Raw genomic sequence first — 55,491 nt, 5'->3', positions numbered from 1 at the left:
AGCGTTGTACAGGCGCAGCACATCGTCAATTTCATGCCAGGCACCGAGCACCACCTTGCGGTAGTTCAACGCCGCTTCCTGCTGTTGCGCCTCACGCAGTTCCAGCGTGCCTTTGAGCCGCCCACCTTCGAAGATCGGCAGCGACAGTTGTGGGCCGAAGGCAAAGCGTCGCGAGTCCCAGCCACCGAAGTCAGACAGTTGCATGGCCTGAAAACCCAGGCTACCCGACAGCCGAATGCTGGGGTAGAAGTCGGCCTTGGCCACGCCGATGCTGGCAGTTGCCGCGTGCAAGCGCGCTTCGGCCTGGCGAATGTCCGGGCGGCGCTCGGCCAGCTCGGACGGCAGGCCGATGGCGAACTGCTGCTGCGGCGCAGGGAGTTCCCCCCCTTCGAGCAACTGTGCCTGAAGGCTGCGTGGCGGCTCGGCCGCGAGCAGGCTGAGGGCGTTGATCAGGTCGTCGCGCCTCGCTTCCAGGCTTGGCAGGCGGGCTTCGATCGACGCGACCTGGGCGCTGGCCTGGGCCACGTCAAGGCGGGTGGCGACCCCTTCGGCCTGGCGATTCTCGGACAGTTTCAGGCTGTGCTGCGCCACCTTCAGGTTGTCACGGGTGACGTCCAGGGTGTGTTGCACCGCACGCAGCTGGATGTAGTTGCCGGCGGTTTCCGACAACAGCGCCAGCAGCACGCCACGGCGGTCATTCTCGGCCACTTCGACAGTGGCATCGGCGGCCTCGACCTGGCGGCGCACACGGCCCCACAGGTCGAGTTCCCAACCCGCGACCAAATCACCCTGCCACAGGTTGAAGGCCGATTTACCCGCGTGGCCAGAGGGGTCGCTCAGCCCCTCGGCACTGTTGCGAGCGCGGCTGTAGCCCGCGTTGGCATCGACCGAGGGCGCTTCGTCCGCCGCTACCGTGCTGCGCAGGGCGCGGCTTTGCAGCAGACGCGCTGTGGCCATTTGCAAATCCAGATTGCGCTCGGCGACCTGCTGGATCAGCGCGCTGAGCCGGGCATCGTGAAAGGTTTCCCACCACCGCAGCTCCAGCGGTTCGGCCTGCGGCTGGCTTGCAGCGGCCTTGCCTTGCAGGCCTGCCCACTGTTGCGGGGCCTGGCTGGCGGGGCGCTGGAAGTCCGGCCCCAGGGTGCAGCCTGCCATGAGCACGGCCAGCAACAACGGGCTCAAACGTAATGCCGGTCTCATCGTGCGCTTACCTCTTTGCCGTCCAGCGTGTCGCCGCGGGTATCGATGGTGGCTTCCACCGACATGCCCACACGCAGCCGTGCGAGCAGCGGCTGGCCGTCATCGAATACGATCTTCACCGGAATACGCTGCACCACCTTGGTGAAGTTGCCGGTGGCGTTGTCGGGTTTGACCGCAGCGAAGGTCACACCGGTGGCCGGTGCGATGCTCTGGACATGGCCATGCAGCTGCTCGCCCGCGAAGGTATCGACACTGATGTTCACCGGTTGGCCGGGCTGCACGTGGGTCAGTTGGGTTTCCTGGAAGTTGCCAACCACATAAGCCTGCTGCAACGGCACCACCGACAACAGGCGGGCCCCCGGATTGACATAGGCGCCTACACGCAAGGCACGCTCACCGACCATGCCGTCCACCGGCGCAATGATGCGTGTGTAGGACAGGTCGAGCTGGGCTTTCTCCAGCCCCGCTTCGGCACGTTTGAGCTGGCCATCGGCGCTGGCCACCTGGGCGCTGAGAATGTCCACCTGCTTACGTGCAGCCACCAACGCCGCCTGGGTGTTGGCCAGACGCGCACGGGCCTGATCGACCCCGCTGCGCGCCTGCTGGGCGTTCTGCACGGTGCCGGCGCCCTGCTCGGCCAGGCGGCTGTAGCGGTTGACTTCATGATCGGCGAAGGCCGTTTCGGCCTGAGCTGCCTTCACCGCGGCTTCGGCCTGGGCGATCAGTGCCGCCTGGCGCTCCAGCGTGGCACGGGCGTCGGCGCTCTGCGCCTTGGCCACCAGCAATTGCGCCTGGGCAGCGTCGAGTGCGGCCTGATAGTCGCGGGCATCGAGGGTCGCGAGCAATTGACCGGCCGTGACCTGCTGGTTGTCCTCGACCAGCACCTCTTTGATAAAGCCCGCGACCTTGGGCGCGACCACGGTGTAGTCGGCGATCACGTAGGCGTCGTTGGTGCTCTGGCGGTGATCACTGCCAAACATCCAGGGGCCGACGATACCGGCCAGCACGGCCACGGCGAGCACCGAGCCGATGATGATTGTCTTGCGGTTGTTGGTCATTTCAAGTTCTCGAATTCATTCACGGGCTCAAGCCACCGCACGCGGCGGGAAGATCCGGGTAGGCACGAAGGGAATCAGGCAGATCAAAGCGACGGCGATGCACGCCATCACCAGGTACTGGTCGGCCGAGGTCAGTACCTGGGCCTGTTCATGAATGCGCCTGGCAAGGCCGGCAGCGCTGTCATCGATCAACGGCGCATTGCCCAGGCTGTCGACCAGGTGGTTGGAATGAAAATGCCGACGCACAGTGCCCAAGGCATCCAGCAGGCCACCGGCAATCACCGCCGACAGCCCCTTGACCGTGTTGAACCAGGCCGAGGCGAACGGGCCTTCCTGCGGGGTCATGCCGTTGGTCGAGAGCATCAACAGCGGCAGCACCGCCATCGGCTGGCCGAACACCTGCAGCAAATAGAAGGGGTAGAAGTCGCCGCGTATCCACTCGGAGGTCAGCAGGCTGCTGCCCACGCACGACAGCGCCAGCATGCCAAGCCCCGTCGCCAGCACCCAGCGGCAGTCCACCGCACGGATGTTGCACAGCGCCGCCGTGAGCGGCAGGGCGATGAGTTGCGGCATGGCCACCAGCATCATCAGCGGGCTGGTCTGCGCCGGGCGATAGCCCTGGATCTGCGCCAGGTACGCCGACGGAATGCTGCCCACACCAGACAACACGATCAGCACACCGGCCAGGGTCAGCAGGGCAAAGCTCAGGTTGCGCCGCGAGAGCATGCGCAGCTGGAAGAACGGCAACGGCTCGGACCATTCGTTGTACAGGAACAGCACCAGCAACAGCAGGCCACCGCCCAGCAACCAGCAGATCAGCGGCGAGTCAAACCAGCCCCAGCGGTCGCCCAGCGACAGGCCCAGCACGGTGCAGCTGATGGCGGGCAGGCCAAGCAGCACACCACGCCAGTCGAGTTGCTTGAAGCGTTCGAGGCGCAGCGGGTCCTGGGGCAGGCCCCAACCGACGCATAACATCGCCAGCAGCGACGGCAAAATGATCTGCCAGAACGCCCACTGCCAGCCGACGTACTCGGTCCAGAGGCCCGCCAGCGGTGTGCCGAGGTTCGGCCCGAAGGTGGCGGTCAGGGCATAGCAGGCCAGGCCATAAACCTTGATGCCTGGTGGCAGAAAACGCAGCGCGACGCTCATCAGCATGGGCGGCAAGGCGCCCGAGGCGAAACCTTGCAGCACGCGCAGCAGCATCAGGCTGTGCAGGTTGGGGGCGAAGGGTTGGATCAGGCCGAGCACGGCGAACAGGCCGACGGCAGACAGGGTGAAGCGGCGCAGGGAGAAGGTCGTGGCGAGCCAGGGTGCGAAGGCCATCGCCGACACCGAAGCCGCGCTGTACACGGCAAGCAGCCAGGCCCCCTCGTCGGCACCGATGCCCATGGCGCCACGAATGTCGCTCAGGGAAATCTTGGTAACCGCCTCGTTGAGCCCGGCGCACAGCACCGCCAACAACACACCGAACAGCCCCACCACCACCTGCAGGCCAAACGCTGTCTGCACAGGGGCGGCCGGCGCTGGGGCGGCGGCCAGCGCGGCAGAAGGCGCGGTCAGGGAACTCATGGGAATACATCTCCAGCAACAATTTCAGGGCTGGAGCAAGTCTAAGAAGGTCGAATGCTGACGAAAACTGACTTGTTGGCAGGTTTATATTGCGTCAGACGCAATCGATGCGCTTTTACGGATCAAACCTGCCACACGCCTTCAATGTCTGACGCAACCACCGGTGCGCCGGGTCGTTGTCAAACCGCGGGTGCCAGGCCTGCATCACATTGACCTTTTCCAACGGCACCGGGATCTCGAACGAGCGCAAGGGCAACTTCAAGCGCTGCACACTGTTGAGGATGTTGGCCGGTATCGGCAGGATCAGGTCCGAATCCGGCAACGAGAACATCGCCGAATGGAAGCTGGTAGTGATCAGCGCCACCCGCCGTTCCACCTTGTGGTGGGCCAACGCCACATCGATCGGCCCATTGGCCCGGCCCCGGCGCGATACGCTGATTTGCGGATAGGCGGCGAAACGCTCAGGGGTAATCTCGGCATCGAAGATCGGGTGCCCTACCCGGGCCAGGCCTACGAAGTAGGTGTTGAACAGGCGCTGTACCTTCATCTCCGGGCCCAGCTCGATGGCCGAGCTGATGATCAAGTCGATCTGCCCGTTGCGCAGCACCGCATCATCGTCACCACTGCCCTCGGGCACGAAACGCAGCACCGTGCGCGGCGCCTGGGCCAGCATCATGCGCAGCAGCTGGGCGCCGTACAGGGCGATGAACAGATCGTTGGTGCGGATATTGAAAGCACGGTCCAGGTTCACCAGGTCGACATCGTCACGGCTGCGGAATACCTGCCCGGCTTGCTCCACCAGCCCATGCACCTGCTCGCGCAGGGCCAGCGCACGGGGTGTCGGCACCAGGCCACGGCCGGCGCGCACCAGAATCGGGTCGCCCAGGGCATCGCGGATGCGCCCCAGGGTCCGGCTCATGGCGGCAGGGCTCAGGTTCATGCGCTGTGCCGCGCCGACTACGCTGCCTTCATCGAGCAGGACGTCGAGGGCGACGAGCAGGTTCATGTCCGGGAGTTGCATGGCCGATTTCCGTGGCGATTGTGGGATAGGCGATGGTAGCAGGTTGGTTGATTGCGCCAGACGCAATAAGGTCGTGCGTGGTGGGGCATTTATTCCGGGCTTTGGATGGGCCATAAGTGATGCAGTGGCTGTACCGGCCTCTTCGCGGGGCAAGCCCGCTCCCACAGGTACCCCACAATGCCCGAGGTTTGTGCGGTACCTGTGGGAGCGGGCTTGCCCCGCGAAGAGGCCGGCAAAGCCAGTACATCATTTAGCTTCGACAAGGATTCCCATGCCCACCCCGGTCCTCATCGCCATCGACGCCTCTCCCGCATCCGCTGCCTTGCTCACCCTCGCCCGCCGCTACTGTCGCCCCGATCAACACGAACTGCATGTGCTGCTGGCCATCGACAGCACCTTCACCGTGCACGAAAAACCCGCGCCCTACACCGCCGAGGAACGGGAGGAATACCCCGCCGCCTGCGAAGAACAACACCTGGGCGAAAGCGCCGTGGCGGACGCCGTGCGTGTGTTGCAGGAGGCCGGTTTCACCAGCCAGGGCTGTATGGTGGCCGGGCAGCCGGTCGAGGCCATCGTGGCGAAGGCGCAGGCATTGAACTGCGAATTGATCATCATGGGCCACCGGCACCTGTCACGGTTGGGGCGGTTGCTGGACCCGTCGATCAGCGCGAAGGTGATTGATCAGGTTGCGGTGCCGGTGTTGGTGGGGGCTGCGGGTTAAAGAGCGTTTGGGCCACCCGGTGTTCGCCATGACATTTGTAGCGCTTATCAAATCGAGCGCCGCCCGCGCGACGCTCGATCTCATAGGCGCTGGAAACGTTGTGCCGAACTCACCCCTCACTAGGCTTCACCACCACCGTACACGTCGTCCCCGCCGCCAACAAAAACCCTTCCGGCACTTCATCGATGTGAATCCGCACCGGCACCCGCTGCGCCAGACGCACCCAGTTGAACGTCGGGTTCACATCGGCGATCAGCTCGCGGCTTTGCGGGTTGTCGCGGTCGTAGATGCCGCGGGCGATGCTCTCCACGTGGCCTTTGATGCGCTCGCCGCTCATCATCTGCAACTCGGCCTGATCACCGACCTTCACGTGCGGCAGCTTGGTCTCTTCGAAGAAGCCATACACCCAGAACGAGTTCTCGTCGACTACCGCCATCACCGCCTCACCGGTGCGCGCATAGTCGCCCCTGTGGATGTTCAGGTTGGTCACGTAACCGTCCACCGTGGCCACGATATGCGTGCGCTTGAGGTTCAGTTCGGCTGCCGCCAGCTCGGCCAGGGCCTGTTGATAATCTGCCTGGGCCGAATTGGCGATGTTGCTGGCGTCGTCGCGGTTTTCCTTGGAGATCACCAGGTTGTCCATGTCGGCCCGGCGCTTTGCGTTGACCTTGCGCATTTCCCAGGTGGCCTTGCGCGAGGCAACCAGCGCCTTGGCCTGATCGACGGCCAGCTGGTAGTGCTCAGGGTCGATCTGGATCAACAAGTCACCCTTCTTCACCTGCTGGTTGTCCTTGACCGGCACATTTACCACATAGCCCGGCACGTCGGCGGCGACGTTGATGATGTCGGCACGCACGCGACCGTCGCGGGTCCACGGCGTGGTCATGTAGTGCAGCCACAACTGGCGGCCGATCGCCACGGCGGCAACCAGCACCAGCAGGGTGGCGATCAGGCTGAAGAACTTTTTCATCGAAGGTTTCTCACCAGTAGACAGACAGCGCCAGGGCGCCGAAAAGGCAAACGAACAGGCTCAGGCGCAGCAGCGCCGGGTGCCAGAAGAAGCGGTAGCCGTCATGGCTGGCGATGAAGCGGTCCAGGCCCCAGGCCAGGCCCAGGGCGAACAGGAACATCAAGGTCATGGTGGGCATGTACACGCCATGGAAGGCGATTTCACGGGGCATGGTGCAATCCTTTCGCCGGTGCCAGCGGCGACTGTGGGTCCAGCAGGGATGAACGGATGAAGTGCAGGTAGCTTTGCGCCCGGCGCAGCACCGAGGTGTCGAAGTGCCGGGCGAAGGGTTCGTCGGTGGCCTGCACGCGGCTGATGGCGTGGTCCACCGCCACCAGGGCGCGCTCGTGGTTACTGGCGCTGGGCTGCAGGAACAAACGCGCCAACGCCCGGCCCATGACGCGGATGGCCTGACGCCACGGCTGCGACTCGGCATACGCCGGGTGGATCGGGGCGCGGGCCTGCTCCTTGCGCAGCTCGATGATGGCGTGGCCGACCTCCAGCACCGTGAACATCCAGCCCATCAACTCGCTCTGCACCTGCGGCTTGCCGGCGGCCAGGCCATAGGCCTGGTGCAGCAGGTCGCGGGTGCGGCTTTCGAAGGCCGAGCCCAGGCCGCGCAGGCGGCCGCTGATGGCGAACAGCACCTGCTCACGCAGCTCCTGCTCCAGCCGGCTCCACAGCCAGCGGCTGTTGGGCGGCAAAATGATCGCCCCGGCCGCCGCACAGACGAACATGCCGATGACCATGCCGATGTAATCGTTGATGAAGGTGTAGGGGTCGTACACGGTCAGGTTGTTGGGCACCGAACCAATGGCGAAGAACACCAGCAAACCAATGCCATAACCGGCGTACGCTGGCCGCGATGACAGGAATGCCCCCAGCACGAAGACCGGCGCCAGAACCATGCACAGCAGCGGGAAACCATCGATCCAGGGGAACACGAAGAAGGTCTCGAAGAACCCGACGAAGGCCCCGATCGCCGTGCCGCAGGCCATCTGGAACGACATGCGCTTGGGGTTCGGCGACGCGGCCGACAGCCCCACGGTGACCGTGGCGATCAGCGTCATCATGCCGCCGCTGGGCCAGTCGCTGAGCAACCAGTAGCTGCCCAGCAGCAACAGCACCGCCGAGGCGCGCACACCGGCAGCCAGCGACACCAACCAACTGGTCTGCGCCACATAGGGCTCGTCCCACTGCTCGCGCTCGTGCTTGTGCGCGGCCAGCGAGGCGTGGGTTTCGGCATAGCTGTACATCTCGTCGACGAAGCGGTAGAGCAGCTCGAAGGCGGTGTGGAAGTCGAGCAGGTCGGACTCGCTGGGGTTGGTCGCCTGGTACTCGGTGCGTAGCCCACGCACCTGGGCTTGCAGGCCCTCTTTGTAAGCGGCCAGCTCCAGCGTCAGGCGCAGCGCGTCAGAGTCGGTCAACGCACGCCCCACGTAGGGCTGAAGCAATTCAACCAAGGTATCCAGGCCCGGCTCAATGGCGCTGACGATCTGCAACGGCCCCCGTGCGCGCAGGCGTTCGAGCAACCGGTGCAGGGCATTGAAGCGCGTGGTGATGGCCATGAATTCGCTGTTCATGCGCACCAGGCGGCCAGAGCGCCGGCGCATGTGCGGGTCTTCGAAAGCGGTGACGTTACGCAGGCTTTCCAGGCCCACGGCCTCGGCAATGAAGCGCACGTTGCTGGTTTCGAAGCGGTCGCGCTGGCTGTCACCGCGTAGGGCTTCGACCACCACCCCGGCGAACACGCCAAAGCGCTGGTACAGGGCGTTGCGCATGGCAGCGCTGGCCGACTGCGGCAGGATCGCGGCGCTGACGAAGGTCGAGACAAGAATCCCCAGGGCGATTTCCAGCACCCGCCACACGGCAGCCATAAAGGCCTGGTCGGGGTGCTCCAGCACCGGCAAGCCGATCATCGCTGCGGTGTAGCCGGCCAGCACGAAGCCATAGGCACGGAAGGTGCGGTAGCGCATCGCGCCCGCCGAACACAGGCCGACCCACAGGGCCAGGCTGGGCAGAAACAGCTCGGTGTTCTGCGGGAAGATAGCGATCAGCGCGACCATCATGGCCGAACCTGCCAGGGTGCCGAGGACCCGGTAGAAGCTCTTGGCGAACACGTGCCCACTTTGCGGCTGCATGACGATGAACACAGTAATCATCGCCGTGCGTGGCTGTGGCAGCTCCAGACGCATGGCCAGCCACAGGGTGATGAAGGCGGCGGCCAGCACCTTGAAGATGTACACCCAGGTCACGCCATCGGTGCGCGCCCAGGCAAAGAAGCCCCGGCGCCACTCCAGGCTCTGCAGCCAGCGCACGGGCAGACTAGAGGTGCTCATTTGGCGTTATCCGGCTTCTTGTCGAAAATGGCCAGGGTGGCCGGGGTTTTCGGTGCAGCCTGGCGCTCCTGCTGCGGCACGTCCTTGCCTGCTTGCAGGCCGCCTCCGAGGGCAGTGACCAGTTCGGCATGGGCGACCAGGCGGGCGGCCTGCACCTGCTGTTGCACCTGCTGCTGACGGAACAGCAAGGTCTGCGCATTGAGCACGTTGAGGTAGTCGGTCAGGCCCCGCTGGAAGGCGACCATGGCGATGTCGTAGGTCTTCTGCGCGGCAGCGACCGATTCGGCAGCGAAGTGCGATTGTTCTTTCATCGACTCGCGGCGGATCAGCTGGTCGGAGATGTTCTTCAACGCACCGACCACGGTCTGGTTGTAGCGCGCCACGGCCATGTCATACCCCGCCGACGCGACGCCCAGCTGCGAACGCAGGCGGCCGCCGTCGAAGATCGGCAGGCTGATGGCCGGGCCGACGTTGTAGTTGAACTTGCGACCGGTGAGAAACTCCAGCGGGCCGCCGCCGGTGGCCATGAAACCGAGGCTGCCGACCAAGTCGACATTGGGGAAGAAACCGGCATGGGCGACGTCGATACCGCGGGCTTGCGCGGCCACCTGCCAACGGCTGGCCACCACGTCCGGGCGCTGGCCGACCAGCTCGGCAGGCAGTGCCGAGGGCAGTTTCAGCGGGGCGCCGAGGGTCAGGGTCGGGCGCTCGATCTGCGCGCCCTCCCCCGGCCCTTTGCCGGCCAACGCAGCAAGCTGGTTGCGGGTCAGGGCGATCTCTTCATTGAGGCTGTCCAGCTGGCGATGGGTTTCGGGCAGCGGCGCTTCGGCCTGGCTGACTTCGAAATGGGTACCAATGCCCGCATCCAGCCGGCGCCTGGCCAGTGCCAGGATCTGCTCTTGCTGCTCAAGCTCAGCCTTGACGATATCGCGCTGGGCAAAATGCAGGCTCAGCTGGATGTAGGCACGCACCACGTTGTTCTGCAGCTCAAGCTGCGCCTGGCGGGCCTCGGCCACGCTCATGTGCGCCTGGTCCACGGCCTGCTCACTGGCATTGCGCTCGCGGCCCCAGAGGTCGAGGGCATAGCTGAAGCCAAAGGCGGCGTTGTTGTCCCAGGTGTTGGCGCCCGACAGCGCGCCTGGGCCGTAGAACTGATCTTCAGGCCAATTGTGGCGCTTGAGTGATGCCTGGCCGTTGACCTGCAGCTTTTCCGCCGACTCGACCACACCGGCCATGGCCTTGGCCTCGCGCACCCGCGCCAGGGCCATGGCCAGGTTCGGGCTGCCCTCGACGGCCAGCGCGATCCAGCGGTTCAGCTGCGGGTCGCGATAGGCCTGCCACCACTGCTGGTCGGGCCAGTGGGCGTCGGTGGCGGCTTCGCGTATCGCCGCATCGGTGGTCAGGGTATTGGCTTGCAAGGTCTTGCTTTGCGGGGCGATACCCCAGGTTCCGATACAGCCGCTCAAGGTGAGGGTTAGGGCACAGGCACTGAACACTTGAAGCGTTCTGATGATGCGACGCGGCACAGCTGCGATTTCCCGAGGAAGAGGTGGAGGGGCCGAGCAATTCTAGGGGGCGGCAGGACTGGCGATAAGCGCATATTCCTGCGAATCTTTGTTACCAAAAGAGCGATAATCAGCCTTTGGTCGAAGGCATCTTTTAATAACTTCGTCGTTACTTCGTGACACAATTTTGTCCTCTACCTTGAGAGTGACCCATGGACACCCTGCAAAATATGCGTGCTTTCAGTTGCGTAGCCCAGCTTGGAAGCTTCACGGCTGCTGCGGCGCAACTGGATACGACCACCGCGAACGTGTCGCGGGCGGTCTCCAATCTGGAAGCCCATCTGCAAACTCGGCTGCTCAACCGTACTACCCGCCGCATTGCGCTGACCGAGGCCGGCAAGCGCTACCTGATGCGTTGCGAACAGATTCTTACCTACGTTGAAGAAGCCGAGGCCGAGGCCAGCGATGCCCATGCCCGTCCGGCCGGGCAGTTGAAGGTTCACTCCATGACCGGGGTTGGCCAGCACTTCGTGGTCGATGCCATTGCCCGCTACCGCGAATCGCACCCGGACGTGACCTTCGACCTGACCATGGCCAACCGCGTGCCAGACCTGCTCGACGAGGGCTACGACGTGTCCATCGTGTTGGCCACCGAGCTGCCGGATTCGGGCTTCGTGTCGCAGCGCCTGGGGATCACCTACAGCATCGTCTGCGCCTCGCCCGACTACATCGCGCGCAACGGCATCGCGCACAAGCCGGCCGACCTGCTCAAACACGCCTGCCTGCGCATGGTCAGCCCGGTGATCCCACTGGAGAAGTGGCTGTTCGATGGGCCGGAAGGCCAGGAAATGGTCAACATCACCAGCTCACCGTTCCAGGTGAACACCGCCGATGCCATGAAAACCGCAATCCGCAGTGGCATGGGCGTGGGCGTGCTGCCGATCTATTCGGCCATCGATGGCCTGCGTGACGGCAGCCTGGTGCGGGTGCTGCCCGAGTACCGGTTGCAGGAGCTGAACCTGTACGCCATCTACCCGTCGCGCCAGTACCTGGATGCCAAGATCAAGACCTGGGTCGAGTACCTGCGCAACTCGCTGCCAGAAATTCTCGCGGCCCATGAGGCGGACCTGAAAACCCATCAGGTGCAGATCGCCAACTGAGAAACATGCTGCATTGAGGGGAGGAGCAATGGTAGGTTGCTAACCATTGATCTGACTTCAGTCTGTACCGGCCTCTTCGCGGGCAAGCCCGCTCCCACAGGGTTTGCGCTAAGCCAAGAAGAGCCCGGTACAGGCCACCTCCACCGCCTTGCAGAGAAGTAGCCCGATGAAAAAGACCGTCCTGGCCTTCAGCCGTATCACCCCGGCCATGGCCGAGCGCCTGCAGCAAGACTTCAACGTGATCCTGCCGAACCCCAAGCTCGGCGACATCAACGCTCAGTTCAACGAAGCCCTGCCCGAAGCCCACGGCCTGATCGGCGTCGGGCGCAAGCTTGGCCGTACGCAACTCGAAGGCGCGGCCAAGCTTGAAGTGGTCTCCAGCGTCTCGGTCGGCTACGACAACTATGACGTCGACTACTTCAATGAGCGCGGCATCGCCCTGACCAACACCCCCGACGTACTGACCGAAAGCACCGCAGACCTTGGCTTCTCGCTGATCATGGGCTGCGCTCGCCGCACGGCCGAGCTGGACGCCTGGACCAAGGCCGGCCAGTGGCAGGCCACCGTCGGCCCGGCGCACTTCGGCAGCGATGTGCACGGCAAGACCCTGGGTATCGTCGGCATGGGTAACATCGGCGCGGCCATTGCCCGCCGTGGCCGGTTCGGTTTCAACATGCCGGTCATCTATACCGGCAACAGCCGCAAGGTTGCACTGGAGCAAGAGCTGGGGGCGCAGTTCCGCAGCCTGGAGCAACTGCTGGCTGAAGCCGATTTCGTCTGCATCGTGGTGCCGTTGTCCGACGCCACCCGCAAGCTGATCGGTGAGCGTGAGCTGAAGCTGATGAAGCCAAGCGCCTTCCTGATCAACATCGCCCGCGGCCCGGTGGTCGACGAAGCGGCGCTGATCGAAGCCCTGCAGAACGGCACGATTCGCGGTGCCGGCCTGGATGTGTACGAGAAAGAACCGCTGAGCGCGTCGCCGCTGTTCAAGCTACCCAACGCCCTGACCCTACCGCACGTCGGCTCGGCCACCGCCGAAACCCGCGAGGCCATGGCCAACCGGGCGATGGACAACCTGCGCGCGGCGCTGTTGGGCGAGCGGCCGCGGGACCTGGTAAACCCGCAGGTGTGGAAGGGCTGATCATTCGCCCTAGCGAGCCAGCACCACTGTCGGCTTGAGCCTAGGCTTGCGAAACACCAGCACATTCCCCGCCATGACCGCGACGAGCCCCAGTAAGGCTGGGGCCGTCCACTGGTACCCTTCGGCAAACGCCGACACATTCAACGCCACCAACGGGAACAGCACCGTGCAATAGGCCGCGCGCTCCGGGCCCATACGCCCGACCAGCGTCAGGTAGGCAGTGAAGCCGATCACTGAACCTGGGATTACCAGGTACATCAGCGACCCGATGTAGCGGGTGTTCCATTCCATGGCGAAGGGAATGCCGCTGAACAGGCAATACACCGTCAACATCGCCGCGCCATAGACCATGCCCCAGGCATTGGTGGTCATGGGTTTGAGCCCGGCTTTCTGCTGCATGCTCGACAGCATGTTGCCGGCCGAGAAGCACAGCGTGCCGAGCAGGGCCAGGCCGAGGCCGTACAGGGTTTCGCGACTGGCCGCATGGTGGCCGAGTTCTGGCCAGAACAGCAGGCCCAGGCCCAGCAGCCCCAATGCCCCGCCACCCAGCACGTTGGCGGCGATCTTCTGGCCGAAGAACACCCGAGCGTTGAGTGCGTTCCACAGGGTTGCGGTGGAGAACACCACGGCGATCAGGCCGCTGGCGATCCACTGGCTGGCAGTGAGAAAGCACATGAAATTGACGCAGAACAGGCATAGGCCCTGGGCCAGGCAGATCAGGTGGCCGCGGCGGTTCATCGGTTGCAGGCGGCGGGTGAGCAACAGGATGGCGAACAGGATCAAGCCGGCCAGGGCAAAGCGGTAGACGATCGAGACCGGGATGGCGACTACGCCCAGCTGCAGTTTCAGGGCGATCCAGGTGGTGCCCCAGATCAGGACGGTGAGCAGGTACAGGGACAGGTTCATGGCGGTGATTCCTTGGGCCTTTCAAAATCGGTGCCCGGCGCTTCGCGGGGCAAGCCCGCTCCCACAAGTTACCGAGCAGTCTTCGGATTCTGTGGGAGCGGGCTTGTCCCGCGAATCGAGGGCGCAGCCCTCGCCAGGGCCACCAGTGTTCCCCCAGGCCACTGCCCTGCGCTTGCACAAACTTGCGCTTTTCCATCTCCGCTAGCTGTCACCACCGCACAAGCGCAGTACGATGGCCCCAGAGGAATCGCCCATGACCCCACTCTCCCAGTTGCAAGTCTTCAACGCCATGCACGCCTCGCCCCACGCCCGTCTGGAGCTGAGCGCGCACCTGGGCGATGGCTTGGCTGCGGCGCTGTGGCACAACCGCGACGATGCCCGCGACTACCAGGCGCCAAGCCATCACACGCTGTCGTGCTACATCGCCGACGGCACCGGCACTTTTCGCCGCCAGCGCCCGGCCGACAAGGGTGCGCCGAACAAGCTGTGCATCATGCCGGCCGGCCATGAGTCGAACTGGGTGGTCAATGGCGCGATCCGCCTGGCGCATCTGTACATCAGCGAGGCGCAGTTCGCCCTCGGCTGCGTGCGCCTGCTTGACCGCGAGCCACGGGAGTTGCAGTTGCAGGAGGCGACCTTTCTTGACGACCCACAACAGTCGGCGCGCTTTCGCCAGTTGATCAGCCTGGCCTGGGAGGAGCCCGGCGAGCGCCTGCTGGCCAGCAGCCTGGCGCATGAAATCGTCGACCACGCGGTGCTCCGCCAGGTTGGGCTACGTCAGGGATTGCGCTTGAAAGGCGGGTTGGCGCCGAATCTGCGTCGGCAGTTGGTGGAGTACATCGAGGCGCACCTGGACCAGCCCATCACCCTCGGCGAACTGGCCGTGCGCTGCAACCTGTCCGAGTACCACTTCGCGCGCATGTTCCGCACAAGCTTTGGCCTGCCGCCGCACCAATACCTGCTGGCTCGGCGGCTGCACCGCGCTTGCCAGCTGCTGCGCCTCGGTCAGCTTGCGCTGGGAGAGGTTGCGTTGCTGTGCGGGTTTGCTAGTGCCAGCCATTTCAGCAACCGGTTTCGCCAGGCGCTCGGCGCGACGCCTGGCGACTATCGCGCAGCCTTCAACAGTTGATTGGGGCCGCTATGCGGCCCTTCGCGGGCAAGCCCGCTCCCACAGAAAAAGTGCAGCCCTGAAGAGCGACACCGTACCTGTGGGAGCGGGCTTGCCCGCGAAGGGCTGCAAAGCAGCCCCACTACCTCAGAACTCGAAGGTGCTGGACAGGCTCACCTGCCGCGCATCGCCAACCGCGACAAAGTACTGGTTCACCGCCGAGCTGTAGTAAACCTTGTCGAACAGGTTCTTCACGTTCAACTGCAAGCGCACGTTGTGTTCGTCGAGCTTGGTCTCGTAAGTGGCAAAGGCATCGGCGACGGTATTGCTGGGCAAATCGAAAGTGTTGGTCGAGTTGCCCGAACGCTCGCCCACATAACGGGCCCCAGCACCAAAGCGCAGCCGGTCGCCACCGAACAAACTGCCAAAGTCATACACCGCCGACAGCGAGCCACTGTGCTTGGCCACGTTCTGCAGGCGGTTGCCCTCAAGGTCCGGGTCTTTGGTGACCTTGGCATCGGTAAAGGCATAGCTGCCGATCAGGCTCCAGCGCTCGCTGAGCTGCCCGGTCAGGTCAAGCTCCACACCCCGTGAATTGACCTCGCCTGCGTTGCTATACACCGTCTCGCCAGTCCCACTGTCGAAATTGGCGACCAACACATTGCGCTTGGTGATGTCGAACAGCGCCAGGGTACCGGTCAGGCTGCCCGGCATGTCCAACTTGGCGCCCAGCTCCCACGACTTGCCCTCCTCTGGCGCCACCGAGGCGTCCAGCACTACACCACCGGTCAGCGGCGCAATGCTGGAGTTGGGCTTGAACGACTCGCTGTAGCTGCCATAGAACGAAAGCTGCTCATCGACTTTGTAGACAATACCGGCATGCGGCACCCAGGCCTGGCCGCTGGTGTCGGTATTGGCCTTGAACGGGCGCCCGCGGCCTGCGTACTGGTCGAACTGCTGAAAGCGCGCACCTGCCACCAGAATCCAGTGCTCGTCCAGGTGCAGGGCATCCTGCACGAACAGCGCGTCGGTGCGCAGCTTGTCGGTCTGGTCGCTGTCGCTGGCGCGCACGCTGCTGCCCTCCACTTCCTGGCCGTAGACCGGGTTCACATAGCTGAAGCTGGACTGCGCAGTCTGGCGAATCAGGTCGCCACGAAACACCTTGCGGTCTTCGTGATCGAGGCCGAACAACAGGTCATGCTGCAGGCCGCCCACCTGCACATTGCCCGTCAGGCTCAGGGTGGCGAACTGGTCGCGGCTCATGGCGTTGTGCGTGCCGTCGATGCTGCGCGTCAGCGTGCCCTTGGCTTCGTTGACGCCGGTTATACGGACTTGGCTGGCGTCGTAGGTCTCGCGGTTGAAGCTGTAACCAAAATGCAGCTTCCAGTCGTCGGCCAACTGGTGATCGACCTCCAGGCGGTACAGGTCGGAGCGCCCTTGCATGTCGTTGAACGGCTCATCCAGGCGACGCGTGGCCGGAATGTCCAACGGGTGGCCATTGCTGCCAAATGCCGTGCCACGGTCGAACGGGTAAAGAAACTCGCGGTGCTCGTACGCCACCACCACCTGGGTGGCCTCACCCAGCCAGGCCAGCGACGGCGCCACCAGCGATTCGCGGTGCACGCCAAAGTTGCGCCAGTAATCCTCATCCTCGTGATCGACGATCAGGCGGTAGGCGAAGTTGCTGTCGCCGAGTGCGCCAGTGCTGTCGAAACCACCACCGCTGCCATGCTTGCCGCTGCCGTAGGTCGAGCCACGCACCGTCAGTGCGTTGTACTGCTGCAGTTGTGGGCGCTTGCTGACCACGTTGATGACCCCGCCTGGGTCCTGGATGCCATACAGCAACGAGGCCGGGCCTTTGAGCACTTCGACGCGCTCGGTGCTGGCATTCAGGCTACGGCCCTGCACGATGGGCATGCCATCACGCATGATCGAGCCGTCGCGGTTGTCACCAAAGCCGCGCTTCATCACGGTGTCGGAGGTGCCGCCAAAGTTGTTGCCCTGGGTGATGCCGCTGACGTTGGTCAAGGCGTCATCGAGGTTGCGTGGGGCCTGGTCGCGAATGACCTGTGCCGGGACCACGTTGATGGCCTGGGGGATGTCCTGGTTCGGGCCCTGGCCGCGCATGATCGAGGCGGTGGCCGGGGGCTGGTAGCTGTAGACGTCCATCTGCGAGGTCACGGTGGTGGCCTGCAGGTTCAGTGCCCCTTCGTTGTTCATGGTTTCGAGGGTCAGGGTGCGTGCATCGACGCGGCGCCAGGTCAGGCCGGACGTGCCCAGCAATTGCTGCAGCGCCTGCTCTGCGCTGAAGGTGCCGTTGAGGGCGGGTGCTTGCAGGCCTGGAAGCTCAAGGGTGTAGACCACGCTCTGGCCGGTAGCGCGGCTGAAGGCATTGAGCGCCTGGGCCAGAGGCTGGCTCGGCTGGGCGAAGGTGTATGCCTGCACATGCTCGGCGGCCACGGCCAGCGGTGCGATGGCGATGACCGGTAACAGTGAAAGACCGAGCCAGAGGTGGACGCAACGCGGGGTGAACTTCATGGACGCTGACCTGTAAGTGGGTGTCGATTGCGAATTAATCGCACTTCCACTCATTACACGGATGCCACGTCCTGTTACCTCATCCGTTATTTCAAATTTTTTACCTGGGCCGGCCTCTTCGCGGGCAAGCCCGCTCCCACAGGTTCTGGCACAGGTGTCTAGCGGATAATCGTCAAACGCCCCAATACGGTCTGGCGGGAAAAGCCCATCACGTTGCCGAGTGAATCGAGTGCTGCCAAAGGCGCTTGCACCGGGAAACTGCCACTGACCTTACGCTGCCCCAACTCACCGTCGAGCAGCACAATGCGCCCCGGATAGTAGCGCCCGAGGTCCTCGACCACCTGCGCCAACGGCACCTGGTAGTAATTCAGCCATCCCTGGCGCCAGGCCAGACGGCTCTCGCTGTCCACACTCAAGGGGGTACCCGCTCGGCCGTCAAGGTAAGCCAGCTGCTGATTGGCCGTCAGTTCACGGGCAACCTCCCCTGGCTCGGGCTGCACCGCAACCCGCCCACTGCGCACCGTCACCTGCGCGCCGTCACCCTGTTCTCGCACCTCGAACTGGGTCCCCAGCACCCGCACTTCACCGCCTGCGGCGGCTACCAGAAACGGCTCGCCGGTGTGGGTGACCTGGAAGAACGCCGCCCCGCGCAGCAGCCGCACACGGCGCTCGCCATGGGCAAAGTCGACTGCAATGGCACTGCCCGCATCCAACGTCACCTGCGATTGGTCCGGCAGGGTCACCTGGCGGACTTGCCCCGTGCTGCTGTAGTCGGCCTGCAAGTCCTGCAGCCAGAAGCCAGGGTGCCAACCGCCTGCAGTGCCGACCGCCAGCACCAGGCAGGCTGCCGCCGCGAAGGCCACGGCCCGGTACCGCCAGCGGCCTCGGGCAGGTGCCTTGGCCATGGCATCCAGATACGGTTGCAGGCCTTCGCGCGCTTCATCGGCCAGCCGCGCCGCTGGCACCGCGCTCATCTGCCACAGCGCCTGAGCCTGTGCGTACGCCTCACGATGCCCCGGGTCGGCCAGCAACCAACGCTTGAACGCCACGCCATGGGCTTGCTCAGGCTGCTCGTTGATGCGGCTCAGCCACTGCAGCGCCGCCTGTGACTGCGCGGCAGTGATCGGATTCGGACGGCTCATCGACGGGCGCTCCCAGGCCTGCGCAGGGTGGATGCGGGCTCGGCGATACTCGCCTTGCACGCTTCGAGGGCGCGCATCATATGCTTTTCAACGGCGCTCTGGGACAGTTGCATGGCCGTGGCGATCTCGCTGTACTTGCAACCGTGGATGCGGTTGAGCAGAAAGATCTGCCGCGTACGTTCGGGCAAGGCACGCAATGCAGCCTCGATGCGCTGCAGGTCGTGATCGATTTCCAGGGCTTGATCAGGCTCCGGGACGCTGGACTGCTCATCCACGGCCTGCGTGGCTTCAGCCACCCGCCCACGGCTGCCTTCGCTGCGCAGGTGGTCGATGGCAAGGTTGCCGGCGCAGCGCAGCAGGTAGGTGTCCAGTGCTTCGACCTTGACCTCGGGGCGGCGCCAGAACCGCAGGAACAACTCCTGGACCAGGTCCGATGCCGTCGCCCGACAGCCGACCCGGCGGCTCACCAGTGCCTCCATGCGCGCCCGCTGCGCCAGGAATACCTGGACGAAACGCGCGCGCCCGCTGGCGCTGTCGGCGTCAGGTTCGAGCATGTCTGCCGGCTCGCTCAAGCGCTCACACAGCCAGCACGGCCAGCAGCGGGCCAAGCACCAGGCTGGCGGCGGCCAGGCCCAGCAACAGACGCGGCTGGTACGGCAGGCCGAACACCCAGAGGGTCACCCCCGCCATCAACACCGCGATCCACTCGACCAGGCCATGGGCCCAGCCCCGCAGGTGCACGCTGAGCACCAGCGACAGCAGCAACAGCAGCCAGCCACCGACGCGCAGCAAACGCACCTGTTGCGGGCGCGGCTTGCGGCCCAGCAGCTCGCTGAAGTGCTTTTCCATGGCCAGGCACAGGGCCACGAAGCCGGCGAAGCCGATCAGTGCAATCCCCAGCATCAGCCCACCTCGACCACGTCAGTAACCGGTTTTTTTGCCCCGCGCGAAGCGCGCTTGGCCACAGGCTTAGGGGCGCGCAACATCTTGCGGGCCGCCCAGGCCAGGAACAGGCCGGTAGCCAGCGCCGTGAGGTCGAACCCCGCCATGGCCCAGTCACCAACCTGCAACGACTGATCGAGGCCTTGGCCGGTGGTCAGGCCATTGACCAGCGGCAGCAAGGCAAAGGCCAGCGCGCCCAGCGCCAGTTGCTCGCCCCAGGCGCGGCGGCCGGATCGCAGCACGGCATGCACCAGCGACAGCGCCCAAACCAGGAAGAACGTGTTGACCTCCCAGTCGGCGCGGCCTTCCAGCGCCATAGGGACCAGCCGATTGGCCCAGAAGAACCCCGCCACCGCCAGCAGCAGGCCACTCATGCTGACAATGTTGAGCACCTCGACCAGGCGCAATTCGCCCGGCATGTGCGCACTCTTGGCATGCTTGAGCTGACGCTTGCCCAGCCACATCACCAAGCCTGTGCCGATCACTGCAGTACCGGCCACACCGAAGAAGAAGTACAGCCAACGCAGCCAGGGGCCAGCGAAGTTGCCCATGTGCAGGCCGGCGAAGCTGAAGGCCGTCATCATCGCGCCGGTCTCTGGCGCACCTTGGCTCAACAACGCACCGCTGACACCGTCGAAGGTCCAGTTGGCGCTGCGCCTGTAGGCGACGTTGTCGGCGGAGGCCTGGGTGAAGGTGACCCGCGCATTGCCGTCACCGGGGTTCTGCAGCTGGATGTAACCGATGCGCGCGCCCGGCACCTGTTCCTGAACCTTGGCGTACAGCGTCGGCAAGGGCACCAGCGGCATCACGACGTTGGCAGCCTTGGGCGCATCGTCACGGCCGAACAGCTCATTGAAGTACTCGCCGCTGTTGCCGCCATAACTGGCCATGATGCCGGCAGGCATCACCATGTACATGAACAGCACCAGGCTGCTGTAGCTGATCATCAGGTGGAACGGCAGCACCAGCACGCCAATCGCGTTGTGCCCGTCCAGCCAGGAGCGCTGGCCTTTGCCTGGGCGGAAGGTGAAGAACTCCTTGAAGATCTTCTTGTGGGTGATGATCCCGGTAACCAGGCCCACCAGCATGATGAAGGCGCAGAACGTCGACAGCCAGCGGCCGAACGGGTGCGGCATTTCGAGTTGGAAGTGGAAGCGGTAGAAGAACTCGCCACCCCGGCTGTCGCGGGCCTCGACCGGCTGGCCGGTCTGCGCGTCGAGGCGCTTGCTGACAAAACCGCGCCGCCCGGCCTCAGGGTCGCGCCAGCCTACGTTCAGCGCAGCCTCGCGCTCATTAGGCAAGCGGATCATCCAACTGCTGGCGTGCGCGGCGTTGGCCTCCAGGTAGCGCTGGGCCAGGCCCAGGCTGTTCACCGGGTCGAGCGCATGGCTGCGCACTTCGGGCTGGGTCCAGTGGTTGATCTCTTCCTTGAAGTACGACAGCGTGCCGGTGAGGAAGATGGCGAACAGCAGCCAGCCGAAGATCAGCCCGGTCCAGGTGTGCAACCAGGCCATGGCCTGGCGGAAGCCTTCTTTCATGGGTTCTTCATCCAATGGGCAAAACCGCTGACCACACCCAGCACCAGGCTCGGCCCCAGCACGCCAAACCAGGCACGCCAGGCGCTGCGGCAGGCAAAGCACCAGATGAAGGCCAGCAGGTAGAAGACGAATGACAGCAGCAGGCCGGTGAGGGTCGCATCGACACGCGGCATAGGCGCCAGCAAAGCAATGCTGATACTGGCCATGGATGCCAGCAGATAACCGCCCAGCACGGCGGCCAGGCAACGTGAGGCCACGGCCAGTCGGTAGCTGAGCGGGAGACCGGCGGCTTTGCTCTTCATGGCGGAGGTCCGGGCGTTTTTGGGGCTGCAATAATAATGATTTCAATTCTCATATGCAAAGCCTTGCACTGCTGCGCCGCCCATCGCCGACACGCTGACGGTGAAGCCCTGGAGGATTGCCGTGAGCAGGGTCGATCACTACAATGCGAACAATTCTTACTTCCAGTCGCGCATTCAGGCGCCGGAGTACACGGTGTCCAGCGCCCTCTCTTCAACGGTCGAAGGCCTCTTTCACGCCCATCACAACTGGCTGACCGGCTGGTTGCGCCGCCGCCTGGGCTGCCCGCAGAGTGCCGCGGACCTGGCGCAGGACACCTACGTACGCTTGCTGCAGGCCCGCGAGACGCCGCAATTGATCGAACCACGGGCGTTCCTGGCCACTGTGGCCAAGCGGGTACTGTGCAACCACTTGCGCCGCCAGGAACTGGAGCGCGCCTACCTTGAGGCCTTGGCCCAGGTGCCGGAAGACGTGGCACCGAGCGAGGAACACAAAGCGATCATCTTCGAGACGCTGCTGGAGCTCGATCGCCTGCTTGATGGCCTGCCAGCGCTGGTCAAGCGCGCCTTCCTGCTGGCCCAGGTCGATGGCCTGGGCCAGGGCGAAATTGCGCGTGAGCTGGACGTGTCGCTGGCCACGGTCAAACGCTACCTGAACAAGGCGGCCATGCGCTGTTACTTCGCCCTGTGAATACCCAATTCTCGCCGCAGGTGGCCGAGCAGGCCGTGCACTGGTTGATCGAGTCCCAGGGTGATGATTTCGACCATGCCCAACAGCTGGCGCTGGATCACTGGTTACAGGCCGATCACGAGCACCAGCGTGCCTGGGCGCATATTCAACAGGTCAACCAACGGCTACGCGGTGTGGCCTCGCCGGTCGTGCACGCGACGTTGCAGGCGCCGCAATCTGCCGCGCGGCGACGGGCACTGAAGGTACTGCTGCTGGTGGGTGTGGCCAGTGCCACCGGGCTGGGGCTGCAGCAGCACAACCCCTTGCCGGGGCTGATGGCCGATTACCGCAGCCCGGTCGGCCAGCGTCGGCGGATGAACCTGGAAGACGGCAGCGTGCTGCAACTCAATACCCGCAGCGCCGCCGATGTGCGCTTCGATGGGCAACAGCGTGTGGTGCATCTGCGCGAAGGCGAGCTGGCGCTGGAGGTAGCCAAGGATGCGCGGCCGTTGCTGCTGCGCACCGGCGAAGGTGCGCTGCGCATGGACAGCGGACGCTTCAACGTACGCCAGTACGACGGGTTCAGTTTGGTATCGGTGTTCAGTGGTACCGCCAGCGTTTCTGGCCACGCCTTGCTGGCAGGGCAACAGGCTCGCTTGGCGGGCAACGGTTGGCGGGCGATCACAGCGCTGGAGCGCAATGCCGGGGCCTGGGTCGACGGCATGCTGGTGGCGTCACAGATGCGCCTGGGGGATTTCCTCGCCGAACTCGGTCGCTACCGGCAGGGGCAGCTGGGGTGCAGCGACCGGGTCGCCGACCTGCGGATTTCCGGGTCTTATCCGCTGGATGACAGTGAGCGGATCCTGCAGATGCTGGAGGTGGCGTTGCCGGTGCGGGTGCGGCGGTTTACCCGGTACTGGGTGACGGTCGATAGCCTGACGTGAGATTGCCGGGGCCGCTGCGCGCCCCATCGCAGGCAAGCCAGCTCCCACAATGACCACTGTAGGCTGGGCAATCTCCCACAGATACAGCGCCACCCGTGAAAGGGTTGCTGGCCCTGTGGGAGCTGGCTTGCCTGCGATGAGCTGCACAGCAGCCCCAACTACTGCCACACATTTTTTTGCACTCACCTGAGCCATTTGCCAACCCTCGCGTGACAGACAAGGCAGAACCCTTTTATCAGGACCTCACCCATGCCGTTGCGCCCCAGCCCCCTCGTCCACGCCCTGCTGCTCGCTACCACCCTCGGCCTTGCCACACCCGCGGCCCACGCCGAAGCACGCAGCTACCACATTGCCGCCGGTTCCCTTGAAGACGCCCTCAACCAGTTCGGTCGCGAGAGCGGCGCACTGATTTCGTTCGGCTCGCAACTGACCCAAGGCATGCACACGCAAGGCCTGGACGGCCAGTATGACGTACGCCAGGGCCTCGACTCGCTGCTGCGCGGCAGCGGCCTGCAGGCCCGGCAGGAAACCGACAACGCCTTCAGCCTGCAACCGCTGGGCGCCGCCACTGCAGGCGCCCCGGTTGAGCTGGGGGCCTCGACGGTGGTCGGCGACTGGTTGGCCGAAGCCCAGCAGGACAACGTCTTCGAACACGCTGGCGCCCGCGACGTCGTGCGCCGTGAGGCATTCGAACGCAGCGGCGCGACCACCGCCCGTGAAGTGCTCAACCGTATGCCTGGGGTGAACGCGCCGGACAACAACGGCACCGGCAGCCATGACCTGGCACTGAACTTTGGCATCCGTGGCCTCAACCCACGGTTGGCGTCACGCTCCACTGTGCTCATGGACGGCATCCCGGTGCCCTTCGCGCCGTATGGCCAGCCTCAGCTGTCGCTGGCGCCGATCAGCATGGGCAACATGGATGCCGTGGACGTGGTGCGCGGCGGCGGCGCGGTGCGCTACGGCCCGCAGAACGTCGGCGGCATCGTCAACTTCGTGACCCGGGCGATCCCCGAGCAGGCGACGTTCAAGGCCGCCATGCAAAACCAGATCAGTCCATCCTCGAGCCATGACGGTTTCAAGAACAGCGCCAACCTGCTGGTCGGTGGCACCAATGCCAATGGTTTGGGCGGCGCCCTGCTCTACTCCGGCACCCGTGGCGGCGATTGGCGCGAGCACAGCGACACGCAGATCGACGACCTGATCCTCAAGGGCAAGCTGCAGCTCGACGAAGCCAACAGCCTGCACGCCATGGCCCAGTACTACGAGGGCGAAGCCGACATGCCCGGTGGCCTGAGCAGCGCCGATTTCGCTGCCGACCCCTACCAGTCAACGCGCCTGAAGGACAAGTTCTGGGGGCGTCGCACGCTGGTCAACGTCGGCTACGACTACAAGCAGGACGACCGCCAGTTCAGCGTCAACAGCTTCTTCACCAAAACCCTGCGCAGCGGCTACCTCGATCAGGGCAGCTTCGTTTCGCTGTCGCCACGCGAATACTGGGTGCGCGGCATCGAGACCCGCTTCTCTCAGGGCGTTGCGTTGGGTGACAGCTGGCACGAGCTTGGCATCGGCTACCGCTATGTCAACGAAGCCGGCCACGAACTGCGCTTCCGAGAACCGGTCAACGGCGACCTGCCGACCACCGCCAGCCGCAACGACCGCGACACCCGCGGCAGCACCGAAGCCCATGCCATCTACCTGGATGACCGCATCGACATCGGCCGCTGGACCATCACCCCGGGCGTGCGCTACGAGATGATCGACTCCGAGCAGAGCAACAAGCTCAACGGCCAGCGCTACCAGGGCAGCTACAACACCGCCTTGCCGGCACTGAATGTGATGTACCACCTGACCGACACCTGGAACCTGTATGCCAACACCGAGGGTTCGTTCGGCAGCGTGCAGTACAGCCAGATGCCCAACCGCGTCAGCAGCGGCGAAGTGAAACCGGAGAAGGCCCGTACCTGGGAGGTCGGCACACGCTACGACAATGGCGACCTACAGGCGGAGATCGGCGCGTTTCTGATCAACTTCGACAACCAGTACGAAAGCAACCAGACCAACGATTCGGTGATCGCACGCGGCGAGACCCGGCACCAAGGCATCGAGACCAGCATCCGCTATGCCCTCGACGGCCTTAGCCCGGCACTGGCCGGCTTCGATGTGCACGCCAGCTATGCGTTCGTCGACGCCACCATTCGCGAAGACGGGCCGAACAAGGGCAACCAGGTGCCGTTCTCGTCACGGCACAAGGGCACGCTGGGCGTCGGTTACACCGAAGGCCCATGGCAATTGGACCTGGATGGCAGCTTCCAGAGCAGCCAATATGCCGACAACGCCAACACCGGCGAGGAAAGTGCCGATGGCAGCACCGGGCGTATCCCCGGCTACATGCTGGTCAGCACCCGTGCCGGGTATGACTTTGGCCCGCAGCTGTCGAACCTGAAGGTGGCGGTAGGGGTGAAGAACCTGTTCAACCGCGAGTACTACACGCGTTCGTTCGACGATAACAACAAGGGCAAGTACGTGGGTGAACCACGAACCCTGTACGTGCAGACCTCTGTGGCGTTCTGAGCAAACCTGAGGGTCGCCTTGCGGCCCTCGCCATGCATTTGCAACAAGAAGTTTATTTTCAAAAAGGGCTTGAAATCATTTCGCCGTTGCCTGACCTTAGAGTCAAGAGGCGCAGAAATTCCAAGGGTCTCAAGGGCCTAGGCGCGCCTCCATGCGAGCAAGCTGAATAAGGATTGAATCATGCAAATCCAGGTCAACAGCAGCAACCATATCGAAGGTAACGCCCGGCTCGACGAGTGGGTCCGCAGTACGCTGGAAAGCTCACTCGAACGTTACGAGGACGACCTCACCCGCATCGAGGTCCACCTGCGCGACGAGAACGGCACCAAGCCCGGACCGCATGACAAACGTTGCCAAATGGAGGCTCGCCCCAAAGGCCACCAACCGATTTCCGTGACCCACACCGCCACCTCGCTGGACCAGGCGGTCGATGGTGCCGCCACCAAGCTCAACCATGCGCTTGAGCACTTTTACGGCAAGTTGCGCAGCAAGCGCGGCGTGCTGGAACTGAGTGACCCCGACGCCTGATGGTTGCAATAAAACGCCCGGCCTAGCGCCGGGCGTTTTCGTTTCTGCCAAACAGTGGTGCTGAACCAACGCGCGTGGCCAACTGAAGGCTACTTGCCCTCCTCCACTTCCTTGCCGTTGGCATCCAGTACCTTGGTCGAGGGGTAGCGGTACGACGCGTAGCGCACCACCAGGATCGAGAACGCCAGCAACAGGATGCCACCGCACAGGTACAACAGCCCCTCATCCGGCGCCTTGTGGTGCGAAACATCGCCGATCAGCAGGCGCGTCAACGCGGTGATCGCCACGTACAGCAGGAAGCGAATGGGCATGTGGTTGGTCTTGAAGTAGATCCCGACCATGGCCCCCAGCTCCAGGTAGATGAACAGCAGCAGGATGTCATCGACACTGATCCCCCCCTTGCCGAGCATGTCCAGAAACGTCACCACCGCCGCGTAGGCGGTAATGGCGCCGATGCCGAACAGCGCCAGATAATGGAATGCCTCGACACACAAGTTGCCCAACGAGTCGGCCGAGCCGTGCAGGCCCTTGCGCAGCTTTTCAGCCCATTTGATGTTCACGATTGTCCCATTCCCCGATACGCCATGAAGGATGATGCGTCACCTGTGTGACGCTTGTGCCATGCAGTTAAAGGGCCAGGCCCTCGCCTTGGAAGGCGACCAATTGCCGCAAGGCACCTGTGGGCTACGCTTTTGCCGCAAGATTCTGGTTGCGCACGATGCCCGATGCCATTACTGTATAAAAACACAGTAAAACGCAACCCAACCAGCAAAAAGGCATAGAGGTGATGAATGGCCGTCGAAGTGGTGTACCGCAGCAGCCGCGACCCGGAGCGCTTGTTCATGGATAAGGCCGAAGCAGATCGTCACGACAAGATGCTCGAACTGGCCGAGCGCCTGGCCGAAGTGTTGCACAAGGCGGTGCCATCGCTGACTGAGCAACAGGTCGAAGAGGCCGGTATCTATATGGCCAAGAACCGCGACGTGTTCGCCCGGGCATTCAAGAGCCAGCCAGATGCGTTGGCAGAGTTGCTCGAAGGCCAAGCGGCCGAATAACTGCGCTGCCTTACTCAGTACAGTGTGGGAGCGGCGATGCGGCGGTCCGACTTGTCTCGCGAATGGGCCCACTCGGTAGATGGCATCGGCTTCGCCGGTGTTCGCGGGCAAGCCCGCTCCCACAGGCATCGTGCCGTCTTTAGCGATTCGAACAAGACAGTTGCTTCCACATGGAGCCCCGCTAATCAATGAGTGACGCTTTGCTCCAACAACAAGACCGGATTCAGCCGTAGAGCAAGCGCTCCGCCAGCATCTGCGCCACCCGCGCCGGCGAACGCTTTTCCGCCTGGGCATGGCCAAACACTTCGGTCAGCCGCGTTGGAATACGCGCCAGGTGCGCCGTGATGGTCCCCAGGTCCTCGCCACGGTGGGTCAACGCCACATAGATCAACCCACCGGCATTGATCACATAATCAGGCGCATACAGTATCCCGCGCGATTCCAGCTGGTCGGCTACCTGCAGTGTGGTCAGCTGGTTATTCGCCGCGCCCGCCACCGCCGCGCAGCGCAGCTGCATCACGCTCTGCCCGTTGAGCACAGGCCCCACGCCACACGGGGCGAAAATATCGCAGGGGGTGCTGATCAACGCATCGTTGGTGACCGGATGTGCATTGAACTGCTCGACCGCCAACCTCACCCGCCCTGGGTCCAGGTCACTCACCAGCAGCTCCGCACCCGCTGCGTGCAGCTGCTCGGCCAAGGCATAGCCAACGTTGCCCAGCCCTTGCACCGCGACCCGCAAGCCTTCCAGGTTGTAGCTGCCCAGCCGGGCATAGGACGTGGCGCGAATACCTGCGAACACCCCCATCGCAGCATGCGGTGAAGGGTCACCCGAAGCCGTGGTACTGGTCACATGCGGCGTACTCTGGGCGATGCAGTCCATATCCACAGTGGAGGTACCGCTGTCCACGGCCGTGATGAAGCGCCCGTGCAAGGTATCGACGAAACGCCCGAATGCCTCGAACAGCGCCGCGCGGTTTTCAACATGAGGGTTGCGCATGATCACCGCCTTGCCACCACCCAGCGGCAAACCGGCCAGCGCGGCCTTGTAGCTCATGCCCTGGGCCAGGCGGATCGCGTCGGTCATGGCGCTCTCGTCATCGGCGTAGGGCAGGTAGCGACAACCGCCCATGGCGGGGCCCAGTTGTTCGCTGTGGATAACCACCACGGCCTTCAGGCCCGTCGGCGGGTCGATGAACACGTGCAGCGACTGGGTACGGGTACTTTGCATCAAAGCGAACATCGGCGGGCTCCCCAACGAGGTGCTCCTACCAGTATAGGCAGGCCCACGTTGCTAGCACCTCGGTCAGACCACTGGACGAAACAGCGGGCCACGGCTAATAGTTAAAGGTATGTGGAGAAGCCCCATGAAGCCACGTCAAGCCTGCCTGGCCTGCCTGGAACGCGAGCCTGCCGCCCTGCTGGAAGCCGCACTGTGGATCGCCGCCGAGCACGACCCTGCTGTCGAGCCCGCAAACAGCCTCGCCTTGCTCAATGACCTGCAGCGCGAGATCAGCGCAAAATTGCCGATGCTGCCCCTGTGCGAACTGGCCCAACCGCTGCTGCGCCAGCTCAATGCCTTGGGCTTTCAACAAGACGAATATCACCCGTTGCGGCCACACGCGGCGATGATGGACAAAGTCCTGCAGCGCCGTCGCGGCCAGCCGTTGACCCTGGCCATCCTGGCCCTGGAACTGGCGGGGCGCCTGTCCATTGCGCTGGAAGGCGTGGGCTTCCCTGGCCACTTCCTGCTGCGCGTGCCCGGTGCCGACCACCTGCTTGACCCTTGCGGCGGCAGGCGCTTATACCCCAGCGATTGCCGCGACCTGCTCGCACGCCAGTTCGGCCCACACGTGCCGCTCAACGCAGAGCACATGCGCACGGCCAGCCCACGGCAGATGCTGCAACGCCTGTCACGCAACCTACGCCAATTGCACATCAGCAACGACAACCACCTGGCCGCGCTGATCGACGCTGAGCGGGTCATGCAACTGGGCCCGGTGCAAGTCAGCGACTACACCACCCGCGCTACGCTCTACCAGTACCTGGATTGCCCACAGGCCGAGCGTTTCGACCTGGAGCATGCCTTGCTACTGACAGAAGACCCGGTGCAACGCCTGAAGCTGACCGAGCGTATCGGCAAGCTCCCGACGCAGCACCATTCCATTCACTGAGCCGGTGTGTCCGGCTGCTGCGAGGGATGCGCCTTGGCGAACGCCGGGTGCTGGGCAGCCAGTGCGGCGACCCGACGGATCCGTGGATAACCGCCGAGGTCGATGTTGAAGCGCTCGGCAGCGTACAGCTGCGGCAGCAGGTAGACATCCGCCAACCCCGGCTCGTCGCCAAAGCAGAAACCGTGCTCGCCGATCAGTTGCTCCACCGCCGAGAGCCCTTGGCCGATCCAGTGAGCAATCCACTGGTTGACCTGAGGCTCGTCCTGGCCCGCCTGCCGAAGCAGGTTGAGCACACTGACGTTGTGCAGCGGATGGACATCGCAACCGATGATCGCCGCCACGCCCCGCACCTTGGCCCGCCCCTCGGCAGTGTCCGGCAGCAACGCGGGCTGTGGATAAACCTCTTCCAGGTATTCGATGATCGCCGGTGACTGCACCAACAGCTCACCGCTGTCGGTGCGCAGGGCCGGCACACGGCCCTGCGGGTTCACGGCGACATAGTCCGCACCGCGCTGCTCACCCTTGAGCAGGTTGACCGGCAGCGACTGGTAATCCAGCCCCTTGAGCGCCAGCGCGATGCGCACCCGGTAGGACGAGGTGGAACGGTAGTAAGTGTACAGCTCCATACCCCTGCCCCCTCAGTTGGCCGCGATGACTTTGCCGCGGCATTCGCCGAAGCCGATGCTGGCCACGCCATCACCCGTGCAGCGGGCGCGCAGGATGATCTCGTCGCCGTCTTCGAGGAACTTGCGCACCTCGCCGCTGGCCAGTTCCACCGGCACTTTGCCGCCCTCGGTGATTTCCAGCAGGCTGCCAAAAGAGCCCGGCGTTGCACCCGACAGCGTGCCCGAACCGAACAGGTCGCCCGGTTGCAGCTGGCAACCGTTGACGCTGTGGTGGGCAACCATTTGCGCCACGGTCCAGTACATGCTGCGGGTGTTGCTCAGGGTCAGGCGGTGAGCGGCCAGGCCCTGCTCGCGCATGCGCTCGGTGAGCAGCAGCACTTCAAGCTCGATGTCGAACGCACCATTGGCCTGGTCACGTGCGTCCATCAGATAAGACAGCGGCTGCGGGTCGCCCTGCCCACGCGCCGGCTGCGCACGGCGGAACGGCTCCAGGGCCTCGGCCGTCACTACCCAGGGCGAGATGCTGGTGATGAAGCTCTTGGACAGGAACGGCCCTAGCGGCTGGTATTCCCAGGCCTGGATATCACGCGCCGACCAATCGTTGAGCAGGCAGAAGCCCGCCACGTGCTCGGCGGCATCACCCACCGGGATCGACTGGCCCATGTCATTGCCCTGGCCAATCCAGATGCCCAGCTCCAGCTCGTAGTCCAGGCGTGCGCAGGGGCCGAAGCTCGGCTCGGTGTGCCCGGCTGGCAGTGTCTGGCCCTTAGGGCGGCGCACATCGGTACCCGACGGGCGAATGGTCGAGGCACGACCGTGATAGCCGATCGGCACGTGCTTGTAGTTGGGCAGCAGCGGGTTGTCCGGGCGGAACAGCTTGCCGACGTTCTTGGCGTGTTCGATGCCAACATAGAAATCGGTGTAGTCGCCAATTTTGGCCGGTACATGCAGTTGGCAATCCACGGCTGGGTAAAGCGCGGCGTTCAGCGCCGACTGGTGTTCGCTGTGTTCGCCGAGCAGCACCAGCAGGCGCTCGCGCAGGGCCACACGGGCGCCACGGCCAAGCGCGAAGAAGGCGTTCAGGGCACCACCGCGGGTAGCTTCCACCGCAGCCTTGGCCTCGCCTTCGAACAGCCCCGCAGCGAGTACCGCCTCCAGGTCAAGAATGGCATCGCCGATGGCCACGCCGCAGCGCAGCGCTTCACCCGGCCGGCTGAAGATACCCAATGGCAGGTTCTGCAGCGGGAAATCGCTGTGGCCGTTGGCATGCTCGACCCAGCTACGGGTAATGGCGGTCTGGTTCATGGGTTATCTCCGGTTCGGGGTGAAGGTGCTCGGCAAGGTGGCCCAGCAACTGTCGTAGTCGGCCTGCAATTGCGGGCATTCGAGTGCATGGCGGCTCGGGCGCAGCACTTGGCTGGTCTCGAACATGAAGGCCATGGTGTTGTCGATCTTGTGCGGTGCGAGGTCGGCGGCGATGGCCTTGTCGCAGGTCTCGGCGTCGGGGCCGTGGGCACTCATCACCCCGTGCAACGAGGCGCCGCCGGGCAGGAAACCCTCGGCCTTGGCATCGTAGGCGCCCTGGATCAAGCCCATGAACTCGTTCATCAGGTTGCGGTGGAACCATGGCGGACGGAAGGTGTTCTCGGCCACCATCCAGCGCGGTGGGAAGATCACGAAGTCCATGTTGGCCAGGCCATGCACGCTAGTTGGCGACGTCAGCACGGTGAAGATGGACGGGTCCGGGTGGTCGAAGCTGACCGTACCGATGGTGTTGAAGCGGCGCAGGTCGTATTTGTAGGGCACGTTGCTGCCGTGCCAGGCGACCACGTCCAGCGGCGAATGCTGCAGCTCGCAGGCCCAGTGTTCGCCAAGGAATTTCTGCACCAGTTGAACCGGGCCCTCGGCCTCTTCGTAGTGGGCCACCGGCGTGAGGAAGTCACGCGGGTTGGCCAAGCCATTGCTGCCGATCGGCCCGAGGTCCGGGATGCGCAGCGGCGCACCGTGGTTTTCGGCCAGGTAGCCACGGGCCTGGCCATCGAGCAGCTCGACGCGAAACTTCATGCCCCTTGGGATCACCGCGATTTCCAGCGGTTCGACGTCCATGACACCAAGCTCGGTAGCGATCCGCAGGCGACCCTGCTCCGGCACCAGCAGCAGTTCACCGTCGGCATTGAAGAACACCCGCTCCATGGAGCGATTGGCACTGTAGATGTAGATACTCACACCCGCCGGTTTTTCTGCCGGCGCGTTGGCCACCATCGGCACCCAGCCCTCGATGAAGTCGGTGGGCTCGGTGGGGATCGGTTGCGGGTTCCAGCGCAGGCGGTTGGGCGTGACGGCACCCAGCGGCCCCGTCAGTGGCTGGCGCGCCAGGCGCTCGAAACGCGGGTGCAGTGCAGACGGGCGGATGCGGTACAGCCAGGTGCGACGCAACTCACTGCGGGTCATGGTGAACGCCGTGCCCGAAAGCAGTTCGGCATACAACCCGTAGGGGGCTTTCTGCGGCGAATTCTGCCCGACCGGCAAGGCACCCGGCAGTGCTTCGCTGGCAAACTCGTTGCCGAAGCCGCTCAGGTAGTGAAGGTCGGGGGACGTGTCGCGGTTCATCGATGCCTCCGGGCTCTCGCAGAGCCGTTGCTGGCAGCTGGCTGCTGGGGTGGCAGCGCGTCTGCATTGTTTTTATCGTAATCAGATTACGAATAACGTAATTTGCTACGAGCAAGGCGTCAAGCTATAAAGGCGCGACTCGACGAATCCGGATACCCATGCCCATGGCCAAAGCCAGCTCACCCACCGATAACGGCAAGCAGAAGGTCCGCTCGGCGGAAGTCGGCACCGATATCCTCAAGGCACTTGCCGAGCTCTCCCCCTCCACGTCCCTGTCACGCCTGGCAGAGCATGTGCAGATGCCGGCGAGCAAGGTGCACCGCTACCTGCAGGCACTGATCGCCAGCGGTTTTGCCGAACAGGATGCAGCCACCAACCACTATGGCCTGGGACGTGAAGCGTTGCGCGTGGGGTTGGCGGCGTTGGGCAGCATCGATGTGCTGAAGATCGCGGCCCTGCCGCTGTCGCAGTTGCGCGATGAGCTGAACGAAAGCTGCTTCATTGCCGTCTGGGGTAATCAGGGCGCGACGGTGGTCAGCATTGAACCTGCGGTGCGCGCAGTCACGGTGGTGACCCAGATCGGTTCGGTGCTGCCGCTGCTCAGTTCGTCCACCGGCCTGGTGTTCGCCGCCTACCTGCCAGACCGCGAAACCGTCGAACTGCGCGACCGGGAGCTGGCAGCGCTGCAGCACAATGCCTGCGACTACGCAGCCTTGCTGGAAGGCATCCGCAAGCGTGGCCTGCACCATGTGCATGGCCTGCTGATGCCGGGTGTGGATGCGCTGTCGGCCCCGGTATTCAATGCCTTGGGCCAGGTCGCTGCGGTGATGACCGTGGTGGGCCCGACGTCGATCTTCCATGCCGATGAACATGGCCCAGCAGCCCAGCGATTGCTGACGGCAACGCGGGATACTAGCTGGCGAATGGGGTATGCACCTGCGGGTTGAGCACCCGGTGCACTATTGCCCGAAACGTAAAGGTGAATGTCAGAAGCGGCTATTTTTCCTACAGGATCAAGCGCTTATTCTTATCTCACTGGCCGGCATGAAGGGCACTACCCCCCCGCCTTTCAGGCCCGCGAGGTTCACCGACGTAGATTTTGAAGCTCCTTGATCTAACGTCTCGATTGGCCGCTGCGCTTGCAGCGGCCTTTTTTTTGGGGGGCTTGTCGGGGGATCGCGTGAGGGCGCCAGGGGTATGACGGTAGCGTTTCTGCGCCCTTGAGATCGAGCGCCGCGCGGGCGGCGCTCGGTCTCAAAGGCCCTACAAAACTCAAGCCAAGCACTGCAAACAACTCAGCGGTTGCTCACGAAAGGCCAAATAATGGCGCAGCACCTGCACCGGCGCTTCGATGTGTGGGTAATGGCCGATCCCCTGCAACTGCACCGTATCAGGGTCCGGCACCAGTTGCCGGTAGCGCTCGACCATGGGCGCTCCGGAAACCGGGTCGACCACGCCATTGATGAAGCGCAAGGGCACCCCTTCGCGTTGCAACGCACCTACCCAGCGCTCGCGATGCACATTGCGCTCCGGCCAGTAGCCGGCCAGCTTGTGCAATATGCGCGTGCCCCGGTTGGCGGCGATCAGGCTCCAGCAATCGTCCAGCGCACTTTCACTGGGGTGGGTGCAGGGGCCATACACCTGGGTCACGTTGCGCACCAGGTCGTCCCGCCCGAACGAGCGCCCCACCAGCCAGCCCAGGCGGCTGAGCAGCAGCTTCTGGATCAGCAACATGCGGCAGCTCTCAGGGAACAGCCCGCTGTTGAGGAACACGCAACTGGCGATGGTTGCGCGCTGTTCGTGGTGCCGCGCCAACAGCTCTTGCGCCACACTGCCGCCATAGTCATGGGCCATCAGGTGCACCGGCTGGTTGACTTTGAGATGGGCGAGCAAGGTTTGCTGCAGGTCGGCCTGCTCCATCAGGCTGTAGGCATGATTGACCGGCTTGGCCGAATCGCCAAAGCCCAGCATGTCGCAGGCTATCAACCGGAAACGCTGAGCCAGGGGCGTCCACAGGTAGTGCCAGTCCCAACTGGCGGTGGGGAAGCCATGTAACAAAAGCAGGGGCTCTCCTTGCCCTGCGGTCCAGTAGCGGATGCTCTGGCCCCGGAAAGTGAAACTCTGACCCCGGGTACGCCAGACGCACAATGGAATCTCGGCCAAAAGCATCAGATCGGTCCCGGTGAGGTTGTGTTGAGGGAATAGGGCAAGGCTGCGGTCATTGCATGTCACCTCGGCACTTACATGTGCTCTCTATGTCGAGGCTGAGTCTAGTCAGCAGCCCATGGGCTGGAACTTGCGTTGCCAGCCAGCTTGATGACCTTGCGAGTCAGTGGCACGAACGGTCAGAGCAGCCGGTACCATACACCGCGTCGCCCTCTTCGCGGGCAAGCCCGCTCCCACAATGAGACCCTGCTAATGCCATGAGTTATCGGCTGTTATTTGAGATTCAGCCTTTCAGAACCGCCGCAAATTCCGCCAACCACGGTTCGGCATCCGTCTCCGGGGTCACCGTCTCGCTGGCATCCAGGCGCAGCATCGGCTGCACTTCACGTACCCCCAGTTCAGCGAACAGTTCGCGCATCTGCTCGCCGCCGCCGCAATACGTATCGCCATAACTGGCGTCGCCCAACGCGATCACCGCGCCCGGCAAGCCACGCCAGGCGGCAGGCAAGGTGTCGCGGATCGTGCTGTACAGCGGCATGAGGTTGTCGGGCAGCTCGCCCATGCCGGTGGTCGACGTCACCGCCAGCAACGCCTGCGGTGCAAAACCTTCCAAGTCCTGCAGGGTGGCACGCGCAGCATGCCAGGCCTCAAAGCCCGCAGCCTTGAGCAACGATTCGGCATGACGGGCGACTTCTTCGGCGGTGCCATACACCGACCCGGAAATAATGGCGACTTTCATCGGGAAGAGGATTCCGAAACTGAGTGAAAACGTAGGATACTAGCATCCAGCGCTGGCAAAAGGCCGCCTCTACCAAAGTCCCAGCCCCCTTCTCTTCGCCCAATGGCCCGAACATGATCAACGCGCAACTGCTGCAATCGATGGTCGATGCGTCCAACGACGGGATCGTGGTCGCCGAACAGGAAGGCGAGGACACCATCCTGATCTACGTGAACGCCGCCTTCGAACGCCTGACCGGCTACACCCGTGACGAGATCCTCTACCAGGATTGCCGCTTCCTGCAGGCCACCGACCGTGACCAGCTTGGCCGCGCGCGCATTCGCAAAGCCTTGGCCGAAGGCCGGCCATGCCGAGAGGTGCTGCGCAACTACCGCAAGGACGGCAGCGCCTTCTGGAACGAGTTGTCGATCACGCCGGTGAGGAACGACGCCGAGCAGCGCACCTACTTCATCGGTATTCAGAAGGACGTCAGCCGCCAGGTCGAACTGGAACGGGAACTGGCTGAAATGTACGCTCGTCAGAAATCCGATCTACGCTCCTGAACCAAGCGCGCCACGCACGGTCAATTCCGTTGAAGAAATCGCCACCTCCGAGTTCGATCATGCAAGCAGATGCGCTCCTGACCCAGGACGAGCTGGATTTCATACAGAACATGCAGCATTCGCCACAGTTGAACCTGGCGGACTCAATGTCCAGCCTGCTGGTTAATGGCGACCGCCGGATCCAGACCTTGCTCACCCGCCTGGTGGCCAACGAGCAGGTGACCTTGCAGGCACAGTTCAACAACCAGCAGATCAGCTTCCCGCTGCAACTGGTGGAAGACGAGTTTCATGCCCTGCACTTGCAACTGGGCTCACCGGAAATCTACGAAGACGGCCCGATGCTGCGCCCGTGGCGTTTGTCCATGGACCAGCCAAGCGTATTGCTCGATGCCCATGAGCAGCCCAGCGGCCTGTGGGTCCGCGATATTTCGTTCAAGGGTGTACTGCTGGAGATTCGCGACCTGGCACAAGCCCCTGCACGCTTCGAATTGCGCTTCGCACCTGCTGGCATTGCGCCTATCGAGTTGCACGGCGTGCTGCGTCGGCGCATTGGCCCGGAGCTGGCGGCCTACGATTTAAGCCGCAGCCCGGTCGAAGAAATCGAGCGCCTGCGCGACTATATCCTTCAAGCCCATCGCCAGGCGCACCCGGAGCTGCACAGTCAGGTATCGAGCTGACCGGCCAAAAACTGCCTCAGACGCTGGCGCATCACGCTGCCCTGCGCACCCAGGCACGCCACCGGGCTGCCTGCCAGGCTGTCCTGGGCAAGCTCAGCGACTTCTCCGGCTAGCAACAACGGGCACTCCAGGCCGACCGCCAAGCGTTCCAGGCGCTTGTTCAACTCTGCGGTCGGCGCATGGTTGGAGAACAGTACCAAGGCATCGGGCCTGAGACGCTCGCAAATCAGCGGCAGCTCTGGCAGTGGCTGCCCTGGCGCCAATAGGCTCACCCCCACTTCGTCGCTGCCCAGCAACAAAGCTGTGACCAACAGCTCCAACTCGTGACACGGGCCTGAAAACGGCGCCAGCACAACATTGCGGTTACGCGGCAGGCGCGATAGCTGCAAACGCACGAAGACGCGGCTGCGCAAGAACTGATCGAAAAACAGCCACTCACTGGCCTGTCCGAAGGCTCTCTGGCCATAGCCCCCCTGGCCTGCTGCCAGGTCGTGCCACACCGGCATGAAGATGTCCCCGAACACCTCATCCAGGGTATGGCCCGCGAACACCTGATCGAACAAACGGTTCAGCCCCGCACCATCAAAGCGTTGTACCGCCTCAAGAATCTGCTGCTGCAATCTCAGCCGTGTGTCCACCGCATCGCCGCTCTCCTGCGCCTGCGTCTGGCAACGGGCAAGAATGCTGGCCACCTTACTCACCGCCACACCGCGTTCCAGCCAGCCGAGGATGCTGCGGATCTCGTCGATATCGGCCAGGGAGTACAGGCGATGGCCACTGTCGGTGCGAGTGGGCTGGATGAGGCCGTAGCGGCGCTCCCAGGCGCGCAAGGTTACCGGGTTCACGCCCGTAAGGCGGGAGACTTCACGAATCGGGAACAGTTCTTGGTGTTCCAGGCCCGCATCGACTTCCAAGGTACGTCCCTGTTTGTTCATCTGCACTGAGTACCCTGTGTGCCGAAGTTGAGCGCGCATGTTACTACGAACGGCATAGGTTGCATGTTAGCAACCGTTTGCCACCTTGGTCTTGCAGAAGGTCGCAGTATCGCGATAATTCGCGCCCGATTCTTGCAAGCACGCTTGTGTCGCCCACCACCCCGGGCGACACAAGCCAAGGGGCCGGCTACCCGCCAGCCCCGTCCCCAGGAGATACACGATGTCTACCCCACCCGTCACCTTGATGGTGTCGCGCCGCGCCGCTCATGGCCGCTACCAGGACCTGCTGGCCTGGCTCCATGAAGGCGAGCAACTGGCCACCGACTTCCCCGGCTACCTCGGTTCGGGCATCCTCGCACCGCCCCGCGATAGCGATGAATTCCAGATTATCTTTCGCTTCAGCGACGAACCTACCCTGCACGCCTGGGAGCATTCCGCGTCGCGCAAGGCCTGGCTGCAGCGCGGCAACGGGCTGTTCGAACGCCCCAAAGAAGCGCGTGTAAACGGCATCGATGACTGGTTTGGCACCAATACAGTGCAAAAACCGCCGCGCTGGAAGCAGGCAGTGGCCATCTGGTTGGCCTTTTTCCCCGTCTCGTTGCTGTTCAACCTGTTGTTCGGCCATTGGCTGGCAGGCCTGGACCTGGTGCCACGGGTAATGCTCAGTACCCTGGCCCTGACACCGGTGATGGTCTACCTGTTCATCCCCCTCTCCACGCGCCTGCTGGCGGGCTGGCTACACGCTGCCCCGCCCAGCGCTGCGGCGCTGCGCAGCCGCTGAGGGCTGGTCTACAAGAGGGAAACAGTTCGGGTATGCTGGGCGGCAACGAAAGGACAGACAAGTTGACCGCCCCGAACATGAACAGCCCAATTCTCGTTACCGGAGCCAGCCAGCGCGTCGGGCTGGCCCTTGCCCTCGAACTGGCACAGGCCGGCCATACGGTGGTCAGTGCCAGCCGCAGCCTTCAGCCGCAGTCCGCACACCCCAACATCGTGCAGTTCCAGGCCGACCTCTGCCAGGCCGCCGACCGCCAGGCGCTGATCGACTACCTGCAAGGCAACTACGACGGCTTGCGCGCGATCATCCACAACGCCTCCCTGTGGCTGGACGATGGCCTGGCCAACCTGGACACCATGTTCCGCCTGCACGTCGAAGCGCCCTACCACCTCAACCTGGCCCTGGGCGAGATGCTGGGCAAGGCAGGCAGCGTGGGCAAGGCCGACATCATTCACATTTGCGACGAAACCTCTTCGCGGGGCAGCAAGAGCCACATCGGCTACGCCGCCACCAAGGCCGCGTTGCAGAACATGGTGCTGTCGTTCGCCGAAAAATATGCGCCCAAGGTGCACGTCAACGGTATCCTGCCTGGGCTGCTGATCCTCAAAGAAGGGGGTGACGAAGCCTACCGCCAGCAAACCCTGAAAAAGGCCCTGCTGGAATTCGAACCCGGCGCCGGCCCGCTGATCGAGACGGTCAAATACCTGCTCGAAAGCCAGTACAGTACCGGCAGCCAGGTGGTCATCAACGGTGGCCGCCACCTGAAAAATCGCATGACCTGAGAGAAGCCCATGACCCCGCAACAACAGCTCGAACTCGAAGCCGCCGCGTTCCGGCGCCTGGTCGAACACCTGCAAAAGCGCACCGACGTGCAGAACATCGACCTGATGAACCTGTCCGGCTTCTGCCGCAACTGCCTGTCCAAGTGGTACAAGGCCGCTGCCGACGAGCGCCAGGTCGACGTCAGCCTGGATGATGCCCGCGAAGCGGTGTACGGCATGCCCTATGCCGAGTGGAAAGCCCAATACCAGAAAGAAGCCAGCGCCGAACAACAAGCGGCGTTCGAAAAAGGAAAACCTCGTGACTGATCTGAACACCCTGCGCGCCAGCCTGGCCAGCGGCGAACACGTCTTTGCCGACACCTTGGCTTTCATCGCCGCCCGCTACAGCTATCAGCCACAGGCCTTCAACAACGGCGGCGTGGAAAACGCCGCCGGGCAGAACGAAGGCTCGTGCAAGACCCTGGGCCTGGCTTTGCTGGAAGGCCTGAGCGACCAGGAGGCGCTGCTGGCTTTCGGTGAGCATTACCGCGATGTCGTGGCCACGCCTGAGGGCAGTGACCATGGCAATATCCGTGCGCTGATCAAGCATGGCCTGGCGGGTGTGAAATTCACCGCCCAGCCGCTTTCGCGCAACGCCTGAGAATGCCGGGCCGGGCAGGCAACATCAGCTGATGATCTGCCCCGGCCTGTCGGCCAACAATCCGCCACGCTGCAACCACTCCAACGCAATCGGCCACAAGCGCTCGCGGAAGCGGTCATGGAAAAACGCGAAATGGCCAATTTCCTCGACCGAGATATCCACAGGTGCAATCCGCAGATGCTGACGTTCAGTACCTTGCAGATACCCTAGCAAGCGCTCTGTAGCCGCCACGGTGCCAAACGGGTCATCGGTCAAGCTGATTGCCAGCGTCGCGGCCTGGACATGTGCAAACGGCACCCTCTCCAACAGGCGCCCACTTGGCCGGTGCTCATAGCGTGGCGTACGGGTGGTCCAGTCATGCACCACCCCCGCCGGGGTGTCTTCCATCCAGCCCAGGCGCTTGCCGGGGAAGTAGCCGAAAGCGCGGGTCAGCAAGGGCATCACCACATGCCATTTGCCGAACAGCCGCCAGCGCTGATCGGCCGCGTAATCGCGCCAGTAGGCGAACTGCGCGCCCACCATCACGACCCGCCTGACCTGCCCGGCGGACGGCGCCAACCCCACCGCGCAACCGCCGAAGCTATGCCCCACAACATCGATGGGCTGGCCGGGGAACGCCTGTGCGGCGTGGGCCAGCATGGCTTCGAAATCCAACCGCCCCCAGTCGCTCCAGGACGCCTGGAAACCGCGCAATGAAGCCGGCCGTGATTCGCCAATGCCTCGGTAATCGTAGGTCAGCACGTCGCAGCCTTGGGCGAACAGGTAGTCGGCAAAGCGGGCGTAATAGCGGCAACGCACCGAAGTGGCGGCGTTGATGATCACCAGCGGGCGCTGGGGGTTGGCCTGGGCGTGGCGCCAGCAGAAGCCACCGAGGCTGTAGCCGTCGGCTGCGGTCTGGCGAAAGGGCGTGGCCGGTTGGGTGAGGCTGCTCATGGCGCGCTTCCTGTTGTTGTGCGCCAACGCTAGCAAAAAAATCGGGGGCTGTACCGGCCTCTTCGCGGGGCAAGCCCGCTCCCACAGGTACCCCTCTGCCTTTAACAGCGGTGAAATACTTGTGGGAGCGGGCTTGCCCCGCGAAGAGGCCGGTACAGCCCCCTCATTGTTCAGCCTTGCTTACAGCTCGATGCAGTCGAACTTCACATCGGTGGCCACGTCTTCGTCGTAGTTGACGTCAGCGCGCTCGAACCCGAACAGGTTGAGGAACTGCTTCTTGTAACCGGCGTAGTCGGTCAGCTCGAACAGGTTCTCGGTGGTGACTGTCGGCCACAACGCCTTGCAGGCGTCCTGTACATCGTCACGCAGCTCCCAGTCGTCCAGGCGCAGGCGGCCTTTCTCGTCGACCGCAGCTGCGGCGCCATCGGCGCGGTACAGGCGATCACGGTACATGCGGTCCAATTGGTCCTGGGTACCTTCGTGCACGCCCTTCTCCTGCATGATCTTGAAGACCATCGACAGGTACAGCGGCATTACTGGAATGGCCGAGCTGGCCTGGGTGACCACCGACTTGAGCACGGCCACGTTGGCGCCGCCTTTGACTTCACCGGCGAGTTTCTGGTCCAGGCGCAGTGCGGTTTCGTCCAGGTCCTGCTTGGCCTGGCCCAGCGCACCGTGCCAGTAGATCGGCCAGGTGATGTCGCTGCCGATGTAGCTGAAGGCAACGGTGCGGGCGCCTTCGGCCAGCACGTCGGCACCGGCCAGGGCGTCGATCCACAGCTGCCAGTCCTGGCCACCCATGACGGTGACGGTGTCAGCGATTTCCTGCTCGGTAGCCGGCTCGATGCTGGCCTCGATGATGGTGTCCTTGTTGGTGTCGATGGCGGTCGACTTGTACGGCTGGCCGATCGGCTTGAGCGCCGAGCGGATCACTTCACCGGTCTGCGGCAGCTTGCGCACTGGGGAGGCCAGGGAGTAGATGACCAGATCGACCTTGCCGCCCATTTCGTTCTTGATCAGCTCGATGACCTTGGCACGGGCCTCGTCGGAGAAGGCGTCACCGTTGATCGACTTGCTGTACAGGCCCTCGGCCTTGGCGAACTTGTCGAAGGCGGCGGAGTTGTACCAGCCCGCGGTACCGGCCTTGGTCTCGGTACCTGGTTTTTCGAAGAACACGCCCAGGGTGTCGGCCTTGAAGCCGAACGCTGCGGTAATGCGCGCCGCCAGGCCGTAGCCGCTGGAAGCACCGATCACCAGGACCTTCTTCGGGCCATCCTCGCGCACGCCCAGCTTGCGGGTGGCTTCGATCTGGTCACGGACGTTGAGCTCGCAGCCCTTCGGGTGGGTCGTGGTGCAGATGAAACCGCGGACCTTAGGATGAATGATGGCCAATGTCTGTACCTCGTCAGGTTTATGCCAGGGAAGCGCCGCCAAGGGCGATTCCGATTGATCAGAGGGTGAGACTACCCCCGCAGGTTATCCGACACATATTACGGGGTGTTTGAGGGGATTCAAAACAGCGCTTGCTCAGTCAGTTGGCCTTGCAGCCACTGCAAAAACCGCTGCGCCAAGGGATCATCCTGGCTGTCGCGATGCACCAGGCAGGCCCACGCCGGCCCGCGTACCCGTTGTGGCGAAAGCGCCTGCAAGCGCCCCTCCTGCACCGCCCGCCGGGCCAGCAACTGGCTGACCAGCGCGATACCCAGCCCTTCACTGGCTGCATCCAGCAGCAACCCAGGGTCAGAGAAATTAAGCCCCTTGCCCTGCTGCCCGACATCCTCGCCGCCTTCGAGCTGCCAATGGCTCCAGTCCATTTCCCGCTCACCGTGCAAGGTGGTCCGTGTAGCCGACGCGGCCAATGAAGGGTGGCAGGCCGGGTACAACGTGTCCTGGTACAGCACGGTGAAGCTGCATTCGGCCTGGGCGCTCAGGTCGTCACGGATGGCCAGGTCGATCGTCTCACTGGCCATGTCCGGCACGTCGAAACTGGTGAACAGCCACAGGTCGACTTCTGGGCAGCGCTGATGGAAGTCGGCCAGGCGCGGCAATAGCCAGTGCCGGGCAAAGGCCGGGCTGGTGTTGACCACCAGTTGGTTGGGCTTGCGGTATTGCTCCAGCCGGCGAATCCCCACTGCCAGGTGCTGCAGCAACGACTGGGTGGTGCTGAGCAGATCATGCCCGGCATCGGTCAGGCTCACGCTGCGACCCGCGCGATGGAACAGCGGCTGTTCCAGATAGGTTTCCAGGCTGCGGATCTGCTGGCTGATGGCCGACTGGGTGAGGTTCAGCGCCTCGGCAGCCTTGTGGAAACTGCCAAGCCGGGCAGCGGCCTCGAAGCCTCTGAGGGCATTGAGGGGTGGCCAGTGTTTGAGCATGATCGATAAGCCTTGCTAATCAGGTGTGCGCTAAATCTATCGTTTGTCGCTGAACGTTCATAGCCATAGCATGAGTACCAACACCCGCGACGGCGGGCTTCGTTGATAAAAATCCTTAATAGATCGGAGTTCTCTATGGACCTGTCCCTCGACAGCGGCTGGCGCATGCCTGCCGAATGGGCCCGCCACGCTGCCACCTGGATGATCTGGCCGCACAACCAAGCGCTGTGGGAAAGCGGCTGGCACGTACGCCTGGCCGATGTGCAGCAAGATTACGCCCGTGTGGCCGCCGCCATCGCCCGCTTCGAACCTGTGAAAATGGTGGTCGATCCTTCTGCCATGCACAGCGCCCGCGCCCTTTGCGGCGCCAACATCGAACTGATCGAGCTGGCGGTCGACGACAGCTGGTGCCGTGACAGCGGCCCAAGCTTCATCTGCCATCCACAGCACGGCCTGGCCGGCCTGAGCTGGCGCTTCAACGCCTGGGGCAACAAGTCGCAGCACGGGCTGGACCGCAGCCTGGGCCGACGCGTGCTCGATCACCTGGGGCTCGATGGCTTCAGCACCGCGCTGTGCAACGAAGGCGGCGCGATCCACGTGGACGGCGAAGGTACCCTGATCACTACCGAGTCGGTGCTGCTCAACCCCAACCGCAACCCAGGCATCAGCAAGGCCGAGTTCGAAGCCTGCTTTGCCCGCTATCTGGGCATCAGCAAGACCATCTGGCTGCCCGGCGACCCGCAGTACGTCACCGGTGACATGACTGACGGCCACGTGGACGGCGTGTGCGCCTTCGCTCGGCCCGGCGTACTGCTGGTCGATGCCACCCACGACCAAGGCTCGGTCTATGCCGAAGTAGCCCGGGAAAACCGCCGCGCCCTGGCGCTCGCCACCGACGCGCATGGGCGCACGTTCGAACTGCTGGATCTTTACGAGGCCAGTGCCGCGGTCGATCAAGACGCAGAGGTGTTCTGTGCGTCCTACACCAACTTCTACATCGCCAACGGCGCGATCATCATGCCGGCCTACGGCATCGCCGCCGATCAGGACGCCGCCGCACAGCTGGCCCATGCCTTCCCCGGCCGCGAGATCGTGCCGGTGCGCATCGACCACATCGCCCACGGCGGCGGCGGCATCCACTGCATTACCCAACAGCAACCCGAGGTGCGCCCATGAGCCCGCTGCGCATCGCCACCACCCAGATGCCCTGCACCTGGGACCTGCCGGCCAACCTAGACCGCGCCGAACAGCTGGTGCGCCAGGCGGCCGCCCAAGGCGCCCAGGTGATTCTGCTGCAGGAGCTGTTCGCCACACCGTACTTCTGCATCGAACAGGACCACCGGCATCTGCCATTGGCCGAGCCCTACCCGAGCAGCCCTATCCTGCAGCGCTTCGCCGCGCTGGCCGGTGAGCTGGGCGTGGTGTTGCCGTTGAGCTGGTACGAACGGGCCGGCAACGCCTTCTTCAACTCGCTGACCGTGGCCGACGCCGACGGGCGCCTGCTCGGGGTGTACCGCAAGACCCATATCCCCAACGCCATCGGCTATCAGGAGAAGGAGTACTTCAGCCCCGGTGACACCGGCTTCAAGGTCTGGGACACCGCGTTCGGCCGCCTGGGCATCGGCATCTGCTGGGACCAGTGGTTCCCCGAAACCGCGCGTTGCCTGGCACTGATGGGCGCCGAGGTGCTGCTGTTCCCCACCGCCATCGGCTCTGAGCCCGGCGCCGCCGAACTGGATTCGCGCGACCATTGGCAAATCGCCATGCGCGGCCATGCCGCCGCCAATCTGTTGCCAGTCGTGGCGGCCAACCGTGTGGGCCGGGAGGTGGCACAAAGCGATGAAACCCTGGCCATGCGTTTCTATGGCTCGTCGTTCATCTGCGACCACAAAGGTGCATTGCTTGCCGAAGCCGACCGCAACAGCAGCGGCATCTGGCTGCACGACCTGGACCTTGGGCGCATGCGCGAAGACCGGCTGACCTGGGGCATCTACCGCGACCGCCGCCCGGACATGTACGCGCCGCTGCTGACCCTGGACGGCACTCACCCCACTACCGCGAGGGCCTGAAGATGAAGCTGCCAACTCTGGCTGCACTTGCCCTGGCGCTCTGCGCCAGCCAGGCCCAGGCCGAACAACCGACCCTGCGCCTGTACAACTGGGCCGACTATTTCGCCGAGGACACCCTCAAGCAATTCACTGCCGAAACGGGCATCCAGGTGATCTACGACGTCATGGACGGCAGCGAAGTACTCGAAGCCAAGCTCATGTCCGGGCGCAGCGGCTATGACCTGGTGTTCCCCGGCGACACCGTGGCCGAGCGGCTGATGCGCGCCGGCAGCCTGCAGCCACTGGACCACAGCCGCCTGGAGGCCCTGGATGACATCGAGCCAGGCCTGCGCAAGCTGCACGCCCGCTACCCCAAGGCCAGCCAGGCAACCGTGCCCTACACCTGGGGCACCATCGGCCTGACGGTCAATGCCGACAAGGTCCGCCAGCGCATGCCGGACGCGCCGCTGGACAACCTCGACCTGCTGCTTAAACCCGCGCTTGCCGCCAAGTTCGCCGACTGCGGCATCTCGATCATCGACTCGCCAGACGAAGTACTGGCCGTGGTCCTCAACTACCTCGGCCGTGAGCCTCGCAGTGCCAAACGCGAAGACCTGGCCGCCGCCAGCGACGTGCTCAAGGCCATCCGCCCCTATGTGCGCAAGTTCCAGTCGCAACCGGTGACCGAACTGGTCAACGAGAACCTGTGCCTGTCACTGGGCTACAGCGGCGACGTGATCCAGGCGCAGCGCACGGCCGATGCCGCAGGCAAGGCGATCGACTTCCAATACCGCGTACCGCGTCAGGGCACCACGGTATGGATGGACACCATGGCCATCCCCGCCGACGCCAAACACCCCGAATACGCCTATCGTTTCATCAACTTCGTCATGCGCCCGGCGAACATGGCCGCCATCAGCACCTTCACCGGCTACCCCACGGCCAGTGCCAAGGCACGCCAGGCAGTCGATCCACGCATGCGCGACAACCCAAACATCTACCTCGACGAAGCCACCTATGCCCGGCTGATCCCGGGCCGGGACATCCCCCAGGCCGACATGCGCGCGCGCATGCGGGTGTGGACACGCTTCAAGACAGCACAGGACTGAACCATGCCACGTGGTGCCATGCCAAACCGAAGAACCTTTCTGCAATTGTCGCTGGCCGCCGGGCTCGGTGCCGGCCTCGGCCTGCCCCTGAGCCTGGCCCGTGCCGATGACCCGGAGCGCTGGTTCATGCCTGATGAAGGCGAACCGCAACAACGCGCTTTCATCGCCTTCGGTGCCCAGCCGGCGATCTGGGAAGATTTCACCACCGATGTGCAGGCCGCCTTGGGCCGCATCGCCCAGGCCATCGCGCGCTACCAGCCGGTGACCGTGTTCTGCCGCGCCAGTGAACAGGCGCTGGCCAAGCAACACTGCGCCAGCCCCAACACCCACTTCGTGACCTGCGAGCTGGACGACATTTGGATGCGCGACATCGGCGCCAACTTCGTCGTTGACGATGACGGCGCCCTGGGCGCGGTCGATTTCAACTTCAATGGCTGGGGCAACAAGCAGCGCCACCGCAGCGACGCCCTTTTGGCCAAACGCGTCGCCACACTGGCCAACGCTCACTACCAGCGCAGTGAACTGGTGGGTGAAGGTGGCGCCATCGAGGTCGATGGTCATGGCACTGGCATCATGACCGAGAGCAGTTGGATAAACGCCAACCGCAACCCCGGCTGGAGCAAAGCCGAGGTTGAGGCCGAACTCAAGGCGCGCCTGGGGTTGAGCAAGATCATCTGGTTGCCGGGCATCGCGGGTGAGGACATCACCGATGGGCATGTGGATTTTTATGCGCGTTTCGTGCGACCAGGCGTGGTGATCGCCAACCTGGACAACGACCCTAAGTCTTACGACCATGCCGTGACCCGCAAGCACCTGGAGATTCTCAAGCACGCCACGGATGCCGAGGGCCGTCGCCTGCAGATCCATCTGGTGTCGCCGCCCCTGCGCGGCAGGCGCAACAGGTTCAGCAAGGGCAACCCGGATTTTGCCGCAGGCTATATCAACTACTTCGTGATCAACGGCGCGATCATCGCGCCACAGTTTGGCGATACCCAGGCCGACGAGAAAGCGCGGGCGCTGCTGGCGGCGCTCTACCCTGGCCGCGCTATCGTGCAGCTGGACATCGACGCCATCGCCGCAGGAGGTGGTGGCATCCATTGCGTGACCCACCAGTGCCCGGCCGTGTAGGCGCGCGCATCAGCAACAGGCGTTTACTGATCGTCCGGTAATCGACGCCGTCCGGTAAGCATCGACAGCGGCAGGTTTTCGCGCAGGCGCAGGCTCTCGGCGATGGCCGCCAGTACGTGCACACAGACCAACGCCAGTACTGCATCGGCCAGGAAGCTGTGCAGGGTCATCGGCCAGTCGGCGCCCCACAGGGCATCGACCTCCTGCGCTGCCCAACCGGTCAGGCCCAGGCCAGCGATCCCGGTCAGCATCAGCAGCATCACCAGGGCGCCAATCGGCGAATGCCCCAGGCGATGGTAAGGCTGGCCGCGCAACAGCGTCCGGGTGTGGGCGGCCAAGCGTGCCGGGGTGGGCCAAAAATCGGCCCAGCGCGCACTTTGCGGCCCAACGAAGCCCCAGACCAGGCGCAACAACACGCACGCCAGCCCGTAGTAGCCCAGCCACTGGTGCCAGTCGTCGCCCTCTTCATTGAAAAAATAATCCGCGAAGAAGACCGTGGCCAATGACAAGTGGCACAGCCGCAGGAGCGGGTCCCACAGCTGCACCGTGGCATTGACCTTCAATCGTGATACTCGGTCTTGACTGCCTTGCCGCTGACCGGGTCATGGTAGATCTCGATCTTGCGGCCATCCTTGTCGAACCCATAGATTTCGTAGCAGTTGCCTTTGGTGACCTTGAACTTGTTGATCTTGTAGCCCTGTTCCTTGAGCTGGGCCTGGAACTTGTCCTGGTCTTGCCAGGTGCTTTTGTCTGCGGTGGTGCATTGGGTGGCGGCGAATGCTGTGCTGCTGCCGATCAGAAGGGTAAGCACGATCAAGATGCGCATGGCCATGAGCTCCATTGCATTGAGTGAAACAGCACGACATCCAGCTTAGACCCAAGGGCAGCAGCTTGCCTGCGGCGAGCCGCGCCATTGCCATTCATTTGTTTTCCGAATCAATCCAAAAGAAAAACAAACTTAACAAATGAACCAAACCCACCGATGCTGACGGCATCCTGCCCTCGCGGCGCTCACCCTTGCACGGAGAACAACAACATGAACGACGTGGTCATCGTCGCCGCAACCCGTACCGCCATCGGCAGCTTCCAGGGCGCCCTGGCAACAGTACCTGCCGTCGACCTCGGCGCCGCCGTGATCAAGCGCCTGCTGGAACAGACCCAACTGGACCCGGCCCTGGTCGACGAGGTCATCCTCGGCCAGGTGCTCACCGCCGGCGCCGGCCAGAACCCGGCCCGCCAGGCCGCGATCAAGGCTGGCCTGCCTTACAGCGTACCCGCGCTGACGCTCAACAAAGTCTGCGGTTCGGGCCTCAAGGCCTTGCACCTGGCGGCCCAGGCCATCCGTTGCGGCGACGCCGAGGTGGTGATCGCCGGCGGCCAGGAGAACATGAGCCTGGCCCCCTACGTCATGCCTTCGGCGCGCACGGGCCAGCGCATGGGCCACGGCCAACTGATCGACAGCATGATTACCGACGGCCTGTGGGATGCCTTCAACGACTACCACATGGGCATTACCGCCGAGAACCTGGTGGAGCAGTACGGCCTCAGCCGTGAGCAGCAGGACGCCTTCGCCGCCGAGTCCCAGCGCAAGGCCGTGGCCGCGATCGAGGCCGGCCGATTCAAGGACGAGATCACCCCGATCGTGATGCCGCAGAAAAAGGGCGAGCCCAAGGTTTTCGAGCGCGACGAACAGCCCCGCCCGGACACCACTGCCGAGTCCCTGGGCAAACTGCGTGCAGCGTTCAAGAAGGACGGCAGCGTCACCGCTGGCAATGCGTCCAGCCTCAATGACGGCGCCGCCGCCGTGCTGCTGATGAGCGCCGCCAAGGCCAAGGCCCTGGGTTTGCCGGTGCTGGCGAAGATCGCGGCCTATGCCAGTGCTGGCGTAGACCCGGCGATCATGGGCATCGGCCCGGTTTCGGCCACCCAGCACTGCCTGGACAAAGCTGGCTGGCAGCTGGCGGACCTGGACCTGATCGAAGCCAACGAAGCCTTTGCCGCACAGGCACTGGCGGTGGGCAAGGCCCTGGAATGGGATGCGGCGCGGGTTAACGTGAATGGCGGGGCGATTGCCCTGGGCCACCCGATTGGCGCATCGGGGTGCCGGGTGCTGGTGACCTTGTTGCACGAGATGATCAAGCGGGATGCCAAGAAAGGGCTGGCCACGTTGTGCATTGGCGGCGGGCAGGGTGTGGCGTTGGCGATCGAGCGTTGATCAATAAATGATGAAGGCAGGGCCGGCCTCTTCGCGGGGCAAGCCCGCTCCCACAGGATCCGCGCTGCCTCGACTTCGGCGCAGGTCCTGTGGGAGCGGGCTTGCCCCGCGAGAGGCCGGCCCTGGTTTACTCAGAACCGCTCATCAGCAATCGCCGGCAAGGTCAGCTCGCGCACATAACTTGCCGCCGACAGCTCCAGCATGGTGCGCACCATCAGCACCACATCGTGCAGCGGAATCAGCCCTCCCTCACCCCGCGCCGCAGCCTCGGCCACCGGCACATCCAGGCCATCCTCAGTGTTCAGGTAGCCCAGATTAAGGCACGTCACCCCAAGGCGCTGCTCGCGATACCCCTCACGCAAGGCCTCGGCAATCCCGCGCAGGGCAAACTTGGACGCAGCAAAGGTCACTTCAGGGCGCCCGCTCTGCGGCAAGCCTGAAGTAGAACCGGTAAGAATGATCCGCGGCTTCTCGCTTTCCAGCAGCATCGGCAGCAAGCGCTTGATCAACAGGATGGTTGCCGTGATGTTGCAATCGACCATGCGTTGCAGCGCTGCATCGTGGTCGGCCAGAAAGCGGTAGTGCTCTGCAAACGCCTCGGCTTCCCACAGCCCGAGGTTGTAGATGAGGGTATCGACGCCACCCCCGGCCAGCGCCTGGGCAACGGCCTCGACGGCGGCAGCCGGTTGGCCGAGGTCGGCCGCGATCCACTGCACCTCGACACCCTTGCCGACCGACACCCCTTCGGGGCGCGAGCGGGATACGCCGATCAGCGTATCGCCCGGCTTGCCCAGCCCTTCCATGAAGGCCTTGCCCAGCCCCTTGCTGGCGCCGACTACCAAAACTCTCATCGCATCACTCCCTGTCGATCACGTTTAGAGCCGGCATTATAAGCACCTGGTCTAACCGTGGCGCACAATGTGCGGGCAGCGGCGACCCTGTTCAACCGCTCGGCAGGGATGCGTTAGGCCGCTGCAAGGTCTGCAGCCTCTGGCGCATTGACGGCGTTGGCCAGCCCGGCCACTTGCTGGCACTTCTGCACGGCGAAGGCCAACCCACCGTTCCGCTCGCCGTCGAGTTGGCCTTCACGGGCCAGGTCATCCGAGCCGTGCAGCAGCGAGCAGGACGGCGCGACCCACAGGCGCTCGCCCAGGCGGTCGGCGGCGTGCTGCAGGACGGCAACGGCCTTTTCCAAGTCGCAGGCCTTGGCGTTACTTCCGTTGACCAGGCCCAACGAGACGATCTTGTAGGCCGGCAAGCGGTCGAGGACGGTCGGGTACTGCTCTGGTGCACGCACCAGATCGAAGTGCAGACCATCGACCGGCAGGTTTGCTGCCAGGCCCAGGTTTTCATCCAGGCCACCAAAGTAGGTGGCGATCAGCTTCTTCAACGGCGCACGTTGCAGGATGTTGTAAACGCGCTCAAAGGCGCTTTTCCAGTCCTGTGGCAGGTCCAGCACCAGGATCGGCTCGTCGATCTGCACCCATTCAACGCCTTGTGCAGCCAGGCGATTGAAGATTTCGTCGTACAGCGGCAGCAGCCGATCAAGCAGTTCCAGCTTGTCGAAGTCGGCGCCTTTGGCCTTGCCCAGCCACAGGTAGGTCAGCGGGCCGATCACCACAGGTTTGACCGCATGGCCCAGGGCCTTGGCTTCTTCAACCTCTTCGAACAGCTGCTCCCAGCTCAGGGCGAACTGCTGGTCGGCGCTGAATTCGGGTACCAGGTAGTGATGGTGGGTGTCGAACCACTGGGTCATTTCCTGGGCATGGGCACCGCCGTCGCTGTGGCCTGTCGCCACGGTGCCACGCGCCATGGCGAAGAGGGTTTGCAGGGTTGGCTTGGCGCCGTCGTGGCTGCGAAAGTGCTCGGGGACAACGCCGAAGGTCAGCGAATGGGTGAGCACCTGGTCGTACCAGGCGAAGTCGCCCACGGGGAGCAGGTCGATGCCGGCGTCCTTCTGCACTTGCCAGTGGGTTTCGCGCAGCTGGCGGCCTACAGCACGCAGCCCGGTTTCGTCGAGTTCACCCTTGCAGAACGCTTCCTGGGCTTTTTTCAGTTCGCGATCGCGGCCAATGTGTGGAAAGCCCAGGTTGTGTGCCAGCGCCATGTCTTGTCCCTCAGAATGCATAAGTGAATGAGGGGATTTTCGGGGCAACGCACGCTTGAGACAAACTCATTTAATTTGAGATGAAATCAAAGTTTACTCATGTTTAGATGCCCTTTGTAGGAGCATGAGGATGTCTTGTTCAGAGCAGCGCCCTACGCATCTGGACATGACCCTATCGCCCCTTTACCGCACAATGCCACCCTGCCCCAATTCGGTGCCCGATCCATGAACCTGCTGAAAACGGCGCTGCACGAAAAGACCTTCGTCTGCGTCATGGAGTTCGTCCCCAAGCCTTCGGCGCAACGCTTCGCCGCCATGGAAGCGATCATGGCCCGCGCGCACCTGTGCGGCTGGCCGATGACCGTGGCCATCGGTGATCGCGTCGGCAGCCCGCTGGACCTGTCGCCCTTAGACGCCCTCGCCAGCTTCAGCTCGCCCGTGCCTGCCCTGCCGCACTTTTCTGGCAAGGATCGCGAACGCCACCACTTGCTCGCTCAACTGCAACGCATGGACGCCGCTGGGTTGCACCAACTACTGCTGCTCACCGGCGACCGCCTGCCCGGCCACCAACCCGGGCAGCGGCCGGTGCGCTACCTGGAGTCGGTGGCCGCCCTGCAGATCGCCCGCCAGGCCTGCCCGCATTGGCTGCTGGGCGCGGCGCTCAATCCGTTTAAATACTGCGAGGAAGAAGGCGGGGCGCAGTACTTCAAGGCCGAGAAAAAACTCGCAGCAGGTGCCGATTTTCTGACCTTGCAACTGGGCTTCGATGCCAGCAAGCATCAGGAAGCCCAGGCGTGGATGAACCGTCAGCCCACCCCTAAACCCTTGCTGGCCTGCCTGATGAGCCTTACCCATGGGCGCGCCGCCATGCTCAATCATGTGGCCGGTGTGACCGTCACACCGTCCATGCGCGACATGCTCGAAGCGGAGGCCGCCGTGTCCAAGGCTCACGCCCAGGCGCGCAGCGTCGACCGCTTGGCCCTGCAGGTGATCGGTGTGAAGTTGATGGGTTACGCCGGGGTGCACCTGTCGGGCATTCACGAGCTCAAGCAACTGCTTGCCCTGGAGCAACGCATCGAACACTGGCAAGCGCTGATCCACACGCTGGACCAGTGGGCGCCGGCCTGGGCAGCCAGCTGGCAGGTGCCAGGCTTGCCAGCGGTGGTCTTCCATCCGCCGGCTGCGAGCTGGCGTCAGGGCGAGTCGAAGGTCAACGCGTCGCACAAAGAGAAGGCACGCTACCACCTGCTGCACGCCTTCCATGCCCTGCTGTTCAGCCGCAACAACGGGTTGAGCAAGGCATTCGGCTGGGCCGTCCGCCAACCGCTGTGGGCAACGTCCACCGGTGCGCGCGTACTGCACAGGGTGGAACGTGCGGTGAAACGCCCGTTGGTGGGCTGCGACACCTGCGGCCGCTGCCGCCTCGAAGACACCCTCTACATCTGCCCAGAAACCTGCCCCAAGGGCCTGGCCAACGGCCCCTGCGGCGGCACCTCGCTGAACCGCTGCGAATTTGGCGACCGCGAGTGCATCCACAGCGTCAAATACCGCACCGCCAAGGCCGTGCGGCAGACTGCCGTGCTGACAGAGCGCCTGATCCCGTGCATCGAAGTACAAACCCGCCACCGCAGTTCATGGCCGGCCTGGTTCGCGGCCCAGGCACCCCAGCGGCTCAAGGCGTGCTCAAAGCCTCGAACCCAGCCCGAATCGTAGCCTCGGGCAGTTCATCGGCGATGAACACCATCACGCTTTCGCGTGCCTCGCCTTCTGCCCACTCGGCATCCCAGTCAAAACCGTAGAGCTTGAGCACGCCCTGAAACACCAGGCGACGGTCTTCCCCGGCGATGTTCAGCACGCCCTTGTAACGCAGCAGTTGCTTGCCGTGGGTTTCCAGCAGTTCATTCATGAAGTCGCTGAGGCGGTCGATGTCCAGCGGGGTGTCGGTGCGCAGCACCAGGGTGGAGATGCGGTCCGGGGTGGCCGGTTTGAGCACCGGGCGCAGGGCCGGCTTGAGGCTGGCGCCCAGGTCGGTATTGAGGTTGAAACCGCGCACATCGAGCAGCTCGGCCAGGTCGATGCGCCCATGCTCGACCACACGCACGGCGGCACGGCCATTGATGCGCGACAGGCGCTCTCGCAGGGCATCCACCGCAGCAGGTTCGACCAGGTCGGTCTTGCTCAGCAACAGGCGGTCGGCAAAACCAACCTGGGCCTGGGCGATGGCCTGGGTCAGGTGCAGCTCGGCGTGCGCCGCATCGACCAGGGTGATGATGCCGTCGAGGATGTAGCGATCACGCAGGTCCTCGTCGATGAAGAAGGTCTGTGCCACAGGCGCAGGGTCGGCAAGGCCGGTGCACTCGATCACCAGGCGGTCGAAGGCGATCTCGCCAGCGTCCAGGCGTTCCAGCAAGAGGTACAGGGCACGGGTGAGGTCGCCATGGATGCTGCAGCACACGCAGCCGTTGGCCAGGGTCATGACCTGCACCGGCTCGTCGCCCAGCAGCTGGCTGTCGATAGCGGCCTCGCTGAACTCGTTCTCGATCACGGCGATCTTCAGGCCGTGCTCGGCCTTGAGCATGTGCTTGAGCAAGGTGGTCTTGCCGGCACCCAGAAAGCCGGTCAGTACGGTAACGGGAATAGGCGTTTGCACGCGTAAAGCTCCTGAAGCTGAAAATGAATGTGGGAGCCCGGTTGCCCGGGCTCCCACAGGTTCACAGGTGGTGCAGGCTCAACAGCACTTGGGCCCGGACTTGCCACCGTAACGCGCTTCCTGGCGTTCGCGGAAGAACGCCTCGTAGCTCATCACCGGTTTGTCCGGGTGCTTGTTCTGCATGTGTTCGACATAGTTGTCGTAGTCGGGCATGCCGACCATCAGGCGGGCTGCCTGCCCCAGGTACTTACCCAGTCGACCCAGGTCGTTGAACATAGCTGCAGTCCTCTCGTTTACGCGTCAGGCAGCGCCTGGAACGGGGTTTCCTTGTCGGTGCGCTCCTTGCGGCCGAGGGCGGCGTAGCCGACCTTGATGGCGAAGAACAGGATGCTGAACACCACCAGCAGGAACAGAATCGTCAGGCCCGCGTTGGTGTAGGCGTTGAAGATCACGTGCTGCATCTGGCCGATGTCCTTGGCCGGGGCCAGTACCTGGCCGGCGTCCAGGGCGGTGCTGTACTTCTTGGCCAGGGCCAGGAAGCCCACGGCCGGGTTCGGGTCGAACAGCTTGATCAGGCCCGCAGCGGTGGTGCAGATCAGCAGCCAGACAGCCGGCAGCAGGGTCACCCAGATGTAGCGCTGACGCTTCATCTTGATCAGGACCACGGTGCCAAGCATCAAGGCGATACCGGCCAGCATCTGGTTGGAGATACCGAACAGCGGCCACAAGGTGTTGATGCCACCCAGCGGGTCGATAACGCCCTGGTACAGCAGGTAGCCCCAGAGCGCCACGCAACCGGCGGTGGCGAGCAGGTTGGCGCCCCACGATTCGGTGCGTTTGAGCGCTGGCACGAAGCTGCCCAGCAGGTCCTGCAGCATGAAGCGACCGGCACGGGTACCGGCGTCCACGGCCGTCAGGATGAACAGGGCTTCGAACAGGATCGCGAAGTGGTACCAGAAGGCCATGGTGTTTTCACCCGGCAACACCTGGTGAAGGATCTGCGCGATACCTACCGCCAAGGTGGGCGCACCACCGGCGCGGGCCAGGATGGTGTGCTCACCGATGTCGCGGGCGACGGCTTCGAGCTGCTCAGGCGTGATCAGGAAGCCCCAGCTGCTGACCGTCTGCGCCACCGATGCCACGTCGGCGCCGACCACGGCGGCCGGGCTGTTCATGGCGAAGTACACGCCTGGCTCGATCACCGAGGCGGCGACCATGGCCATGATGGCGACGAACGACTCCATCAGCATGCCGCCGTAGCCGATGTAACGGGCGTTGGTTTCGTTGTCC

The 55,491-nt window shown here is 63.8% G+C and carries 55 protein-coding genes and 1 pseudogene (2 of these 56 running past the window's edge); 23 read left to right on the top strand and 33 right to left on the bottom strand.

Features of this window, described 5'->3' with window-relative positions:
* The 4 genes from OGV19_RS00535 to OGV19_RS00520 form a co-directional block, all read right to left on the bottom strand.
* Positions 1 to 1,200: the 5' portion of an efflux transporter outer membrane subunit gene (locus OGV19_RS00535; RefSeq protein WP_264311645.1), read on the bottom strand. The gene continues 252 nt to the left of window position 1, outside the view; the window shows 1,200 of its 1,452 coding nt (coding positions 1-1,200); its start codon is at positions 1,198 to 1,200; the stop codon falls past the left edge of the window.
* Positions 1,197 to 2,258, bottom strand: a complete 1,062-nt coding sequence (locus OGV19_RS00530) for an HlyD family secretion protein (protein WP_264311644.1) — start codon at positions 2,256 to 2,258, stop codon at positions 1,197 to 1,199. Before OGV19_RS00530 ends, OGV19_RS00535 begins: the two co-directional genes overlap by 4 nt.
* 27 nt (positions 2,259 to 2,285) lie before the next feature.
* Entirely contained in the window at positions 2,286 to 3,827 is a 1,542-nt protein-coding gene (locus OGV19_RS00525; RefSeq protein ID WP_264311643.1) for an MFS transporter, read from the bottom strand.
* A gap of 115 nt (positions 3,828 to 3,942) precedes the next feature.
* A complete protein-coding gene (locus OGV19_RS00520) occupies positions 3,943 to 4,848 on the bottom strand; it encodes a LysR family transcriptional regulator (RefSeq protein WP_264311642.1) in 906 nt (301 codons plus the stop codon).
* A gap of 271 nt (positions 4,849 to 5,119) precedes the next feature.
* Here OGV19_RS00520 and OGV19_RS00515 point away from each other — a divergent pair, with 271 nt between their 5' ends.
* Complete coding sequence (locus tag OGV19_RS00515; protein WP_264311641.1) at positions 5,120 to 5,569, top strand: universal stress protein; 450 nt, start codon at positions 5,120 to 5,122, stop codon at positions 5,567 to 5,569.
* A gap of 109 nt (positions 5,570 to 5,678) precedes the next feature.
* On the opposite strand, the gene OGV19_RS00510 is transcribed toward OGV19_RS00515, so the two are convergent.
* Genes OGV19_RS00510 through OGV19_RS00495 form a run of 4 tightly spaced genes read right to left on the bottom strand, consistent with a single transcriptional unit; the run spans position 5,679 to position 10,443 of the window.
* Positions 5,679 to 6,539 (bottom strand): efflux RND transporter periplasmic adaptor subunit, encoded by an 861-nt coding sequence (locus OGV19_RS00510; protein WP_264311640.1) that lies wholly within the window; start codon positions 6,537 to 6,539, stop codon positions 5,679 to 5,681.
* A gap of 10 nt (positions 6,540 to 6,549) precedes the next feature.
* Positions 6,550 to 6,750, bottom strand: a complete 201-nt coding sequence (locus tag OGV19_RS00505) for a DUF1656 domain-containing protein (protein ID WP_027595286.1) — start codon at positions 6,748 to 6,750, stop codon at positions 6,550 to 6,552.
* Complete coding sequence (locus OGV19_RS00500) at positions 6,740 to 8,917, bottom strand: FUSC family protein (protein ID WP_264311639.1); 2,178 nt, start codon at positions 8,915 to 8,917, stop codon at positions 6,740 to 6,742. The genes OGV19_RS00505 and OGV19_RS00500 overlap by 11 nt, the downstream gene beginning before the upstream one ends.
* Positions 8,914 to 10,443 carry an efflux transporter outer membrane subunit gene (locus tag OGV19_RS00495; RefSeq protein WP_264311638.1) on the bottom strand — a complete coding sequence of 510 codons (1,530 nt, stop codon included), beginning with the start codon at positions 10,441 to 10,443 and terminating at the stop codon, positions 8,914 to 8,916. The genes OGV19_RS00500 and OGV19_RS00495 overlap by 4 nt, the downstream gene beginning before the upstream one ends.
* A gap of 191 nt (positions 10,444 to 10,634) precedes the next feature.
* Here OGV19_RS00495 and OGV19_RS00490 point away from each other — a divergent pair, with 191 nt between their 5' ends.
* Positions 10,635 to 11,582 carry a LysR family transcriptional regulator gene (locus OGV19_RS00490; protein WP_264311637.1) on the top strand — a complete coding sequence of 316 codons (948 nt, stop codon included), beginning with the start codon at positions 10,635 to 10,637 and terminating at the stop codon, positions 11,580 to 11,582.
* 166 nt (positions 11,583 to 11,748) lie between these two features.
* On the top strand, positions 11,749 to 12,723 hold the full coding sequence (locus OGV19_RS00485; protein WP_264311636.1) for a 2-hydroxyacid dehydrogenase: 975 nt from the start codon (positions 11,749 to 11,751) through the stop codon (positions 12,721 to 12,723).
* Between the two features lie 9 nt (positions 12,724 to 12,732).
* Here OGV19_RS00485 and OGV19_RS00480 read toward each other — a convergent pair whose 3' ends face one another.
* A complete protein-coding gene (locus tag OGV19_RS00480; protein ID WP_264311635.1) occupies positions 12,733 to 13,629 on the bottom strand; it encodes a DMT family transporter in 897 nt (298 codons plus the stop codon).
* A 253-nt stretch (positions 13,630 to 13,882) separates the two neighbouring features.
* Here OGV19_RS00480 and OGV19_RS00475 point away from each other — a divergent pair, with 253 nt between their 5' ends.
* On the top strand, positions 13,883 to 14,758 hold the full coding sequence (locus OGV19_RS00475; RefSeq protein ID WP_264311634.1) for a helix-turn-helix domain-containing protein: 876 nt from the start codon (positions 13,883 to 13,885) through the stop codon (positions 14,756 to 14,758).
* A gap of 126 nt (positions 14,759 to 14,884) precedes the next feature.
* On the opposite strand, the gene OGV19_RS00470 is transcribed toward OGV19_RS00475, so the two are convergent.
* From OGV19_RS00470 to OGV19_RS00445, 6 genes are all read right to left on the bottom strand, one after another.
* Complete coding sequence (locus OGV19_RS00470; RefSeq protein WP_264311633.1) at positions 14,885 to 17,275, bottom strand: TonB-dependent siderophore receptor; 2,391 nt, start codon at positions 17,273 to 17,275, stop codon at positions 14,885 to 14,887.
* Between the two features lie 158 nt (positions 17,276 to 17,433).
* The gene (locus tag OGV19_RS00465; RefSeq protein ID WP_264311632.1) at positions 17,434 to 18,417 is read right to left on the bottom strand and encodes a FecR family protein; all 984 of its coding nucleotides are present in this window, start codon (positions 18,415 to 18,417) and stop codon (positions 17,434 to 17,436) included.
* The gene (locus OGV19_RS00460) at positions 18,414 to 18,971 is read right to left on the bottom strand and encodes an RNA polymerase sigma factor (protein WP_264311631.1); all 558 of its coding nucleotides are present in this window, start codon (positions 18,969 to 18,971) and stop codon (positions 18,414 to 18,416) included. The genes OGV19_RS00465 and OGV19_RS00460 overlap by 4 nt, the downstream gene beginning before the upstream one ends.
* 22 nt (positions 18,972 to 18,993) lie before the next feature.
* Entirely contained in the window at positions 18,994 to 19,320 is a 327-nt protein-coding gene (locus tag OGV19_RS00455) for a DUF3325 domain-containing protein (protein WP_264311630.1), read from the bottom strand.
* Positions 19,320 to 20,897 (bottom strand): PepSY-associated TM helix domain-containing protein, encoded by a 1,578-nt coding sequence (locus OGV19_RS00450; RefSeq protein WP_264311629.1) that lies wholly within the window; start codon positions 20,895 to 20,897, stop codon positions 19,320 to 19,322. Before OGV19_RS00450 ends, OGV19_RS00455 begins: the two co-directional genes overlap by 1 nt.
* On the bottom strand, positions 20,894 to 21,199 hold the full coding sequence (locus OGV19_RS00445) for a DUF3649 domain-containing protein (RefSeq protein WP_264311628.1): 306 nt from the start codon (positions 21,197 to 21,199) through the stop codon (positions 20,894 to 20,896). The genes OGV19_RS00450 and OGV19_RS00445 overlap by 4 nt, the downstream gene beginning before the upstream one ends.
* A gap of 193 nt (positions 21,200 to 21,392) precedes the next feature.
* On the opposite strand from OGV19_RS00445, the gene OGV19_RS00440 reads away from it, so the two are divergent.
* The 4 genes from OGV19_RS00440 (at position 21,393) to OGV19_RS00425 (ending at position 25,912) form a co-directional block, all read left to right on the top strand.
* Positions 21,393 to 21,887 carry a sigma-70 family RNA polymerase sigma factor gene (locus tag OGV19_RS00440; protein ID WP_264313866.1) on the top strand — a complete coding sequence of 165 codons (495 nt, stop codon included), beginning with the start codon at positions 21,393 to 21,395 and terminating at the stop codon, positions 21,885 to 21,887.
* Entirely contained in the window at positions 21,884 to 22,810 is a 927-nt protein-coding gene (locus tag OGV19_RS00435) for a FecR domain-containing protein (RefSeq protein ID WP_264311627.1), read from the top strand. Before OGV19_RS00440 ends, OGV19_RS00435 begins: the two co-directional genes overlap by 4 nt.
* 249 nt (positions 22,811 to 23,059) lie before the next feature.
* Positions 23,060 to 25,384 (top strand): TonB-dependent Fe(3+) dicitrate receptor FecA, encoded by a 2,325-nt coding sequence (gene fecA, locus OGV19_RS00430; RefSeq protein WP_264311626.1) that lies wholly within the window; start codon positions 23,060 to 23,062, stop codon positions 25,382 to 25,384.
* A 180-nt stretch (positions 25,385 to 25,564) separates the two neighbouring features.
* A complete protein-coding gene (locus OGV19_RS00425) occupies positions 25,565 to 25,912 on the top strand; it encodes an HPF/RaiA family ribosome-associated protein (protein WP_264311625.1) in 348 nt (115 codons plus the stop codon).
* A gap of 89 nt (positions 25,913 to 26,001) precedes the next feature.
* Here OGV19_RS00425 and OGV19_RS00420 read toward each other — a convergent pair whose 3' ends face one another.
* Positions 26,002 to 26,472 (bottom strand): phosphate-starvation-inducible protein PsiE, encoded by a 471-nt coding sequence (locus OGV19_RS00420; RefSeq protein ID WP_264311624.1) that lies wholly within the window; start codon positions 26,470 to 26,472, stop codon positions 26,002 to 26,004.
* A 231-nt stretch (positions 26,473 to 26,703) separates the two neighbouring features.
* Here OGV19_RS00420 and OGV19_RS00415 point away from each other — a divergent pair, with 231 nt between their 5' ends.
* Positions 26,704 to 26,967: a YebG family protein gene (locus OGV19_RS00415; protein WP_264311623.1), complete on the top strand. Its 264-nt coding sequence runs from the start codon at positions 26,704 to 26,706 to the stop codon at positions 26,965 to 26,967.
* 223 nt (positions 26,968 to 27,190) lie between these two features.
* Here the strand turns inward: OGV19_RS00415 and OGV19_RS00410 are convergent, their stop codons facing one another.
* The gene (locus OGV19_RS00410; protein ID WP_264311622.1) at positions 27,191 to 28,210 is read right to left on the bottom strand and encodes a Leu/Phe/Val dehydrogenase; all 1,020 of its coding nucleotides are present in this window, start codon (positions 28,208 to 28,210) and stop codon (positions 27,191 to 27,193) included.
* A 124-nt stretch (positions 28,211 to 28,334) separates the two neighbouring features.
* On the opposite strand from OGV19_RS00410, the gene OGV19_RS00405 reads away from it, so the two are divergent.
* Positions 28,335 to 29,141, top strand: coding sequence for a SirB1 family protein (locus OGV19_RS00405; RefSeq protein ID WP_264311621.1), 807 nt, complete (start codon positions 28,335 to 28,337; stop codon positions 29,139 to 29,141).
* Here OGV19_RS00405 and maiA read toward each other — a convergent pair.
* From maiA to hmgA, 3 genes are read right to left on the bottom strand one after another with little or no spacing between them, the layout of a single operon-like run.
* Complete coding sequence (gene maiA / locus OGV19_RS00400) at positions 29,135 to 29,767, bottom strand: maleylacetoacetate isomerase (RefSeq protein ID WP_264311620.1); 633 nt, start codon at positions 29,765 to 29,767, stop codon at positions 29,135 to 29,137. The genes OGV19_RS00405 and maiA overlap by 7 nt on opposite strands.
* Before the next feature lie 12 nt (positions 29,768 to 29,779).
* Positions 29,780 to 31,072, bottom strand: coding sequence for a fumarylacetoacetase (fahA, locus tag OGV19_RS00395; protein WP_264311619.1), 1,293 nt, complete (start codon positions 31,070 to 31,072; stop codon positions 29,780 to 29,782).
* A 3-nt stretch (positions 31,073 to 31,075) separates the two neighbouring features.
* Positions 31,076 to 32,377: a homogentisate 1,2-dioxygenase gene (gene hmgA, locus OGV19_RS00390; protein WP_264311618.1), complete on the bottom strand. Its 1,302-nt coding sequence runs from the start codon at positions 32,375 to 32,377 to the stop codon at positions 31,076 to 31,078.
* A 164-nt stretch (positions 32,378 to 32,541) separates the two neighbouring features.
* Between hmgA and OGV19_RS00385 the strand changes: the two genes are divergently transcribed.
* Complete coding sequence (locus OGV19_RS00385; protein WP_264311617.1) at positions 32,542 to 33,324, top strand: IclR family transcriptional regulator; 783 nt, start codon at positions 32,542 to 32,544, stop codon at positions 33,322 to 33,324.
* A 325-nt stretch (positions 33,325 to 33,649) separates the two neighbouring features.
* Here OGV19_RS00385 and OGV19_RS00380 read toward each other — a convergent pair whose 3' ends face one another.
* Together OGV19_RS00380 and OGV19_RS00375 are read right to left on the bottom strand one after the other, a co-directional pair.
* A complete protein-coding gene (locus tag OGV19_RS00380) occupies positions 33,650 to 34,546 on the bottom strand; it encodes an alpha/beta fold hydrolase (RefSeq protein ID WP_264311616.1) in 897 nt (298 codons plus the stop codon).
* 280 nt (positions 34,547 to 34,826) lie between these two features.
* Positions 34,827 to 35,282: a flavodoxin gene (locus OGV19_RS00375; RefSeq protein ID WP_264311615.1), complete on the bottom strand. Its 456-nt coding sequence runs from the start codon at positions 35,280 to 35,282 to the stop codon at positions 34,827 to 34,829.
* Positions 35,283 to 35,395: 113 nt separating this feature from the next.
* Between OGV19_RS00375 and OGV19_RS00370 the strand changes: the two genes are divergently transcribed.
* Positions 35,396 to 35,824 carry a PAS domain S-box protein gene (locus tag OGV19_RS00370; RefSeq protein ID WP_264311614.1) on the top strand — a complete coding sequence of 143 codons (429 nt, stop codon included), beginning with the start codon at positions 35,396 to 35,398 and terminating at the stop codon, positions 35,822 to 35,824.
* A 59-nt stretch (positions 35,825 to 35,883) separates the two neighbouring features.
* Positions 35,884 to 36,501 (top strand): hypothetical protein, encoded by a 618-nt coding sequence (locus tag OGV19_RS00365; RefSeq protein ID WP_264311613.1) that lies wholly within the window; start codon positions 35,884 to 35,886, stop codon positions 36,499 to 36,501.
* Here the strand turns inward: OGV19_RS00365 and OGV19_RS00360 are convergent.
* Positions 36,486 to 37,436: a MerR family transcriptional regulator gene (locus tag OGV19_RS00360; protein ID WP_264311612.1), complete on the bottom strand. Its 951-nt coding sequence runs from the start codon at positions 37,434 to 37,436 to the stop codon at positions 36,486 to 36,488. The two genes, OGV19_RS00365 and OGV19_RS00360, sit on opposite strands and share 16 nt — an antisense overlap.
* 220 nt (positions 37,437 to 37,656) lie before the next feature.
* Between OGV19_RS00360 and OGV19_RS00355 the strand changes: the two genes are divergently transcribed.
* The 4 genes from OGV19_RS00355 to OGV19_RS00340 are packed head-to-tail and all read left to right on the top strand — an operon-like array spanning position 37,657 to position 39,636.
* Complete coding sequence (locus tag OGV19_RS00355) at positions 37,657 to 38,217, top strand: putative antibiotic biosynthesis monooxygenase (protein ID WP_264311611.1); 561 nt, start codon at positions 37,657 to 37,659, stop codon at positions 38,215 to 38,217.
* A gap of 32 nt (positions 38,218 to 38,249) precedes the next feature.
* A complete protein-coding gene (gene folM, locus OGV19_RS00350) occupies positions 38,250 to 38,996 on the top strand; it encodes a dihydromonapterin reductase (protein ID WP_264311610.1) in 747 nt (248 codons plus the stop codon).
* 9 nt (positions 38,997 to 39,005) lie between these two features.
* Positions 39,006 to 39,302, top strand: coding sequence for a DUF1244 domain-containing protein (locus OGV19_RS00345; RefSeq protein ID WP_264311609.1), 297 nt, complete (start codon positions 39,006 to 39,008; stop codon positions 39,300 to 39,302).
* Positions 39,295 to 39,636 (top strand): HopJ type III effector protein, encoded by a 342-nt coding sequence (locus OGV19_RS00340; protein ID WP_264311608.1) that lies wholly within the window; start codon positions 39,295 to 39,297, stop codon positions 39,634 to 39,636. Before OGV19_RS00345 ends, OGV19_RS00340 begins: the two co-directional genes overlap by 8 nt.
* A gap of 24 nt (positions 39,637 to 39,660) precedes the next feature.
* Here OGV19_RS00340 and OGV19_RS00335 read toward each other — a convergent pair whose 3' ends face one another.
* The 3 genes from OGV19_RS00335 to OGV19_RS00325 form a co-directional block, all read right to left on the bottom strand.
* Entirely contained in the window at positions 39,661 to 40,569 is a 909-nt protein-coding gene (locus tag OGV19_RS00335; protein WP_264311607.1) for an alpha/beta hydrolase family protein, read from the bottom strand.
* A 180-nt stretch (positions 40,570 to 40,749) separates the two neighbouring features.
* Complete coding sequence (fabV, locus tag OGV19_RS00330; RefSeq protein ID WP_264311606.1) at positions 40,750 to 41,961, bottom strand: enoyl-ACP reductase FabV; 1,212 nt, start codon at positions 41,959 to 41,961, stop codon at positions 40,750 to 40,752.
* Between the two features lie 119 nt (positions 41,962 to 42,080).
* On the bottom strand, positions 42,081 to 42,944 hold the full coding sequence (locus OGV19_RS00325; protein WP_264311605.1) for a LysR substrate-binding domain-containing protein: 864 nt from the start codon (positions 42,942 to 42,944) through the stop codon (positions 42,081 to 42,083).
* Positions 42,945 to 43,079: 135 nt separating this feature from the next.
* Here OGV19_RS00325 and OGV19_RS00320 point away from each other — a divergent pair, with 135 nt between their 5' ends.
* The 4 genes from OGV19_RS00320 to OGV19_RS00305 are packed head-to-tail and all read left to right on the top strand — an operon-like array spanning position 43,080 to position 47,229.
* Entirely contained in the window at positions 43,080 to 44,120 is a 1,041-nt protein-coding gene (locus OGV19_RS00320; protein WP_264311604.1) for an agmatine deiminase family protein, read from the top strand.
* Positions 44,117 to 45,013 carry an N-carbamoylputrescine amidase gene (gene aguB / locus OGV19_RS00315; RefSeq protein ID WP_264311603.1) on the top strand — a complete coding sequence of 299 codons (897 nt, stop codon included), beginning with the start codon at positions 44,117 to 44,119 and terminating at the stop codon, positions 45,011 to 45,013. Before OGV19_RS00320 ends, aguB begins: the two co-directional genes overlap by 4 nt.
* Before the next feature lie 2 nt (positions 45,014 to 45,015).
* Positions 45,016 to 46,101, top strand: coding sequence for an extracellular solute-binding protein (locus tag OGV19_RS00310; protein WP_264311602.1), 1,086 nt, complete (start codon positions 45,016 to 45,018; stop codon positions 46,099 to 46,101).
* Positions 46,102 to 46,119: 18 nt separating this feature from the next.
* Positions 46,120 to 47,229 (top strand): agmatine deiminase family protein, encoded by a 1,110-nt coding sequence (locus tag OGV19_RS00305; protein WP_264313865.1) that lies wholly within the window; start codon positions 46,120 to 46,122, stop codon positions 47,227 to 47,229.
* Between the two features lie 23 nt (positions 47,230 to 47,252).
* Here OGV19_RS00305 and OGV19_RS00300 read toward each other — a convergent pair whose 3' ends face one another.
* On the bottom strand, positions 47,253 to 47,792 hold the full coding sequence (locus tag OGV19_RS00300; RefSeq protein ID WP_264311601.1) for a cytochrome b/b6 domain-containing protein: 540 nt from the start codon (positions 47,790 to 47,792) through the stop codon (positions 47,253 to 47,255).
* Entirely contained in the window at positions 47,789 to 48,055 is a 267-nt protein-coding gene (locus tag OGV19_RS00295; protein ID WP_264311600.1) for a PepSY domain-containing protein, read from the bottom strand. Before OGV19_RS00295 ends, OGV19_RS00300 begins: the two co-directional genes overlap by 4 nt.
* A gap of 210 nt (positions 48,056 to 48,265) precedes the next feature.
* Between OGV19_RS00295 and OGV19_RS00290 the strand changes: the two genes are divergently transcribed.
* Positions 48,266 to 49,444, top strand: coding sequence for an acetyl-CoA C-acetyltransferase (locus tag OGV19_RS00290; RefSeq protein WP_264311599.1), 1,179 nt, complete (start codon positions 48,266 to 48,268; stop codon positions 49,442 to 49,444).
* A 131-nt stretch (positions 49,445 to 49,575) separates the two neighbouring features.
* On the opposite strand, the gene OGV19_RS00285 is transcribed toward OGV19_RS00290, so the two are convergent.
* A complete protein-coding gene (locus OGV19_RS00285; protein ID WP_264311598.1) occupies positions 49,576 to 50,295 on the bottom strand; it encodes an SDR family NAD(P)-dependent oxidoreductase in 720 nt (239 codons plus the stop codon).
* A gap of 116 nt (positions 50,296 to 50,411) precedes the next feature.
* Positions 50,412 to 51,551, bottom strand: a pseudogene (locus OGV19_RS00280) (5-methyltetrahydropteroyltriglutamate--homocysteine S-methyltransferase); the annotation flags it as partial.
* 225 nt (positions 51,552 to 51,776) lie between these two features.
* On the opposite strand from OGV19_RS00280, the gene OGV19_RS00275 reads away from it, so the two are divergent.
* A complete protein-coding gene (locus OGV19_RS00275) occupies positions 51,777 to 53,264 on the top strand; it encodes a methylenetetrahydrofolate reductase C-terminal domain-containing protein (protein ID WP_264311597.1) in 1,488 nt (495 codons plus the stop codon).
* Here OGV19_RS00275 and yjiA read toward each other — a convergent pair.
* The 3 genes from yjiA to OGV19_RS00260 form a co-directional block, all read right to left on the bottom strand.
* A complete protein-coding gene (gene yjiA, locus OGV19_RS00270; RefSeq protein WP_264311596.1) occupies positions 53,224 to 54,201 on the bottom strand; it encodes a GTPase in 978 nt (325 codons plus the stop codon). The two genes, OGV19_RS00275 and yjiA, sit on opposite strands and share 41 nt — an antisense overlap.
* A 78-nt stretch (positions 54,202 to 54,279) precedes the next feature.
* Entirely contained in the window at positions 54,280 to 54,477 is a 198-nt protein-coding gene (locus tag OGV19_RS00265) for a YbdD/YjiX family protein (RefSeq protein ID WP_027595234.1), read from the bottom strand.
* A gap of 17 nt (positions 54,478 to 54,494) precedes the next feature.
* Positions 54,495 to 55,491: the 3' end of a carbon starvation CstA family protein gene (locus tag OGV19_RS00260; protein ID WP_264311595.1), read on the bottom strand. 1,070 nt of this gene lie beyond the right edge of the window; only the last 997 of its 2,067 coding nucleotides appear in the window; its start codon lies off the right edge, out of view — the gene reads right to left on this strand; the stop codon is at positions 54,495 to 54,497.

Origin of the sequence: Pseudomonas putida (assembly GCF_025905425.1) — a bacterium.
GTDB lineage: Bacteria > Pseudomonadota > Gammaproteobacteria > Pseudomonadales > Pseudomonadaceae > Aquipseudomonas > Aquipseudomonas putida_AF.
The sequence above is the reverse complement of the archived record's forward strand: the minus strand, read 5'-3'. Positions and strand labels throughout refer to the sequence as shown.

Coding starts and splice junctions, on each gene's coding strand:
- OGV19_RS00530 (WP_264311644.1), bottom strand. CDS start 2,258: ATGACCAACAACCGCAAGACAATCATCATCGGCTCGGTGCTCGCCGTG.
- OGV19_RS00525 (WP_264311643.1), bottom strand. CDS start 3,827: ATGAGTTCCCTGACCGCGCCTTCTGCCGCGCTGGCCGCCGCCCCAGCG.
- OGV19_RS00520 (WP_264311642.1), bottom strand. CDS start 4,848: ATGCAACTCCCGGACATGAACCTGCTCGTCGCCCTCGACGTCCTGCTC.
- OGV19_RS00515 (WP_264311641.1), top strand. CDS start 5,120: ATGCCCACCCCGGTCCTCATCGCCATCGACGCCTCTCCCGCATCCGCT.
- OGV19_RS00510 (WP_264311640.1), bottom strand. CDS start 6,539: ATGAAAAAGTTCTTCAGCCTGATCGCCACCCTGCTGGTGCTGGTTGCC.
- OGV19_RS00505 (WP_027595286.1), bottom strand. CDS start 6,750: ATGCCCCGTGAAATCGCCTTCCATGGCGTGTACATGCCCACCATGACC.
- OGV19_RS00500 (WP_264311639.1), bottom strand. CDS start 8,917: ATGAGCACCTCTAGTCTGCCCGTGCGCTGGCTGCAGAGCCTGGAGTGG.
- OGV19_RS00490 (WP_264311637.1), top strand. CDS start 10,635: ATGGACACCCTGCAAAATATGCGTGCTTTCAGTTGCGTAGCCCAGCTT.
- OGV19_RS00485 (WP_264311636.1), top strand. CDS start 11,749: ATGAAAAAGACCGTCCTGGCCTTCAGCCGTATCACCCCGGCCATGGCC.
- OGV19_RS00480 (WP_264311635.1), bottom strand. CDS start 13,629: ATGAACCTGTCCCTGTACCTGCTCACCGTCCTGATCTGGGGCACCACC.
- OGV19_RS00475 (WP_264311634.1), top strand. CDS start 13,883: ATGACCCCACTCTCCCAGTTGCAAGTCTTCAACGCCATGCACGCCTCG.
- OGV19_RS00470 (WP_264311633.1), bottom strand. CDS start 17,275: ATGAAGTTCACCCCGCGTTGCGTCCACCTCTGGCTCGGTCTTTCACTG.
- OGV19_RS00465 (WP_264311632.1), bottom strand. CDS start 18,417: ATGAGCCGTCCGAATCCGATCACTGCCGCGCAGTCACAGGCGGCGCTG.
- OGV19_RS00460 (WP_264311631.1), bottom strand. CDS start 18,971: ATGCTCGAACCTGACGCCGACAGCGCCAGCGGGCGCGCGCGTTTCGTC.
- OGV19_RS00455 (WP_264311630.1), bottom strand. CDS start 19,320: ATGCTGGGGATTGCACTGATCGGCTTCGCCGGCTTCGTGGCCCTGTGC.
- OGV19_RS00450 (WP_264311629.1), bottom strand. CDS start 20,897: ATGAAAGAAGGCTTCCGCCAGGCCATGGCCTGGTTGCACACCTGGACC.
- OGV19_RS00445 (WP_264311628.1), bottom strand. CDS start 21,199: ATGAAGAGCAAAGCCGCCGGTCTCCCGCTCAGCTACCGACTGGCCGTG.
- fecA (WP_264311626.1), top strand. CDS start 23,060: ATGCCGTTGCGCCCCAGCCCCCTCGTCCACGCCCTGCTGCTCGCTACC.
- OGV19_RS00425 (WP_264311625.1), top strand. CDS start 25,565: ATGCAAATCCAGGTCAACAGCAGCAACCATATCGAAGGTAACGCCCGG.
- OGV19_RS00415 (WP_264311623.1), top strand. CDS start 26,704: ATGGCCGTCGAAGTGGTGTACCGCAGCAGCCGCGACCCGGAGCGCTTG.
- OGV19_RS00410 (WP_264311622.1), bottom strand. CDS start 28,210: ATGTTCGCTTTGATGCAAAGTACCCGTACCCAGTCGCTGCACGTGTTC.
- OGV19_RS00405 (WP_264311621.1), top strand. CDS start 28,335: ATGAAGCCACGTCAAGCCTGCCTGGCCTGCCTGGAACGCGAGCCTGCC.
- maiA (WP_264311620.1), bottom strand. CDS start 29,767: ATGGAGCTGTACACTTACTACCGTTCCACCTCGTCCTACCGGGTGCGC.
- fahA (WP_264311619.1), bottom strand. CDS start 31,072: ATGAACCAGACCGCCATTACCCGTAGCTGGGTCGAGCATGCCAACGGC.
- hmgA (WP_264311618.1), bottom strand. CDS start 32,377: ATGAACCGCGACACGTCCCCCGACCTTCACTACCTGAGCGGCTTCGGC.
- OGV19_RS00385 (WP_264311617.1), top strand. CDS start 32,542: ATGGCCAAAGCCAGCTCACCCACCGATAACGGCAAGCAGAAGGTCCGC.
- OGV19_RS00380 (WP_264311616.1), bottom strand. CDS start 34,546: ATGCTTTTGGCCGAGATTCCATTGTGCGTCTGGCGTACCCGGGGTCAG.
- OGV19_RS00375 (WP_264311615.1), bottom strand. CDS start 35,282: ATGAAAGTCGCCATTATTTCCGGGTCGGTGTATGGCACCGCCGAAGAA.
- OGV19_RS00370 (WP_264311614.1), top strand. CDS start 35,396: ATGATCAACGCGCAACTGCTGCAATCGATGGTCGATGCGTCCAACGAC.
- OGV19_RS00365 (WP_264311613.1), top strand. CDS start 35,884: ATGCAAGCAGATGCGCTCCTGACCCAGGACGAGCTGGATTTCATACAG.
- OGV19_RS00360 (WP_264311612.1), bottom strand. CDS start 37,436: ATGAACAAACAGGGACGTACCTTGGAAGTCGATGCGGGCCTGGAACAC.
- OGV19_RS00355 (WP_264311611.1), top strand. CDS start 37,657: ATGTCTACCCCACCCGTCACCTTGATGGTGTCGCGCCGCGCCGCTCAT.
- folM (WP_264311610.1), top strand. CDS start 38,250: ATGCTGGGCGGCAACGAAAGGACAGACAAGTTGACCGCCCCGAACATG.
- OGV19_RS00345 (WP_264311609.1), top strand. CDS start 39,006: ATGACCCCGCAACAACAGCTCGAACTCGAAGCCGCCGCGTTCCGGCGC.
- OGV19_RS00335 (WP_264311607.1), bottom strand. CDS start 40,569: ATGAGCAGCCTCACCCAACCGGCCACGCCCTTTCGCCAGACCGCAGCC.
- OGV19_RS00325 (WP_264311605.1), bottom strand. CDS start 42,944: ATGCTCAAACACTGGCCACCCCTCAATGCCCTCAGAGGCTTCGAGGCC.
- OGV19_RS00320 (WP_264311604.1), top strand. CDS start 43,080: ATGGACCTGTCCCTCGACAGCGGCTGGCGCATGCCTGCCGAATGGGCC.
- aguB (WP_264311603.1), top strand. CDS start 44,117: ATGAGCCCGCTGCGCATCGCCACCACCCAGATGCCCTGCACCTGGGAC.
- OGV19_RS00310 (WP_264311602.1), top strand. CDS start 45,016: ATGAAGCTGCCAACTCTGGCTGCACTTGCCCTGGCGCTCTGCGCCAGC.
- OGV19_RS00305 (WP_264313865.1), top strand. CDS start 46,120: ATGCCAAACCGAAGAACCTTTCTGCAATTGTCGCTGGCCGCCGGGCTC.
- OGV19_RS00295 (WP_264311600.1), bottom strand. CDS start 48,055: ATGCGCATCTTGATCGTGCTTACCCTTCTGATCGGCAGCAGCACAGCA.
- OGV19_RS00290 (WP_264311599.1), top strand. CDS start 48,266: ATGAACGACGTGGTCATCGTCGCCGCAACCCGTACCGCCATCGGCAGC.
- OGV19_RS00285 (WP_264311598.1), bottom strand. CDS start 50,295: ATGAGAGTTTTGGTAGTCGGCGCCAGCAAGGGGCTGGGCAAGGCCTTC.
- OGV19_RS00275 (WP_264311597.1), top strand. CDS start 51,777: ATGAACCTGCTGAAAACGGCGCTGCACGAAAAGACCTTCGTCTGCGTC.
- OGV19_RS00265 (WP_027595234.1), bottom strand. CDS start 54,477: ATGTTCAACGACCTGGGTCGACTGGGTAAGTACCTGGGGCAGGCAGCC.